This is a genomic window from Salinifilum aidingensis (genome assembly GCF_054782015.1).
Genome location: NZ_BAAGTH010000001.1, coordinates 112,598 through 169,432, shown reverse-complemented (window position 1 = coordinate 169,432; position 56,835 = coordinate 112,598). Strand labels below are relative to the sequence as shown.

Annotated in this window: 54 protein-coding genes (2 of these 54 only partly in view); 35 read left to right on the top strand and 19 right to left on the bottom strand. The window is 74.1% G+C overall.

From position 1 onward, the window contains the following. The 6 genes from ACYVJE_RS00815 to ACYVJE_RS00790 all read left to right on the top strand — a co-directional run. On the top strand, positions 1-333 hold the 3' portion of the coding sequence (locus ACYVJE_RS00815) for a DNA-3-methyladenine glycosylase I (protein WP_461142809.1). 237 nt of this gene lie to the left of the window's left edge; the window shows 333 of its 570 coding nt (coding positions 238-570); its start codon lies beyond the left edge, outside the window; it ends in the stop codon at positions 331-333. Positions 334-823: 490 nt separating this feature from the next. Further along, on the top strand, positions 824-991 hold the full coding sequence (locus tag ACYVJE_RS00810; protein WP_459158441.1) for a DUF3117 domain-containing protein: 168 nt from the start codon (positions 824-826) through the stop codon (positions 989-991). Positions 992-1,476: 485 nt separating this feature from the next. Further along, positions 1,477-2,994, top strand: a complete 1,518-nt coding sequence (locus ACYVJE_RS00805) for a leucyl aminopeptidase family protein (protein ID WP_461142808.1) — start codon at positions 1,477-1,479, stop codon at positions 2,992-2,994. 141 nt (positions 2,995-3,135) lie between these two features. Next, positions 3,136-3,378, top strand: coding sequence for an SHOCT domain-containing protein (locus ACYVJE_RS00800; protein ID WP_459158443.1), 243 nt, complete (start codon positions 3,136-3,138; stop codon positions 3,376-3,378). Between the two features lie 185 nt (positions 3,379-3,563). Continuing rightward, positions 3,564-4,703 carry a sensor histidine kinase gene (locus ACYVJE_RS00795; protein WP_461142807.1) on the top strand — a complete coding sequence of 380 codons (1,140 nt, stop codon included), beginning with the start codon at positions 3,564-3,566 and terminating at the stop codon, positions 4,701-4,703. Then, on the top strand, positions 4,703-5,362 hold the full coding sequence (locus ACYVJE_RS00790) for a response regulator transcription factor (protein WP_459158445.1): 660 nt from the start codon (positions 4,703-4,705) through the stop codon (positions 5,360-5,362). Before ACYVJE_RS00795 ends, ACYVJE_RS00790 begins: the two co-directional genes overlap by 1 nt. 189 nt (positions 5,363-5,551) lie before the next feature. On the opposite strand, the gene ACYVJE_RS00785 is transcribed toward ACYVJE_RS00790, so the two are convergent. The 4 genes from ACYVJE_RS00785 to ACYVJE_RS00770 all read right to left on the bottom strand — a co-directional run bounded on the left by ACYVJE_RS00785 (position 5,552) and on the right by ACYVJE_RS00770 (position 9,163). Further along, complete coding sequence (locus ACYVJE_RS00785; RefSeq protein ID WP_461142806.1) at positions 5,552-6,844, bottom strand: hypothetical protein; 1,293 nt, start codon at positions 6,842-6,844, stop codon at positions 5,552-5,554. Between the two features lie 30 nt (positions 6,845-6,874). Continuing rightward, entirely contained in the window at positions 6,875-7,456 is a 582-nt protein-coding gene (locus tag ACYVJE_RS00780) for a DUF3558 domain-containing protein (RefSeq protein WP_461142805.1), read from the bottom strand. Positions 7,457-7,467: 11 nt separating this feature from the next. Further along, on the bottom strand, positions 7,468-7,944 hold the full coding sequence (locus tag ACYVJE_RS00775; protein ID WP_461142804.1) for a hypothetical protein: 477 nt from the start codon (positions 7,942-7,944) through the stop codon (positions 7,468-7,470). 286 nt (positions 7,945-8,230) lie between these two features. Further along, a complete protein-coding gene (locus ACYVJE_RS00770; RefSeq protein ID WP_461142803.1) occupies positions 8,231-9,163 on the bottom strand; it encodes a LysR family transcriptional regulator in 933 nt (310 codons plus the stop codon). Positions 9,164-9,226: 63 nt separating this feature from the next. On the opposite strand from ACYVJE_RS00770, the gene ACYVJE_RS00765 reads away from it, so the two are divergent. After that, complete coding sequence (locus tag ACYVJE_RS00765) at positions 9,227-10,483, top strand: MFS transporter (RefSeq protein ID WP_461142802.1); 1,257 nt, start codon at positions 9,227-9,229, stop codon at positions 10,481-10,483. Between the two features lie 128 nt (positions 10,484-10,611). Here the strand turns inward: ACYVJE_RS00765 and tatB are convergent, their stop codons facing one another. From tatB to sigE, 4 genes are all read right to left on the bottom strand, one after another. Continuing rightward, a complete protein-coding gene (gene tatB / locus ACYVJE_RS00760) occupies positions 10,612-11,031 on the bottom strand; it encodes a Sec-independent protein translocase protein TatB (RefSeq protein ID WP_459158451.1) in 420 nt (139 codons plus the stop codon). 288 nt (positions 11,032-11,319) lie between these two features. Beyond that, entirely contained in the window at positions 11,320-12,942 is a 1,623-nt protein-coding gene (locus tag ACYVJE_RS00755) for a S1C family serine protease (RefSeq protein WP_461142801.1), read from the bottom strand. Positions 12,943-13,058: 116 nt separating this feature from the next. Continuing rightward, complete coding sequence (locus tag ACYVJE_RS00750) at positions 13,059-13,799, bottom strand: anti-sigma factor family protein (RefSeq protein WP_461142800.1); 741 nt, start codon at positions 13,797-13,799, stop codon at positions 13,059-13,061. Continuing rightward, positions 13,796-14,419 carry an RNA polymerase sigma factor SigE gene (sigE, locus tag ACYVJE_RS00745; RefSeq protein ID WP_459158454.1) on the bottom strand — a complete coding sequence of 208 codons (624 nt, stop codon included), beginning with the start codon at positions 14,417-14,419 and terminating at the stop codon, positions 13,796-13,798. Before sigE ends, ACYVJE_RS00750 begins: the two co-directional genes overlap by 4 nt. 298 nt (positions 14,420-14,717) lie before the next feature. On the opposite strand from sigE, the gene ACYVJE_RS00740 reads away from it, so the two are divergent. Next, entirely contained in the window at positions 14,718-15,305 is a 588-nt protein-coding gene (locus ACYVJE_RS00740; protein WP_459158455.1) for an O-methyltransferase, read from the top strand. A 327-nt stretch (positions 15,306-15,632) separates the two neighbouring features. On the opposite strand, the gene ACYVJE_RS00735 is transcribed toward ACYVJE_RS00740, so the two are convergent. Further along, a complete protein-coding gene (locus ACYVJE_RS00735; protein ID WP_459158456.1) occupies positions 15,633-16,814 on the bottom strand; it encodes an Mrp/NBP35 family ATP-binding protein in 1,182 nt (393 codons plus the stop codon). A gap of 182 nt (positions 16,815-16,996) precedes the next feature. Here ACYVJE_RS00735 and ACYVJE_RS00730 point away from each other — a divergent pair, with 182 nt between their 5' ends. The 9 genes from ACYVJE_RS00730 to ACYVJE_RS00690 all read left to right on the top strand — a co-directional run bounded on the left by ACYVJE_RS00730 (position 16,997) and on the right by ACYVJE_RS00690 (position 26,342). Next, the gene (locus tag ACYVJE_RS00730; RefSeq protein WP_459158457.1) at positions 16,997-17,485 is read left to right on the top strand and encodes a MarR family winged helix-turn-helix transcriptional regulator; all 489 of its coding nucleotides are present in this window, start codon (positions 16,997-16,999) and stop codon (positions 17,483-17,485) included. A gap of 4 nt (positions 17,486-17,489) precedes the next feature. Continuing rightward, positions 17,490-18,002, top strand: coding sequence for an NUDIX hydrolase (locus ACYVJE_RS00725; RefSeq protein WP_461142799.1), 513 nt, complete (start codon positions 17,490-17,492; stop codon positions 18,000-18,002). A 102-nt stretch (positions 18,003-18,104) separates the two neighbouring features. After that, positions 18,105-19,064: an HpcH/HpaI aldolase/citrate lyase family protein gene (locus tag ACYVJE_RS00720; RefSeq protein WP_461142798.1), complete on the top strand. Its 960-nt coding sequence runs from the start codon at positions 18,105-18,107 to the stop codon at positions 19,062-19,064. 96 nt (positions 19,065-19,160) lie between these two features. After that, positions 19,161-22,676, top strand: coding sequence for a patatin-like protein (locus ACYVJE_RS00715; protein WP_461142797.1), 3,516 nt, complete (start codon positions 19,161-19,163; stop codon positions 22,674-22,676). 131 nt (positions 22,677-22,807) lie between these two features. Next, positions 22,808-23,335 (top strand): YflT domain-containing protein, encoded by a 528-nt coding sequence (locus ACYVJE_RS00710; protein WP_459158461.1) that lies wholly within the window; start codon positions 22,808-22,810, stop codon positions 23,333-23,335. Between the two features lie 544 nt (positions 23,336-23,879). Next, positions 23,880-24,245 carry a hypothetical protein gene (locus ACYVJE_RS00705; protein WP_461142796.1) on the top strand — a complete coding sequence of 122 codons (366 nt, stop codon included), beginning with the start codon at positions 23,880-23,882 and terminating at the stop codon, positions 24,243-24,245. Between the two features lie 26 nt (positions 24,246-24,271). Next, positions 24,272-24,838, top strand: coding sequence for a PH domain-containing protein (locus tag ACYVJE_RS00700; RefSeq protein ID WP_459158463.1), 567 nt, complete (start codon positions 24,272-24,274; stop codon positions 24,836-24,838). Positions 24,839-24,922: 84 nt separating this feature from the next. Beyond that, the gene (locus ACYVJE_RS00695) at positions 24,923-25,786 is read left to right on the top strand and encodes a PHP domain-containing protein (protein WP_461142795.1); all 864 of its coding nucleotides are present in this window, start codon (positions 24,923-24,925) and stop codon (positions 25,784-25,786) included. Positions 25,787-25,946: 160 nt separating this feature from the next. Continuing rightward, positions 25,947-26,342 carry a hypothetical protein gene (locus tag ACYVJE_RS00690; protein WP_461142794.1) on the top strand — a complete coding sequence of 132 codons (396 nt, stop codon included), beginning with the start codon at positions 25,947-25,949 and terminating at the stop codon, positions 26,340-26,342. 99 nt (positions 26,343-26,441) lie between these two features. Here the strand turns inward: ACYVJE_RS00690 and ACYVJE_RS00685 are convergent, their stop codons facing one another. Beyond that, positions 26,442-27,671 (bottom strand): Rv3212 family protein, encoded by a 1,230-nt coding sequence (locus tag ACYVJE_RS00685; RefSeq protein WP_461142793.1) that lies wholly within the window; start codon positions 27,669-27,671, stop codon positions 26,442-26,444. Positions 27,672-27,823: 152 nt separating this feature from the next. Beyond that, the gene (locus ACYVJE_RS00680; protein ID WP_461143140.1) at positions 27,824-29,371 is read right to left on the bottom strand and encodes a DEAD/DEAH box helicase; all 1,548 of its coding nucleotides are present in this window, start codon (positions 29,369-29,371) and stop codon (positions 27,824-27,826) included. Positions 29,372-30,216: 845 nt separating this feature from the next. Here ACYVJE_RS00680 and ACYVJE_RS00675 point away from each other — a divergent pair. Together ACYVJE_RS00675 and ACYVJE_RS00670 are read left to right on the top strand one after the other, a co-directional pair. Continuing rightward, positions 30,217-30,870: a ferritin-like fold-containing protein gene (locus ACYVJE_RS00675; protein ID WP_459159915.1), complete on the top strand. Its 654-nt coding sequence runs from the start codon at positions 30,217-30,219 to the stop codon at positions 30,868-30,870. Between the two features lie 94 nt (positions 30,871-30,964). Beyond that, entirely contained in the window at positions 30,965-31,192 is a 228-nt protein-coding gene (locus ACYVJE_RS00670) for a DUF3107 domain-containing protein (RefSeq protein WP_459159916.1), read from the top strand. A gap of 178 nt (positions 31,193-31,370) precedes the next feature. Here the strand turns inward: ACYVJE_RS00670 and ACYVJE_RS00665 are convergent, their stop codons facing one another. Both ACYVJE_RS00665 and ACYVJE_RS00660 read right to left on the bottom strand, forming a co-directional pair. Continuing rightward, a complete protein-coding gene (locus tag ACYVJE_RS00665; RefSeq protein WP_461142792.1) occupies positions 31,371-31,736 on the bottom strand; it encodes a DUF4873 domain-containing protein in 366 nt (121 codons plus the stop codon). 48 nt (positions 31,737-31,784) lie between these two features. Then, complete coding sequence (locus tag ACYVJE_RS00660) at positions 31,785-32,585, bottom strand: TetR/AcrR family transcriptional regulator (protein WP_461142791.1); 801 nt, start codon at positions 32,583-32,585, stop codon at positions 31,785-31,787. 160 nt (positions 32,586-32,745) lie between these two features. Between ACYVJE_RS00660 and ACYVJE_RS00655 the strand changes: the two genes are divergently transcribed. Then, on the top strand, positions 32,746-33,648 hold the full coding sequence (locus ACYVJE_RS00655) for an AurF N-oxygenase family protein (protein WP_461142790.1): 903 nt from the start codon (positions 32,746-32,748) through the stop codon (positions 33,646-33,648). A 60-nt stretch (positions 33,649-33,708) separates the two neighbouring features. Beyond that, positions 33,709-34,668, top strand: coding sequence for an alpha/beta fold hydrolase (locus tag ACYVJE_RS00650; RefSeq protein ID WP_461142789.1), 960 nt, complete (start codon positions 33,709-33,711; stop codon positions 34,666-34,668). Positions 34,669-34,968: 300 nt separating this feature from the next. Here the strand turns inward: ACYVJE_RS00650 and ACYVJE_RS00645 are convergent, their stop codons facing one another. Then, the gene (locus ACYVJE_RS00645; RefSeq protein WP_459158471.1) at positions 34,969-35,598 is read right to left on the bottom strand and encodes a TetR/AcrR family transcriptional regulator; all 630 of its coding nucleotides are present in this window, start codon (positions 35,596-35,598) and stop codon (positions 34,969-34,971) included. A gap of 357 nt (positions 35,599-35,955) precedes the next feature. Here ACYVJE_RS00645 and ACYVJE_RS00640 point away from each other — a divergent pair, with 357 nt between their 5' ends. The 4 genes from ACYVJE_RS00640 to ACYVJE_RS00625 all read left to right on the top strand — a co-directional run bounded on the left by ACYVJE_RS00640 (position 35,956) and on the right by ACYVJE_RS00625 (position 40,301). Then, positions 35,956-37,032: a DUF3152 domain-containing protein gene (locus tag ACYVJE_RS00640; RefSeq protein ID WP_461142788.1), complete on the top strand. Its 1,077-nt coding sequence runs from the start codon at positions 35,956-35,958 to the stop codon at positions 37,030-37,032. A 222-nt stretch (positions 37,033-37,254) separates the two neighbouring features. After that, positions 37,255-38,427, top strand: coding sequence for an adenylyltransferase/sulfurtransferase MoeZ (moeZ, locus tag ACYVJE_RS00635; protein ID WP_461142787.1), 1,173 nt, complete (start codon positions 37,255-37,257; stop codon positions 38,425-38,427). A gap of 160 nt (positions 38,428-38,587) precedes the next feature. Continuing rightward, a complete protein-coding gene (locus ACYVJE_RS00630) occupies positions 38,588-39,385 on the top strand; it encodes a TIGR02569 family protein (protein WP_459158474.1) in 798 nt (265 codons plus the stop codon). A 73-nt stretch (positions 39,386-39,458) separates the two neighbouring features. Further along, complete coding sequence (locus ACYVJE_RS00625; protein WP_461142786.1) at positions 39,459-40,301, top strand: uroporphyrinogen-III synthase; 843 nt, start codon at positions 39,459-39,461, stop codon at positions 40,299-40,301. Positions 40,302-40,544: 243 nt separating this feature from the next. Here the strand turns inward: ACYVJE_RS00625 and ACYVJE_RS00620 are convergent, their stop codons facing one another. Beyond that, positions 40,545-41,309, bottom strand: coding sequence for a methyltransferase (locus ACYVJE_RS00620; protein WP_461142785.1), 765 nt, complete (start codon positions 41,307-41,309; stop codon positions 40,545-40,547). Positions 41,310-41,428: 119 nt separating this feature from the next. Continuing rightward, complete coding sequence (locus ACYVJE_RS00615) at positions 41,429-41,719, bottom strand: MGMT family protein (RefSeq protein ID WP_461142784.1); 291 nt, start codon at positions 41,717-41,719, stop codon at positions 41,429-41,431. Between the two features lie 339 nt (positions 41,720-42,058). Here ACYVJE_RS00615 and ACYVJE_RS00610 point away from each other — a divergent pair, with 339 nt between their 5' ends. The 4 genes from ACYVJE_RS00610 to ACYVJE_RS00595 all read left to right on the top strand — a co-directional run bounded on the left by ACYVJE_RS00610 (position 42,059) and on the right by ACYVJE_RS00595 (position 49,842). Then, positions 42,059-45,265, top strand: coding sequence for an ATP-dependent helicase (locus tag ACYVJE_RS00610; protein WP_461142783.1), 3,207 nt, complete (start codon positions 42,059-42,061; stop codon positions 45,263-45,265). Next, the gene (locus ACYVJE_RS00605) at positions 45,262-48,927 is read left to right on the top strand and encodes an ATP-dependent helicase (protein ID WP_461142782.1); all 3,666 of its coding nucleotides are present in this window, start codon (positions 45,262-45,264) and stop codon (positions 48,925-48,927) included. Before ACYVJE_RS00610 ends, ACYVJE_RS00605 begins: the two co-directional genes overlap by 4 nt. Positions 48,928-48,973: 46 nt before the next feature. Then, positions 48,974-49,609 (top strand): hypothetical protein, encoded by a 636-nt coding sequence (locus tag ACYVJE_RS00600; RefSeq protein WP_459158480.1) that lies wholly within the window; start codon positions 48,974-48,976, stop codon positions 49,607-49,609. 86 nt (positions 49,610-49,695) lie between these two features. Continuing rightward, the gene (locus tag ACYVJE_RS00595; protein ID WP_461142781.1) at positions 49,696-49,842 is read left to right on the top strand and encodes a hypothetical protein; all 147 of its coding nucleotides are present in this window, start codon (positions 49,696-49,698) and stop codon (positions 49,840-49,842) included. A 154-nt stretch (positions 49,843-49,996) separates the two neighbouring features. Here the strand turns inward: ACYVJE_RS00595 and ACYVJE_RS00590 are convergent, their stop codons facing one another. Continuing rightward, positions 49,997-50,518 carry a hypothetical protein gene (locus tag ACYVJE_RS00590; protein WP_459158482.1) on the bottom strand — a complete coding sequence of 174 codons (522 nt, stop codon included), beginning with the start codon at positions 50,516-50,518 and terminating at the stop codon, positions 49,997-49,999. A gap of 150 nt (positions 50,519-50,668) precedes the next feature. Here ACYVJE_RS00590 and ACYVJE_RS00585 point away from each other — a divergent pair, with 150 nt between their 5' ends. The 3 genes from ACYVJE_RS00585 (at position 50,669) to ACYVJE_RS00575 (ending at position 53,569) form a co-directional block, all read left to right on the top strand. Continuing rightward, a complete protein-coding gene (locus ACYVJE_RS00585; RefSeq protein WP_461142780.1) occupies positions 50,669-51,811 on the top strand; it encodes a potassium channel family protein in 1,143 nt (380 codons plus the stop codon). 192 nt (positions 51,812-52,003) lie between these two features. After that, positions 52,004-52,471, top strand: coding sequence for a hypothetical protein (locus ACYVJE_RS00580; protein ID WP_461142779.1), 468 nt, complete (start codon positions 52,004-52,006; stop codon positions 52,469-52,471). Positions 52,472-52,615: 144 nt separating this feature from the next. After that, positions 52,616-53,569, top strand: a complete 954-nt coding sequence (locus tag ACYVJE_RS00575; protein WP_461142778.1) for an esterase/lipase family protein — start codon at positions 52,616-52,618, stop codon at positions 53,567-53,569. A gap of 72 nt (positions 53,570-53,641) precedes the next feature. On the opposite strand, the gene ACYVJE_RS00570 is transcribed toward ACYVJE_RS00575, so the two are convergent. Together ACYVJE_RS00570 and ACYVJE_RS00565 are read right to left on the bottom strand one after the other, a co-directional pair. Beyond that, positions 53,642-54,838, bottom strand: coding sequence for a neutral zinc metallopeptidase (locus tag ACYVJE_RS00570; RefSeq protein ID WP_461142777.1), 1,197 nt, complete (start codon positions 54,836-54,838; stop codon positions 53,642-53,644). A 360-nt stretch (positions 54,839-55,198) separates the two neighbouring features. Continuing rightward, positions 55,199-55,465, bottom strand: coding sequence for a hypothetical protein (locus ACYVJE_RS00565; protein WP_461142776.1), 267 nt, complete (start codon positions 55,463-55,465; stop codon positions 55,199-55,201). Positions 55,466-55,626: 161 nt separating this feature from the next. Between ACYVJE_RS00565 and ACYVJE_RS00560 the strand changes: the two genes are divergently transcribed. The 3 genes from ACYVJE_RS00560 to ACYVJE_RS00550 all read left to right on the top strand — a co-directional run. Then, entirely contained in the window at positions 55,627-56,466 is an 840-nt protein-coding gene (locus tag ACYVJE_RS00560) for a helix-turn-helix domain-containing protein (protein ID WP_461142775.1), read from the top strand. Further along, positions 56,463-56,654 carry a DUF397 domain-containing protein gene (locus tag ACYVJE_RS00555; protein WP_459158488.1) on the top strand — a complete coding sequence of 64 codons (192 nt, stop codon included), beginning with the start codon at positions 56,463-56,465 and terminating at the stop codon, positions 56,652-56,654. The genes ACYVJE_RS00560 and ACYVJE_RS00555 overlap by 4 nt, the downstream gene beginning before the upstream one ends. 140 nt (positions 56,655-56,794) lie before the next feature. Continuing rightward, a protein-coding gene (locus tag ACYVJE_RS00550) for a hypothetical protein (RefSeq protein WP_461142774.1) crosses the window boundary here: on the top strand, positions 56,795-56,835 show its 5' portion. Its footprint extends 370 nt past the window's final position; 41 of the gene's 411 nt are visible here — the first part of the coding sequence; its start codon is at positions 56,795-56,797; the stop codon falls past the right edge of the window.

The window sequence follows — 56,835 nt, the reverse complement described above, 5'->3', positions numbered from 1 at the left end:
GCCTTCGACGAGGACGAGCGCGCCGCGCTGCTCGCCGACCCGGGCATCGTGCGCAATCGTGCGAAGGTGGACGCGGCGATCTCCAACGCGCGCGTGCTGGTGGGCTCCGGTGAGTCCCTCGACGAGCTGCTGTGGTCCTTCGCGCCGGCCGGGCGCGGCTCCCGGGCGCGCACGGCTGCTGAGGTGCCCGCGCGCACGCCCGAGTCCGCGGCGATGGCCCGGGCGCTGAAGGGGCGCGGCTTCTCCTTCGTCGGTCCGACCACGTGCTACGCGCTGATGCAGGCCACGGGCATGGTCGACGATCACCTGGCGGACTGCTGGCGCGCGGGGTGATCCGCACCTCCCGGCCCGCGGCATCGCGCTGCGTGATCGCCCGGACGCGCGAGTGTGACCAGAAGCACACGGCGCGGCGCGTGAACCCTCGGACACGCTGCGCGAGGTGAACGGCGAGTGGCGCCGCTGGAACGATCGTCGGGCGTGTCAGTCGTTTTCACCATCGCCGGAGTGTGCACAGTGGATTGTCGGGGCGGGTGGTTTCCCGTTCGACAGCGGCGAGTTGGCACCGACCGCGTTGCGCTCCTCCGCGGGGCGACACGCCGGGACGCGTGCCCCGGATCGCGTCCGGGGGGGCGTGCTCGTGATCCGGATGAACACCGCACAAGCCCCGGAAGTGCCCGTGGTCCGGCGGATTCGACCAGCGCAGGGCGGACCCGAGTTGATCGGTTCGCTTTCATCCTCCGCTCTGCATGGGGGACAATGGGGCAGACCCGAGCTAGCCGTGCGCGAAGCCGCGGGGTGTTGGAGTTCACGGAGGGAGCACGCTATGGCGGCCATGAAGCCCCGGACCGGAGACGGTCCCCTCGAGGTGACCAAGGAGGGACGCGGCATCGTGATGCGCGTTCCGCTCGAGGGTGGTGGGCGTCTCGTCGTCGAGATGTCGGTTGAGGAGGCGAAGAACCTGGGCGACGCTCTGGAGTCGACCACGGGCTAGGTTCGCACGGATGGATCGCGCGGACCAGACCCCGCCTGGGGGAGCCGCCTCGGCCGGGCGCCCTCCGGACCGGACGCTGGAAGGCAGCGGACACCCCGCAGGTGCCGGTGCGCAGGCAGCAGGGCACGTGGCGAGCGGGGCTGTTCTGCCGACCAGCGCGCCCGCCGGTGTGGACAGTCCGACGCGATTCGATCGCATTCACTTCTCGGGCCGCCGATCGACGGTGACGAACGACCGGGCGGCCGCCGACGCCGCGGCCGGTGTCGGCGACCACCCGGTTCGCTCGGACGGCGGGGGCGCCGGACCGGCACGGCTCCGGCGCGCGCCGGAACACGTGCCGGTGGCGGTGCCGCCGCGGCGCCGGTGGCCCGAACACGTTGCCGCGCACGAAAGGTCTGCTGTTGTCCGCCGCTGTGTTTCGTACGTCGCGGTCGCACCGCGCAGTCGAGCCGAACCTGCCCGCCGTTCCGACCCCACTGGTCGAAGTGGACGTGACCGGGACGTGGCGGGACGGCGTGCCGGGTGCCGTTCCGCTGTTCACCGGTGAATCCGCCTCGGAACCGGTGCCCGCCGCGGCAGCCGACGTGGACGGCGCCGTGCTCACCGCGATCGGTGCGCGGGCCGACGCCGGTTCGCTGCACCCGCTGCCGTTCACCGACGGGCGCTCCGGGTGGGCCGTCGGCGCCGCCGACGGCGAACCCGACCAGTGGCGCCGCGCCGGCGGCGCCCTCGGCCGCGCGGTGCGCGAGCGGCTCGCCGCGTCCACCCCGGACGAGGGCGATCCCGAAGATCTCGGCGACGCCGCCGAAGCCGAGTACCTCCAGGTGCGACTGCCCGCCGGCATCACCGCCGAGGCCGTCGCCGCGCTCGTGCTCGGCCTGGCACTCGGCGGTTACCGCTTCCGCGTCACCGAACGCCCCGACCCGATCAGGCTGCGCCGCGTCTGGCTCGTCGCGGCGCCGGGCGAGGACACCGCCGCGCTGCGCGAGACCGCGCAGCGGGCGCGGCAGTGGGCGCGCGCGACGTCCGTGGCCCGCGACCTGGCCAACGCCCCGTCCAACGTCAAGGACCCGGCGTGGCTGGTGAGCACGGCCGCCGAGATCGCCGGTGAGCACGACGCCGTCACCGCCACCGTCCGCGACGAGAAGTGGCTCACCGAGCACGGTTTCGGCGGCGTCCTCGCCGTCGGCGGCGGTTCGGCGCGGCCGCCGCGGCTGCTGGAGCTGACCTACCGCCCGGACGGCGCCTCCGACGCCCCGCACCTGCTGCTCGTCGGCAAGGGCATCACCTTCGACACCGGCGGGGTGTCGCTGAAGCCCGCCGACGGGATGCACTGGATGCGCACCGACATGGCCGGTGGTGGCGCCGTCGTCGGAGCGCTGTCGGCCATCGCCGAGCTCGCCCTGCCGGTGCGGGTGACCGCGCTCGTGCCCGCCGCGGAGAACCACGTCTCGGGCAGCGCCTACCGGCCCGGTGACGTGGTGCGCCACTACAACGGCACCACCAGCGAGATCGACAACACCGACGCGGAGGGGCGGCTCGTCCTCGCCGACGCCATGGCCTACGGCGTGCAGCAGCACCGGCCCGACCTGGTCGTCGACGTGGCCACGCTGACCGGTGCGGTGAAGGTCGCGCTGGGACTGCGCACCGGGGGCGTGTTCGCCACCGACGACGAGCTCGCCGAGCGCCTGCGCGACGCGGGCCGGCGCACCGGGGAGGCCTGGTGGCCGATGCCGCTGCTCGACGACCACGCCGACGCGGTCCGGGGCGAGCGCGCCGACCTCAAGCAGGCCCCCGCCGGACCGGGCGCGGTGACCGCGGCGCTGTTCCTGCGCGAGTTCAACGGCGACCTGCCGTGGGCGCACCTGGACATCGCCGGGCCGGCGCGGGCCGAATCGGAGCGCGACGAGGTCACCGCGGGCGCCTCCGGATTCGCGGCGCGCAGCCTCGTCGAGCTCGCCGCCGCCTACGCGGCCGACCAGGAGGAGTCCGCGGCCACGTAGCCAGTCCGCGGTGGCGGATCCGCGCCTACGCGGATCCGCGTAGGCGCGGATCCGCTCGCGCGCTGACGACGCGACCCCCGCGCTCCGGCGAAGCTGGTGACCAGCACGACCGGACGGAATCGGAAACGGGGGTGAACCACCATGCACGACGTGCTGCTGGCGTGGGGACCGCACGCCGGACACGGGCCACCGGGATTCGTCTTCCCCCTGGTGTGGCTGGTGATCCTGGCGGCGGTGGTGACCGCGGTCGTCCTGCTGCGGCGCCGCGCCGAGCGCCGCTCGGGACCCCGCGCGGGACAGGCCGTGCTCGCGGAGCTGTACGCGCGCGGGGAGATCGACGCCGACGAGTACCGCCGCCGGCGCGGGGTGCTCGGTGAGAAGTAGGAGCACCGGCGGCCGCCCGGGTCGTGCGCCCGGGCGGCCGCGCCCGCGCGGGACGGCGGGCAGCGGGCACCCCCGACGGGCGGGTGGCGCCCGCGCGGCCGGACCGCGGTCGGGAGATCCTGCCGAGGAGCCCCGCCTCCGCCCGCCGGAGGCGCTCCGTTCCCTACCCGCGAGAGGTGGCGGTCGTGCGCATCGCGCTGCTCCCGAAACGCCCCCCGGCCGGTGACCTGGTGCTGGGCGCCGCCGCGGCCGTCATCGCCGCGGTCGGCACCATCGGCGCGAACATCGGCCAGGACGTGGCCACCGGTCCCGACGCGGGCATGCTCGTCAGCGGGGCCCTCGCCGGCGGTCTGCTCGCCTGGCGCCGCAGCGCCCCGCTGCTCGCGCTCACCGGCGTGGTGCTCGTGGCGGCGGGCTACCTGGCCGCCGGGTACGCGTTCGGCCCGGTGCTGCTGTGCGTGCTCCTCGCCCTGTTCGAAACCGCCCGGAACACCGACCGCCGGGTGTCCCTGCCCGCCTGCGCCGCCGCCGCCGCGGCCGTCGTCGCGGTGATCGCGCTGCGCGAAGCGCACGGGGACAGCTCGTGGCTGTTCACCGCGTTCGCCGGGGCCGGCTGGCTGATCATCCCGTGGACCCTCGGGGCGCTGGCGCGGGTGCGCGCCAAGGCCGCCGAGCGCGACCGCCGCGAACTGGCCGAGCGGGCCAGGACGGCCGAGCGGATGCGCGTGGCCGGGGAGGTGCACGACATCGCCGGGCACGGCTTCTCCGCCGTGGCCATGCAGGCCGGGGTGGCGCTGCTCGTGCTCGAGGAGGACCCCGCCCAGGTGCGGCGCAGCCTCGAAGCGATCCAGTCCACCAGCACCACCGCGCTCGGCGAGCTGCGCACCATGCTGGACACGTTCCACCCGGACCCGTCCGACCGGCCGCGCGCGCCGGAAGCCTCCGCGCAGGACCCCGCCGGGCTCGCCGAGCTCGTCGACGCGGTCCGCGCCGGCGGGCTGCGGGTGGACGTGGACAGCGCGGGGCTGGACCGGCCGCTGCCCGCCGATCTCGGCCGCCTCGTCCACCGGGTCGTGCGGGAGGCGCTGACGAACGTGCTGCGGCACGCCGACAGCCCGCGCGCCGAGGTGCTGGTGCGGCGGGAGGGCGCGGAGGTCGTCGTCGACGTGCGCGACCACGGTTCGGCGACCGGCACCGCGCGGGAGGGACGCGGCCTCTCCGGCATGCGCGAGCGCGTGGAGGCCGCCGGCGGAACACTGGTCACCGGCAGCGGCGCGGGAGGAGGATTCCGGGTGACCGCGCGGATACCCGCCGGGGAGGCGTGATGATCCGAGTCGTGGTGGCGGACGACCAGGAGCTCGTGCGCATGGGCTTGCGCGTGCTCGTCGACCGGGAGTCCGACATGGCCGTGGTCGCCGAAGCCGCCGACGGCGAGCAGACGCTCGCGCGGGTGCGGGAGACCGGCGCGGACGTGCTGCTGCTCGACATCCGCATGCCCGGCGTGGACGGGCTCGCCGCGCTGCGCGCCATCACCTGCGACCCGGAGCTGGCGCACACGCGGGTGATCGTCGTGACCACCTTCGAGATCGACCGCTACGTCTACGAGGCGCTGCGCGCGGGGGCCAGCGGGTTCGTCCTCAAGGACACGGCGCCGAGCGACCTGGTGTCGGGCATCCGCGTCGTCGCCGCGGGGGAGGCGCTGCTGTCGCCCTCGGTGACCCGCCGCGTGATCGACATGTTCGGCAGGAGCGCCGCGGCCCCGCAGGACGCGGTGCCGGGCGTGGACGAGCTCACCGAGCGGGAGCGGGAGATGGCCGCCTGGGTGGCCACCGGGCGGTCCAACACCGAGATCGCCGAGGAGCTCGTGATCAGCCCCGCCACGGTGCGCACGCACGTCAGCAGGGCGATGGTGAAGCTCGGCGCGCGGGACCGGGCGCAGCTCGTGGTCAAGGTGGTCCAGGCGGGGCTGACCGTGCAGCGCTGACGGCCGCACCGGGAGGACGCCGGTACCGCCGGGGGCGGTGGCGCAGCGGAACCTCGAGCGCGGCTCCCGCTGCCGGTGCCCGACATCGAGCAGCCGGCGGTGCGCGATCGCGTTTCCGGTCCTCGGCAGATGCGGTCGCGGGCCGGTGGCGCCGGACGGAGCCACCGGCCCGCGCGGGTTCGGCCGGGGCTACCGCTCCTCGGCGTCCCAGTCGCCGAGGACGGCCGGTGCGGTCCGCGGCATGTCGTTGAACCACACGTCGTCGTTCTCCTCCAGCCAGGTGGAGCGCTCGTTCTCCTCGTCCTCCCCGGGACGGCCGCCGCGGGCCGGCGCGCCGGCCATGCCCCCGCGCCCCGGGGCCGAGGAGCCCGGGGTGGTGCCGCTCGCGGTGCCGTTCGCACCGGGGGCGCCGACGCCGGAGCGCCCGCCGGGGCCGAGGCCGTTGCCGGCGCCACCGCGCGCTCCCGGAGCGCCGGTGCCGGTGCGGGCGCCGGTGCCGCCGCGGGAGCCCGTGCCGCCGCGGGACCCGGGTGCCCCCGTGCGACCACCGGTGGACGCGCCGCCGCGCGGAGCGCCCGGGGCCACGCCGGGAGCGGCGACTCCGCCGCCCGCACCGGGACCACCGGGCGTCGCGCCCGGGGTTCCCGGGGTCCCCGGCACGCCCGGGCTCGCGCCACCCGGGGTCGTCCCCGGCGGCGTCGCCCAGGACGAGCCGGTGCCGGCGGGGGTGCCCGTCGCGCCCGGGGTGGACGGCAGCTGGCTGCCACCGCCGGTGGCGTTCACGGTGCTCATGCCGCCGCCGACGGGCTGGGAGGTTCCGGTGCTGCCGGGCGCGCCGGTCGACGTGCTGACGCCGGTGCCGCCACCGCGCGGGCCCGCGTTCTGCTCGTAGGCCATCTCCGGCGGGGTGGGGAAGGCCGGCATCCGGCTGGACGACGTCTGGACGGCCTGGTCGTAGTTGTCGTAGATGCGCTTGGCTTCCTGGGCCTTCTCGGTGGCCTGCTGCTCCTGCTTCTGCAGGTCCGTTTCCGTGCCGAACAGGAAGGCGCCGCCCTTCTCCAGCATGCTGTCGGTGGCGTCGACCTTCACCGGCTCGGGCATGCCCTTGACCTTGCCGAAGGCGTCGCCCTGCTCGGTGGCGGCGTCACCGACGGAGCGGGAGACGTCCTGCGCGTCCCGGATGAACTGGGTCATCGGGCGCAGCGAGTCGCCGTGCTGCTCGGCCGCCTGGCCCTGCCACATGACACCGGCCCTGCGGTTCGCCTCGTCGAGCAGCGCGGAGACTTCCTCGAAGTCCTCGACGATGGAGTTGCGCCAGGCGGTGATCGCCTTCTCGATGGCGGGGTTGCCGGGACCGCTGTGGATCTGGTTGTACTTCTGCTCGTGGTGGAACCCCACCGAGTTCGTGATGTCGTCGCTGCTGCCGCTGTCGACGGGTGCGCTGAGGATGGCGACACCACCGGCGGCGATGGCTGGAAGCATGGACGTGTCCCCCTCACACGTGCGGGTCGGTCAGGCGTTGGGAATGTTCTTCAGCACTTGGGTGGCGATCGTGTCGGCGAAGCCGCAGGGGTCCTGCATCTCGGGGGCCTTGCCGCCGGTGCGGGTGAAGCCGACGCGGAACGACGCGCTGTCGGAGACACCGACGTTGACCGTGCAGAGGCGGCTCTGCCGGTCCGTGTGGTTGGCGGGATACCCCTGCACCTCGGCCGGGTGGTACTCGTCGAACGACTTGGCGTTCTTGTACATCCCCTGTGCGCCGATCCTGTTCTGCTGGGTCAGCGAGACGATGGCGTTGTCGTTCTCCCAGGTGCAGGACGAGTCGCCCCAGAGGGATTCGTCGGGTTTCGGTTCGGTGCCCAGTCCGAGCTGCTGGAGCTGCTCCGGCTTCAGCAGCTCGCAGGCGCTGCCGACGGCCTGCAGGTTCTTGGGCTGGTCGATCCGCGGTGCGGCGTCCTGCTGCTGGCCCGGTGTCGACTGGGCCTGGCTGCTGGGCTGCTCGGACTGCGAGCCGCTGTCGGCGGGCAGGGCGCAGCCGGCGAGGCCGAGCGCGGCGAGCAGCGCGGTGGTGCCGAGGGTGGTGCGGCGGAGCACGGTCGTGGTCCTCACAGTTGCCGGGGCGTGGCTTCCTCGTCGGTGGCGCGGTAGTCGCGCTGGGCGGCCTCGAGCTGCTCGATCTGGTTCTGCAGCCGATCGATGGTCTTGTCCACGACCCAGGCGAGCTGGCCGGGCTCCTCGCCGGCCATGTTCCCCAGGGACTGCTTGATCTTCTGGCTGACCTCGTCCGCTGCGGGCTCGGGAGGATTCCGCAGATCTCCGGCCTTTTCCTTGATCGCGTTGAGCTTGTTCACGGCCTCTTTGTACTTGGCGACGAGGTCGGGGATCTGCTCGACGTCGACGCTGAACGTGGCCTGCTGCACGCCGCCGCTGCCGTCGTTGACGTGGGTGTTCACGAGTGCCGTGCTGCCCTGCAGCAGGCCGAGTCCCATGAGCGGCGGAGCTCCCGCGCCCGCGGTGGTGTCCGTGCTCGGCAGCGGCAGCGGTGGCGGCGCCGCGCTCGGGTCGGCGTTGCTGTCAGCCATCGTCCGGAGTCCCCCTGCTGGAGTTCGAGCGATCAGTGCTTGATCCGGAGAGCACTGTACAACTTCGCTCCGAGCCGCGGGAGCAGAATCCGTGAATCGGACACCGGCATCCGCCGCCCGGTTCGGTGTTCTCCGTCACCTCCGGGGCGCGTTCGCCGGTGGTCGGTGCCGGGTGGCCACCCGACGTCCGCTGTCCGGGGCGGGTGGTCGGGGGCAGCTGGGATTCGCCGGGGGTTCTCCCCAGCTACCCCATCCACCCGCCCGCAACAGCCGATCCGCGGACCCCTCAGCCCCCCGGGGTCCGCGCCTGCTCGGCGGCGAAGTCGCGGAAGCGCGCCCCGGCGGGCGGCAGGCTCGTCCCCCTCGGCCAGGCGAGTCCGATCGTGCGGTGCGCGGGCGGGTGCAGCGGGACCTCCACCGTGCCGGGCAGGGGCGCGGTCTCGGCCTCCGGCAGCAGCGCGATGCCGAGCCCGGCGGCGACGAGCCCGCGCACGGTGTCCACGTCGTCGACCTCGAACGCGATGCGCGGTGCGACCCCGGCGCGTTCGGCCAGGGTGGTGATGATGCGGCGCATCCCGTAGCCGTGGCGGATCATGATGAACTCCTCCTCGGCCGCGTCGGCCAGCCGCAGCCGCTTCCTCCGGTGCAGCCGGTGCTCCGCGTGCAGCACGAGGACCAGCGGTTCGGTGCGCAGCGGCGCGGTGTTCCAGTGGTCCGAGTCCGGCAGCGGCGCGACGAGGCACAGGTCGAGGTCGCCGGTGGCGGTGCGCTCCACCAGCTCGTCCCGCGGCCCCTGGGAGAGGTCGAACCGCACCTGCGGGTGGCGGTCGCGGAAGTCCCGCAGCAGTGGCGGCACGAGGCTGCTGCCCATGGTGTGCTGGAACCCGAGCGCCACCCGGCCGCGCTCCGGGTCGAGGTCCTCGACCACGCGGCGGCAGCCGTTCTCCAGCGTGCGCAGCGCCTCCTCGGCGGACGCGGCGAGCTGCTCGCCGGCCCGTGTGAGCTCCACCCCGCGCCCGCGGTGGACCAGCAGGGGGTGCCCGACGTGCTCGGCCAGCCGCGCGAGCGTCCGGCTCACCGTCGGCTGCGGCATGCCCAGCCGTTCGCCCGCCCTCGTGAGATGCCCCTCAGCGGCGACCGCGCGCAGCACCGCCAGCGCGGGAGCGAGGCGCCCCGCGAGCTGCGAAGATTCCTCGGACAGCGTGGACTCATGCGTCATGGTACCGATCATCCGTCATCGCCGTATTGGACGCATCAATGACCGCCGCTCGATCCTGGCGGCGTGAGCGCAGTCGATCCCGAGCGAGTCCGCCGCATCCGCGTGAGCCTGCTGCTGGGGGCGTTGGCCCTGTTCGCGCTGCTGTACACGCCGCAGCCGGTGCTGCCGCAGCTGTCGGCGGAGTTCGGCCTGTCCCCGGGGACCGCGGCCCTGCTCGTCTCCGCCGCGACCCTCGGCCTCGCCGTCGCCGCGGTCCCGCTGGGCACGCTGTCGCAGGCGATGAGCAGGCGCACGCTGATGATCGCCTCGCTGGTCACCGCCGAAGTGCTCGGGCTGCTCCTGCCGTGGGTCGGGAACTTCCCGCTCATGGTCGGGCTGCGGCTCGTCCAGGGCGCGGCCATCGCCGGTCTGGCCGCGATCGCCGCGGCCTACCTGGCCGAGGAGACCGGCGGGCGGCAGCTCGGCGTGACCATGGGGCTGTACGTCGCGGGCACCACCATCGGCGGCATGTCCGGGCGGCTGCTCGGCGGCATCGCCGGTGACTTCCTCGGCTGGCACGGCGGCATGTTCACCGTCGCGGTGGTGGCCGCCGCGTGCACCGCCGCCTTCGTCGTGCTCCTGCCCGCCGAGCAGCACCACCGGCGGGAACCGCTGCGCTGGCGGCCGCTGCTGGAGGGGCTGAGCGCCGCGCTGCGCGACCCCGTGCTGTACGCGCCGTACTTCGTGGCCGCGCTGGGCATGGGCGCCTTCGTCGCCGTCTACAACGTGCTGAGCTTCCGGCTCAGCGCGCCACCGCTGAACGTGCCGCCGGCGCTGGCGGCGCTGGCGTTCCTCGCCTACGCGGCGGGCACGGTGACCTCGGCGCTGGCCGGGCGCGCCGCCGACCGGTGGGGACGTGCTGTGGCCCTGCTCAGCGGACTGGGGGCCGCCGTGCTCGGCCTCGGGCTCATGCTCTCCGACCGGCTGCCGGTGCTGCTGCTCGGTCTGGTCGTGTTCACCGGCGGGTTCTTCGCCGCGCACGCGGTCGCCAACGGGTGGGTCAGCGCGCGGGCGAGCAGCCGGGTGCGCGGGCAGGCCTCCGCGATCTACCAGTTCGCCTACTACGGCGGCAGCAGCGTCGGCGGTGTGCTCGGCGGCGTCGCCTACGGCGTGTGGGGCTGGGCGGGCATGAGCGCGCTGCTGGCCAGCTGGTTCGTGCTCGCCGCCCTCGGCGTGGTGCTGGCTTCGAGGCGCCGACCGGACAGCGGTGAACCGGACGGCGGCAGGTCGGGCGGCGCCGCGGCCGAGCGCGTCGAGTCCCCCGCGTCCTCCGCCTCCTGAGCCCGCCCGAGAAATGTCCACCGATTCCGCCTGGTCGGGTGAGGGGGAGGGGCTGTCAGCTCTCCGGTCAGGTGAGCCCGCTCAGGTGTCCGGTGAGTCCGGTCCGGCGGGGCGCCCGGGGGAGCCGGTCAGGTGGCGTCGCTGTCGTAGGGCGGGCGTTCGCCGGAGTCGAGCGGGCGCTGCCGCGGAGCGGCGTCCGGACCGGTGCTGGAAGGACCGGTGCTGGGACGGTGGCCGTTCCCGTGGCCGTTGCCGCTGGTCGAGTCGCGGAGCAGGTCGCCGTCCGAGTCGAACAACTGCCGGCGCACGGCGGTGCGCGGGTTGAGGTCGCGGACGCTGCGGAGGTCCTCCAGCGGTTTGCGCAGCTCGTCGAACTCGGGGCCGAGCTCCGAGCGGATCTGATCGCGGGCGCCGGTCGCGTAGTCCTTGACCTGGCGCACCGTGCGGCCCAACCACGCCGCGCCCTCGGGGAGGCGTTCGGGGCCGAGCACGAACAAGCCGACGAGGACCAGGACCAGGATCTCGCCCCACCCGATGGAACCGAACACCTGCCCTACCTTTCGGATCTGGTCTCCCGCCGCACCCGGCCGGGCACGTCAGGGCGCGGGTCGTTCTCGCCGACGCACACGCGGCCCGCGCGGACCTCCGGTGCTCCGGGGTTGCCGCCACCCGGTCGTCCGAGTGCGCCACCGCGGCCAGGGTACCGGTCCGCGGAGCGGACGGAACCCCGCGCCACCGGGCCTCGCGCGCGTTCCCGCGGGTGTTGCCGCGGCATCACCCCGTCCTCACCTCGGGTTCCGGCGGGGCGTGCCGGCCTCCCGCCCTCGACCTCTTGCTCAGAGGGTCACGTCGAAGACGAGCTCCCGGCCCTGGCGGACGACGGTCACCGGGACCTGTTCGCCGACCCGGTGGCCGTCCACCGCGACGACCAGCTCGTCGGCGCTGCCCACCGGGCGGTCGCCGACGCGGGTGATCACGTCGCCCTCGGCGATCCCCGCTGCGGCGGCCGGACCGCCGTTGCGCACGTTCTGCACCTGCGCGCCGTCCTGCAGCCCGTCCGTGACGGACTTCGCGTTCACCCCGAGGTCGGCGTGCTGGGCGTGCCCGGTGCGGATGATCTCCTGGGCGATGCGGCGGGCGTCCTCGATCGGGATGGCGAAGCCCAGGCCGATCGATCCGCCTTCGCCACCGCTGCTGTCCGCCGTGCGGATGGCGCTGTTGATGCCCACCACGGCGCCGCTGCCGTCCACCAGGGCGCCTCCCGAGTTGCCCGGGTTGATCGCCGCGTCCGTCTGGATCGCGTCGATGACCGCGTTGGTGTCGGTGCCCTCCCCGGCCAGGCGCACCGGCCGGTGCACGGAGCTGACGATGCCGTTGGTCACCGTGCCGGACAGGCCCAGCGGCGAGCCGACCGCCAGCACCTCGTCGCCGACGGACAACCGGTCGGAGTTGCCGAGCTGCGCCACGGTCGGGTTGGCCACGTCGACCTTGAGCACCGCCAGATCGGTCTTCGGGTCGCGCCCCACCAGCTGCGCCGGAACGCGCGTGCCGTCGTGGAAAACGGTGGTCAGCTCGGCGTTCGGCGAGTCGGCGGCCATGGAGACCACGTGGTTGTTGGTGAGCACGTAGCCCTCGCCGTCGATGACCACGCCCGAACCGGTGCCGCCCTGCGCGCCCAGCTGCACCTCGACGGAGACCACGGCGGGGACGATGCGCTGCGCGACCGAGGAGCTGGACCCGGCGGGCCGGTCCTCGCCCGGGGCCACCTCGGCCAGCGTCGCCTCCGGGCTCGTCAGCGAGCCGCCGTCCCGCCCGGCGAAGGTGCCCAGCAGCGCCCCGCACAGGCCGATCACCAGCGCCAGCGCCCCCAGGGCGAGCAGCGAGCGGGGGCGGACGCGGCCGCCGAACAGCACGTCGCGCGCGCTCAGCAGCGGCCCCCGCTGCGCCGGCTCGCCGTCGCCGGTGTCCTCCTGGGCGGCGGGCGGTCCGAGCGCGACCGGGCAGGCCGGGTCCCGCCACGGCTCCTGCTCCGGCGAGTCCCAGCTCACCGGTTCCTCCGCGGGCTCGGTTCCCGGCTGCTCACCAGGGGGGCGCTGCAGCGTCGCACCGCTGCGCGGCGGGCGGCCGAACGCCTCGGCGAGGGCTTCGGACGTCGGCGGCTGCTGCTGCAGGCCGTGCGGCGGGGCCGGGGCGTCCTCGCGGCGGTCGAAGCTTCCGCGGACATCGGAGGGCCGGCCGAAGACCGCTTCCTGCTCGTCGGAGACCGCCGGGCGTTCGAGCGGGCGCGGCTGGAGGCGCGGGCGGTCCGGTGCGGCCGCGGCGGCGGGGTCCTCGGCAGCCGGTCGTTCGTCGGACGCGGGGGAGGCGCGGTCCGCGCGCGGCGAGCCCGGCCGGTCGGCGTCGTCCTCGTCGCGCCCACGACCCGGCCCGTGCGCGGATGCTGGCGGCTGCTCGCTCATCGCTCCCCGGGGAATGCGTTCGAAACACGTGGCCGCCCACGAGTTCACCACATCGGAGGGGTGCGCGCGCTACCGGTGCGACCGCGCGGTCGCCGGAGCGGGCGGGAGGGCGGTGGTCAGGAGCCGGCGGTGGCGGAGACGCGGCCGGCGTCGTCGGAGGGCGCTGCGCCGCCGGGAGCGGGTTCGTGCTGCGGTGCCGGTGGTGGTGCCGAGGACGTGGACGCGGAGGTGCTCGCGGGGGCGAGGTCCGTGCGGGCCGTCGCGGGCAGGCGGCTGTCGCCGTCCGGCAGCGAGGCCCGCTGCGGCACGGTCTCCTGCTCGTCGCTGGGCGGGTTGACCAGGGCCAGTGCTCCGAGCATCAGCCCGGAGAACACCACGCCGGCGCCGTGCCGGCTGCGGCGCTTGCCGTCGTGCCGCGGTGGCTGCGCGGAGCGGTCGTCACCCTGCTCGGGCGCGTTCGACGCGTCCGAGCCGAGCGGTGCGCCGCAGGCAAAAGGGCGGCCGCCCAGGGCAGCGCTGCTGCCCAGCGCTGCGCCGGAACCGAGGCGCTGCGAGGTGAGCAGCTGCCCGTCCTCGGACAGCGCCAGCTCTTCCGGCTGCGCGGGCAGCTCGGTGTGGTGCGGGATGGACAGCAGGTTGCGCACCAGGTCCGAAGAGATGGCCGGCGAGTCGGCCTCCTGGACGGCGCTGCGGGCCTGCCGCTGCGTGCTCGCTTCGGCGGCACACGCGGAGCAGTGCGCCAGGTGGGACGCCGCGCGGTCGCGGGCGTTCGCGCTGAGCTCACCGTCGACGAACGCGACGATCGCGTCCAGTGCGAGGTGCTGCTCGGAAAACCCCCATCCGCGCACACCGGTCATGCGGAACAACCCTCCTGAGTCTGCGCACGGCGTTTTTCCAGAGTCGTCTTCATCAGCTGCCGGCCGCGGTGGATCCGGCTGCGGACGGTGCCCAGCTTGACGCCCAAGGTGGCGCCGATCTCCTCGTACGACAGTCCTTCGACGTCGCAGAGCACGACCGCGGCGCGGAACTCGGGGGCGAGCTCGTCGAGCGCTGCCTGCAGATCGGGGTCGAGCCGGGTGGAGTGGTAGACCTGCTCCGGGCTCGGATCACCACCGGGCAACCGCTCGCTGTCCTCGGGCAGGCCCTCCATGCGCAACCGCGAGCGGCGGCGGGCCATGTCCAGGAAGAGGTTCGTGGTGATGCGGTGCAGCCAGCCCTCGAAGGTGCCGGGCTTGTAGGAGGCCAAGGAGCGGAACACCCGGATGAACGTGTCCTGGGTGAGGTCCTCGGCGTCGTGCTTGTTCCCGCTCAGCCGGTAGGCCAGCCGGTACACCCGGTCCGCGTGCTGGCGCACGACTTCGTCCCAGGTGGGCGGAGTCCAGGTCGACTCACCGGTGGCCGCAGGCTGCGAGACCGGGGTCTGCACGGTCGGCAGTTCCTCGGTCTTCGGGCCGGGAGTGATCGGCTGAGTTGCCATGGGCCGGAATGCCACCTCCTGCGGCAGGTACGTAAGGGAAACGTCCGGGTGGACTCGGGTGTTCCCGGCAGCGACCGGTGCGCAAACGGCTCCGGCACTGCCGCGACGTGCGGGTAAGCTTCGTCTACGCAGGTGAAACCCGGGTGATAGGCAACTGAGAGGAATCTGAGAATGCCGCAGCGGTGGTGGAACTCACAACACCTCGGCGGCGATCGGGTCACGCCGGGAAAACAACCAAGCCCTAACGATGTGCGCAACCCCGTCCCGCGCGCGGGAGCGGTGCAATAGCCTACCTCGCGTGAGACCCGAGACCTCGGTCGGCGCCGGCCCCGCGCGGCGGGACGACCGGTCGCCGGCGAACGTCCCCGGTGAGGATACCGCGCCGTCGCCGCGGCAGGTGCTGCGCTTCCTCGCGGCGGTGCTGCGCGCGAAGGCGGCCGTGGAGATCGGCACGGCGGCCGAGGGAACCTGCGCCACCGTGCGCGGGATGGCCGAGGACGGCGTGCTGACCTCCATCGACGTCGACCCGCAGGCGCAGCGGAAGGCGCGGCTGGCCCTGGACCAGGCCGGCATCCCGCACAGCCGCGTGCGCCTGATCAGCGGTGCCGCCCGCGAGGTGCTGCCGCGGCTGACCGAAGGTGGCTACGACCTCGTGACCGTGCGGACCGCGACGACCGAGCCCGCCGCGTACCTGGACCTGGGCCTGCGGCTGCTGCGGCCCGGCGGTGTCGTCGCCTTCGACGGCGTCCGCGCGGACGGGGCGGACGGGGCGCGGCTCACCGCCGGTGCGCGCGAACTGCTCGGCGCGGTTCGCGCGCAGGAGGAACTCGTGCCGCTGGCGCTGCCCGTGGGCACGGGGATGCTCGCCGTCGCGCGGAGCGCCTGAGCGCGGCCGGTCCTGCCCCGGTCGACCTGAGGTTCTGTGATGTCCTCGGCCGAGGCCGCGGGGCGAGCGTTCAAGTGCTGCTGCACTCGTGCCCCAGTTCGACGCGGAGCGTCGAAGTCGGAGCCGAGGCAACAGGACCACCGCGGGTTCTCAGCGTTTTCCTGGCGAGGACCGTCCCCGAAGGTGCTGCCCCCGTCCGCTGTTCGGGGAGGGTGGTCGGGGGCAGCTGGGAGTAGCGGGCTGCATGAGGATGGGCACCCGCAGTCCGGGGAAGCGCTGAGGTTCCGCTGCGGGAGCCCGCACGCGAGCCCACATGTGAAGCATTTCCTAGGCAGGGGAGACGGACAGCAGCTTGCCGGAGAGCCCCCGCGCGCGGGTCGACAACTGCTTGGCCACGTCGGCCAGCACCACGGACGCGCTCGCGTCCGGGTCCTCCAGCACGAGCGGGGAGCCGCGGTCACCCGACTCGCGCAGCCGCGTGTCCAGGGGGACCTGGCCGAGCAGCGGGATGTCGGTGCCGACCGAGCGGCTCAGCGAGTCCGCCACGAGCTGCCCGCCGCCGGAGCCGAACGGCTCCATGCGGGTGCCGTCGGGCATCTCCATCCACGACATGTTCTCCACCACGCCGGCCAGCCGCTGGCGGGTCTGCATCGCGATGGCGCCGGCGCGCTCGGCCACCTCCGCGGCGGCCTGCTGCGGCGTGGTCACGACGAGGATCTCGGCGTTGGGGATCAGCTGCGCCGTGGACAGCGCGACGTCGCCGGTGCCCGGGGGCAGGTCGAGCAGCAGCACGTCCAGGTCGCCCCAGAACACGTCGGAGAGGAACTGCTGCAGCGCGCGGTGCAGCATGGGGCCGCGCCAGACGACCGGGGTGTTGCCCGGGGTGAACATGCCGATGGAGATGAGCTTCACGCCGTGCGCCTGCGGCGGCATGATCATCTTCTCGACCTGGGTGGGTTTGCCCTCCGTGCCGAGCATGCGCGGCACCGAGTGGCCGTAGATGTCCGCGTCGACGACGCCGACGGACAGGCCGCGCTCGGCCATCGAGGCCGCCAGGTTCACGGTGACGCTGGACTTGCCCACGCCCCCCTTGCCGGAGGCCACGCAGTACACCCGGGTCATCGACCCCGGTTCTGCGAACGGGATGCGGGGTTCCTCGGAGTCGCCGCGGAGCTGCTGGCGCAGCTGGGTGCGCTGCTCGTCGCTCATCACGTCGAGCTCGACGTGCACGGAGCGGACGCCTCCCACCGCGGAGACCGCGGTGTCCACCCGCTGCGTGATGGTCTCCCGCATGGGGCAGCCCGCGACCGTCAGGTACACCTCGACGGTCACGTCCCCGTCGTCGCCGATCGAGACGGACTTGACCATGCCCAGCTCGGTGATCGGCTTGTGGATCTCCGGGTCGTGGACCTCGCCGAGAGCACTGCGGATGTCCTTCTCGGCGGGGGTGGACTGCGTAGTCACGACTGCCTGACACCGACCTTTCCTGCGTGTGCGCTCACCCACCATGCTACGGACGGGTAACACCGCTGTGCGCGGCGGCGTGAGATCGCCCTCCGTCGGAGGGATCGTCTCGATTGTCCGGCCGAGGCCCTGCCGAACTCAACGGCAGGGGGTCGCGAGTCCGCGTGTCGGGAGGGTCGACCGGGGCTGTGCGAAGTCACGCGATCGCGTTTCGTAATATCGCGGGCGTGGCTCACGCGGAGCTCGACCGATTACCGACCCACGACGAGGTCCTGGCGTACCGCAGCTTCCTGCGCGCGTACGCCCGGGTGACGCGCTGCCTGGAAAGCGACCTCATCGACGAGCAGAAGCTGTCGCTGGCCGCGTTCGAGGTCCTCGAGGCGCTCGTCGACGCGCCCGGGCAGCGGCTGCGCATGACCGAGCTCGCCGACGCGGTGCTGCTGTCCCGCTCCGGCGTGACGCGCCTGGTCGACCGGTTGGAGCGCCTCGGACTGGTGGACCGCGTGCGCGTGCGCTCCGACGGGCGCGGCATCCAGGCGGTGATCACGGAGCGGGGGGAGCAGCGCCTGCGGGGCGCGGTGAGCACGCACCGCTCCGGCGTCGCCGACTACTTCGTGCACGCGGCCGCCGGCGACCTCGACGCGCTGCACCGGATCTGCCTGCGGCTGTCCGAGGGAGGGGTGCCCGCACCGCCCGGGAACCGTGCGCAAGCCTGAACGGGTGCACGAACGCGAACACGACCCCGCACCCCGCCCGGACCCCGCGGGCAACGAGGACGTCACGGGCGACGAGGACGCCGCGCCCCGCGCGGATGCCCCGGGCGACGAGGACGCCGCGGGCCGCCGGCGGGCCGTCATCCGCGCGGTCGGCCTCGTCCACTTCGCCGCCGGGCGACTGCTGCTCGTCCGCGCGGCGCGCCAGCGCTCCTTCTACCTGCCCGGTGGCAAGATCGACCCCGGTGAGACCGAGCTGGAGGCCCTGCGGCGCGAGGTGCGCGAGGAACTCGGCGGCGAGGTGCGCGCGCCCCGGCTGCTCGGCCGCTACCGCGCCGACGCCGTGGGTCAGGGCGCGGGCGTGCAGGTCGAGCTCAGCTGCTACGCCGGGCAGCTCCGCGGCGAGCCGCGGCCGGCCGCGGAGATCGCCGAGCTCGCCTGGATGACCCGCGCGGAGTACCGGGCCACCGCCGAACCGGCCCCGGCCGTGCTGGCCATGTGGGCCGAGCGGGCTCCCTGAGGCGCGCGGAGCGCAGCGGAGTGGTGTTCGGCACGGGCTCCCGGCCGCCGCCCGCGTGATAGACAGGCGGCTCGGACCGCACCCGCACCGGTTGGAGGCACCATGGTCGACCGCCATCGGGCCCGGCGCAGCTGCCTGGCCGTCCCCGGCTCGAGCGCCAAGATGATCGACAAGGCGCGCGGGCTGGAGGTGGACCAGTTCTTCCTCGACCTGGAGGACGCGGTGGCTCCGCTGGCCAAGGCCGAGGCCCGGGACCGGGTGGTCGAGGCGCTCGAGGCCGGCGGTTGGGGAGGCAGGACCCGCTCGGTGCGCGTCAACGCCCTCGACACCGCGTGGACCTACCAGGACGTCGTGAGCGTGGTGGAGCGCGCGGGCGCGCACGTCGACACGATCATCCTGCCCAAGGCCGACGCCGCCGAGCACGTGCGCTGGCTGGACCTGACGCTGACGCAGATCGAGCGGGCCTGCGGGCTGCCCGCGGGCGCGATCGGCGTCGAGCCGCAGATCGAGAGCGCCGCGGGCCTCGCGGCCGTCGACGCGATCGCCGCCGCCTCGCCACGCGTGGAAGCGCTCGTCTACGGGCCGGCCGACTTCATGGCCTCGATCAACATGCGCTCGCTGGCCGTCGGCCACCAGCCGCCCGGCTACGACGTCGGCGACGCCTACCACTACGTGCTCATGCGGTTGCTCACCACCGCCCGCGCCCACGGCGTGCAGGCGGTCGACGGGCCGTACCTGCAGATCAAGGACGCCGACGGGCTGCGGCGGGTCGGCGGCCGCACCGCCGCGCTCGGCTTCGACGGCAAGTGGGTGCTGCACCCGGAGCAGGTGGACGTCGTCAACGAGCTGTTCTCCCCGCGGCAGGAGGACTACGACCACGCGGAGAACATCCTCGACGCCTACGCGTGGTACACCTCCGCCTCCGGCGGAGCCCGGGGGGCGGCGATGCTCGGCGACGAGATGATCGACGAGGCCTCCCGCAAGATGGCGCTGGTCGTCGCGGGCAAGGGGCGCGCGGCCGGTCTGCAGCGCAGCGACCGGTGGGTGCCGCCGGAGGAGTAGCACCGCCCGTTCCCCGCGATCTCCGCCCCGCCGCGTCCGCGCACGCGGTAGGTTCTCCGCGGACGGGTGCAGCGAACGAGAGGTGGAAGCGTCCAGGTGGGCAGCACGGCGGGCTCGGAGGACCGGGGAGAACTCCGGTTGGCACTGGCCATGCGGGGCGGTGCGAGCTTGGGGGTGTGGATCGGCGGAGCGGTCGCGGAGATCGACCGGCTGCGCCGCGCGCTGGCCGAGGAGGAGGACGCGGCCGCGCACCCGTGGGCCGAGCTCGTCCGCCTGGCCGGCTACGACTCGGTCGGCGTCGACGTCCTGGCGGGCGCCTCGGCCGGCGGGCTCAACGGCAGCCTGCTCGCCGCGGGCCTCGTCTACGGCGTGCCGTTCGACCGGATGCGGGACCTGTGGGTGCGCCTGGCCGACATCGAGGCCATGGCGCACGAGACGCCGCGCTTCGGGCAGCCCGCGCCCCGGTCGCTGCTGGACGCCGACGGGTACCTGCGCCCCCACCTGGCGCGGGCGATCCTCGACCACGCCACCGAACCCGGCGGGCTGCCCGCGCGGCTGGACCTGCTGCTGACCGCCACGCTGCTCGACCCGCGCCCCGACCACCAGCACGACGACCGCGGTGCCTCGCTGCACCTGCGGCGGCGCGAAGCGGGCCTGCGGTTCCAGCAGCACGGGGTGCCCGGCGATCCGCTCTCGGACTTCGGCACCGGGGCGGACGTCACGACGACGGCGGGGCGGCTGGCGCACGCCGCGCGCACCTCCGCCAGCTACCCGTTCGCCTTCGAACCCTCCCGCGTGCACAGCTCGCCGCACCGGCCGCCGGCCGGGGAGCCGAACCTGTTCGGCGTGTTCACCGAGGCCACCGACCGGACCGACGCGCCGTTCCGCGTGATCGACGGCGGGGTGGTGGACAACATCCCCGTGGCCGCGGCCATCCGCGCGATCGCCCGCGCCCCCGCGAACCGCCCCACGAGCCGCTGGCTGCTCTACCTCAACCCGGAGGCGGCCGAACCCGCGGGACGCCCCGACGGCCTGCCGCTGCCGGTGACCTCCACCGCGCTCAAGGCCCGGCTCAGCCAGGAGTCGCTGCGCTCGGACCTCGAGGTGCTGTGGGAGCACAACGACGCGGTGCGGCGCCGGGAGGCCCGCCGCGCGGAACTGCTCGCACCGGTGCGCCGGGCCGAACCGGAGCGCCGCCCGGACGAGCTCGAGCGGCACGCGGAGGTCCTGCGCACCCGCAGCACCTCCCTGCGGGCGGAACTCGACGCGCAGGCCACGTACCGGCTGCTCACCGCACCGCACGAGGTGGAGCCGGAGCGGCCGCTGACGCCGACGACGCGGGAGCCGCTGGAGGAGTGGTCGGCGGAGGCGGTGGCCGACCTGCGCCCGCGGCTGTCGGCCGTGCTGCCCGAGCTCGTCGGTCCGGAGGCGCTGCACGACGTCACCGGCCTGCGCGCGGCCGTGCGCGAGTGCCTCGGCTGGGCCCGGGACCTGGAGGCGGTGCAGGGCGCCGACGTGGGCGGGTGCAAGGACGTGCTCTACCGCCTGTGGACGTTCACCGAGGTCCTCGCCGGGTGCGCCGACCGGTACTGGCTGCACGGCGCGCGCTGGGAGCCGATCGTCGAACGCGGCGAGATCGACGCGTGGGTGCGGCGCGTGTGGCAGCGCCGCGAGCGGCTGCAGCGCCGGCTGCCCTCCCCGGTGCGCCCGCTGCTGGCAGCGACGCTGCGGGCGATCACCGAGGCCGACGCGTTCGCCGCGCACCTGGCGGACTTCGCCCGCGAGCTCGAATCCGTCGTGGACTCCTCCGGCGGGGACGCGGTCGCGGAGGAGTCCGAGCCGGTCGACGCGGTGGCCGAGGCCCGCGCCGTGCTGGACGAGGTCGTGCAGCGGCTCGCCGGCTCCGCCGCTGCGCGCTCGGAGCCGGACACGGCCGCGCAGCTGGGCTACGACCTGCTGGAGCGGGCGGCCGATCCGGCGGCTGTGCTGCAGCAGCTCGTCGTGCTCACCGCCGGGCTGGACCTCGGGCGGGACCCGGGCACGACGATCAACCTGCTGCGCGTGGCCAGCGACGAACCCACTCCGCTGCCGTTCACCGCGCTGCGGCGCGGTGCGGAGCGGACGGCCGCGGCGGACAAGGTCCGCGGCGGCGATCTCGGCAACTTCGCCGCGTTCCTGTCCGCGAGCTGGCGGGCCAACGACTGGATGTGGGGCCGGATGGACGCCGCCGCGAGCCTCGTGCGGCTGCTGGTCGACCCGGACCGCTGGGTGCGGCGCGCCGACGGCGCCGAGGAGCTCACCGGCGCGCTGCGCCGGATCGTGAGCACCCCGTCCGCGGCGGAGCTCGGTGCGCAGCGGGGCGAGCAGGAGCGGTGGCGGGAGTTCCTCGGCGAGCTGTGGGAGCGCTGCTCCGAGGACGTGGGCAAGGAGCTGGCGGATCTGTTCGCCCGGCCGGAGGAGGCGCACGAGCTGCTCGCGACGCGGCGGGTGCTCGTCGAGCGGGTGCACTGGATGATCGCGGCCGAGGAACTGCCGCACGTGGAGAGGGCCGGGGTGACCGGCACCGACGGCTCGGTTCCGGTCGGTGCGAGCCCGGGCGGGGAGACCGGCGCCGGCGGCTCCGGGCCGGCCGGTGGTTCCGAGTCGGCCGGCGGGTCCGAGCAGCCCGGCGGGAACAGCTCCGAGCAGGCCGAGCAGGTCGAGCCTGCTGCCCGGACGGCGCCGGACGACTCCGCGGTGGCCGTCCGGACGGCGCCGGACGACTCCGCGGGGGCGGGGCCGGACGGGATCGCGCGGCGGGTCGCCGAGTACGAGGTGGGCCGCGAGCGCCTCGGGGACCTGCCCGCGCGCCACCGGGCTCGCGTGGCGCTGCGGCTCGGGCTGGTGGCCTACGGGGCCGTCCGGCCCCGGGGCGGCGGGGTGGCCGCCTGGTTCGGCCGGGCCGCGCTGACCCTGGGCAAGCCGGTCGCCCTGCTGGCCGTGCTCGCCTGCGCCGTGCCGCTGCGGGCGGCGGCGCTGGGCTTCGCCGCGGCGACCGCGGTGCTGTGCACGGGGCCGCTGGCGCCGACGGCAGCGGTGGCCCCGGGCGAGGGCATCCGCAGCGGTTCGTCGCTGGACGCCGTGCTCGGCTCCGGCGGGGGACTGCCGCGGTTGCTGTTCGACGTCTCGGGGGCGTCCTTCGGGCCGGGCGTGCTGCTGGCCGGGGTGCTGGCGGTGGTGGCGGCCGGCTGCGCGGGGGCGCTCGGCACGCGGGCCCTCGGCGGCGGTGCGCGGCGGTGGGCCGCCGCGATCGCGCTCGGTGCCGTGCTGGTGGTGGCGGCCGGTGCTGTGTTCACCACCGGGGTGCGCCTGACCCCGCTCGGACTCGCCGCGGTGCTGGGGGTGCTGACGTGGTTCGCCGCGTTCGCCTACCACCGCGAGGCGCGGGCTGAGGCGAGCGTGCTCAGCGCGGCGTGCTTCGTCCTCGTACCGCTGGCCTGGGAGCTGGCCGGCCTCGGCGTGGTGTCCGGCGGGTGGGTGTTCACCGGGGCGGTGTTCGCGGCCGCGGTGCAGGCGCTGTTCGTCGGCCTGGTGGACGTGCTGCCGCCGCGTCGGCGCGCCGATCAGGTGTGATGAGACGATCTGGGGCGGGTCGAACGCGGTACCCTGGTGGCGAAGAGGACGTTCGCGCAGGAAGTGCTCCTCGGGACGGGGAGCCCGGTCGGCCCCAGCTCGTGGCAGCACGCTTCTCGGAGGTGTCAACGGTGTCCAACCCGTTCACCGGTGGCGGCCGGCCGACGCCGGGCACGCCGAACCTGCCCACGCCGCCGACCGGATGGCCCATCGGTTCCTACAGCACGTACGAGGAGGCCCAGCGCGCCGTCGACTACTTGGCCGACAACGAGTTCCCGGTGCAGGAGGTCACCATCGTCGGTGTGGACCTCATGCTCGTGGAGCGCGTCACGGGGCGCCTGACGTGGGGCCGCGTGCTCGGCGGCGGGGCCGCGTCGGGCGCGTGGTTCGGTCTGTTCGTGGGCATCCTCATGGGTCTGTTCACGCCGCCGGAGAGCAGCTGGTTCGGGCCGGTGCTCGTCGGGCTGGGCGTCGGTGTGCTCTTCGGCCTCGTCTTCGCCGCGGTGACCTACGCCTCGGCCCGCGGGCGGCGCGACTTCTCCTCGGCCAGCCAGCTCGTCGCGGGCCGCTACGACGTGCTGTCCCAGCCGAAGCACGCCGAGCAGGGGCGGAACATGCTGGCGCGGCTGGCGATGCGCCCGCCGCCGTCCACGTCCTGACGCCCCGCTGCTCCGCTCGGGTGAGGGGAGCGCGACAGCGGTGCGCGCTTCCCGGCCGCGGTGGACTCCCCGGTCCGCGGTGGACTCCCCGGTCCGCGGTGGACTCCCCGGCCGCGGTGGACTCCCCGGTCCGCGGTGGGCGGGGGAGGCGTCCGCACGCTCCGTCGACCCCACCGGAGTGCATCCCGGGATGCGGGAGCTCGATTCGTCCGGACGGATTGCGTTTTCCGCCGCCGGGATTTCGCGGCGCCCGGCCCGCCCCTCCGGAATTCCCGTCGCGCGGGGCTGCCGCGCGGCGCGGGTTCGGTTTTTCCGCGATTCCGCCGCGCCGCCGGCGCGGATTCCGCGATTCCCGGGTGCGCTGGAGGACGGGGGGCATTCCGGCACCCGGTGTCCGCCGCCGGCCGCCCCAGCGGCGATCCCGGGCGGGCGGCCACCGCTGCTCCACCCGGCGCAGTTCCGTCCTGTGTGGACGGAATCGCGACTGCTGCGAGCGCGCCGGGCAGCGCGCGAAATTCCGCCGTCTGACCTGTAGTCCTCACCCGTGCGGAGCACGTTCGAGGTGCCCGCCCGGCAGTCGGCGTTGCCATCGGGTAAGATCACCGACACGGAGGGTAGTTGGAAGTCGGCTGCCGCTGGGAGACTGACCCAAGTGCGGGACAGTGCTCCCGTTCGGCGGCTCGGTGCGGTACAACGGATCGGCAAGCGCCTGCGCTACATCACGGGCATTTGGACGGGGTGCGTCACAGTGAACATCAAGAAAATTCTGACCTGGACCGTTGTCGCGTTCCTGTTGTTCTTCCTGTTCAGCTCACCGACACAGGCCAGCGACCTGGTCACCGGCATACTCGGCAGCCTCCGGTCGGCCGCTCAATCCGTCATCACCTTCATGGAGAATCTGTTCGTGTAGCCCGCGGGCTGGGAAGGTGGGACACCGTGTTCTCCCCTAGAGACCCCGACGAGTACCTGCTCGACACGGAACGCCGGGTCATCCGCGTCCGGCGGCACTGGGCCTGTCTCATGTGGGACTTGTTCGAGGCCGTGGGGCTGCTCATCGGCCTCGTCATGGTGTCCCACCTGATCCCCCCGGGGGCGTCGCTGGCGCAGAACGTCCTCTGGTACCTCGGGCTGGTCGTGCTGCTGCGGTTCGCCTACCAGGTGCTCGACTGGTACGTCGAGCGCATCGTCGTCACCGACAAGCGGTTCCTGCTCACCAGCGGGATCTTCACGACCAACGTGGCGATGATGCCGGTCACCAAGGTCACCGACCTGACCTTCCACCGCAGCGTGCCCGGCCGGCTGCTCGGCTACGGCACGCTGATCGTCGAGTCGGCGGGCCAGATCCAGGCGCTCAACCGCGTCGGCTACGTGCCCAACCCGGACGAGGTGGAGGACGCCATCTCCGGTCTCGTCTTCGGTGACAAGAAGGCCCAGCAGGACCGTTTCTCGATGCTCAAGGCGCGGCGCGCCGCGCACGGCAAGCGCCGCGCCACGAAGCTGTGACGGCACCGGAGCCCGACCCGCCCCGCACCGGCGGCGCGGCCGAGCGGTGTCCGGCTCCGATCGGGCGTGGGGGACACTGGCGGGGTGCGAATCGACCTGCACACGCATTCCGCGGAATCGGACGGAACCGACACGCCGGCCCGGCTCGTCGACGTGGCGATCGGAGCGGGCCTGGACGTCATCGCCCTGACCGACCACGACACCACGGCCGGCTGGCAGGCCGCTGCGGAGGCGGTGCGCGCCCGTCCCGGCCAGCTGCGCCTCGTCCCGGGCGCCGAGTTGTCCTGCGCCTGCCCGAACGGGCGCGGCGGGATGGCGACCGTGCACCTGCTGGCCTACCTCTTCGACGCCACGTCCCCGACGCTCGCGGCTGAGCAGTCCCGGCTGCGCGCCGAGCGGCGCGAGCGGCTCCGGAAGATGGCCGGTGCCATGGCCGAGGCGGGTTTCCCCGTCGACCCGGACGACGTGATGGACCGGTTGCCCGCGGACTCACCGGGCGGACGGCCGCACCTGGCGCGCGCCCTCGTGCGCGGTGGAGCGGTCGCCTCGGTGGACGAGGCCTTCGACCGGTACCTGCACTCCGCGGGGCCGTACTACCTCCCGCGCGCCGACACGCCGGTGCGCAGGGCGATCGAGATGATCACCGAGGCGGGCGGCGTGACCGTGCTGGCGCACCCCTTCGCCCCCCGCGGTTCGCGGGTCACCGCCGACGTCATCCGCGAACTCGCCGGCTGCGGCCTGACCGGCGTCGAGGTGGACCACCCGGACCACGGCCAGCACCAGCGGGAGCAGCTGCGCGCGCTCGCCGGTGAGCTGGGGCTCGTGCCCACCGGCAGCAGCGACTACCACGGGACGAACAAGACGCTGCACATCGGCCAGGAGCAGACGCCGCCGGCGTCGCTGGAGCGGCTCGTCGAGCTGGCCACCGGCAGCTCGATCGTCGGATGAGGCCGCGGCGCTCGAGGCTGCGGCGCGCGGTGCCCGCGTCCTGCGTAGTCTGGGGTGCGTGCAGCGGCAGCCGCGCGGTGATGCCTCGGTGAGGGCGGCGCGCCGGCACTGGGGGCGCTCGTCGCCGCGCCCAACGACCTGACCGACTGAGGAACCGTCCATGCGTACATCCCCGAAGCCTCCTGCGCCGCGTGGAACGGCGCGCCTGGCGCAGCCGGTGGCCTCCTCGCCCCGCGCGCCCGTCGATCCGGTGGAACCGGGGCGGCGGGCACCGCGGCGGCCCGGGCGCGCCGGGCGGGCGGTGCGCGGGCTCAGCGGGACCCTCGCCGCGGGGCTGTGCGTGCTCGCGCTGACCGTGCTCGGCGTGCAGATCTGGATGTCGGGGCACGAGCAGCAGGGCCCGGGTTTCGGTGCCGTCGCGGGACAGCTGGTCGCGGCGCTGCTGGCGCTCGTGCTGCAGCGGATCGCCGAACACCGCGGGGGTCCGCGCGGTGGCCTGGCCTGCCTCGGCGTGCACGTCGTCGTCCTCGGCGCGCTCGCGCTGTGGTGGTGGTGACGACCCGGGAGGGGTGATCCCGCCCGCCGCTGCGCTGTTCCCGCCTCCGGGGTGTTCCGCCGCTGCGCTCCCGTGACGGGAGGTCCCCGGCCGGCTCCGTCAGCCGCGCGCCCGCGGGGCGCCGAGGGCCACCACGGTGTCCCCGCGCTGCTCCAGCACCACGGGGCCGGCGGTGCTCACCCGGACCGGTCCGGTGTGGTCGCCGCGGTCGACGGGGACGGTGCGCACCCGCTCACCCGTGCCGGGCGAGAGGACGGCCAGGCCCCCGTCGACCGGCACCAGCAGTCGCCCGCCGAAGTGCGCTCCCGGGCCGAGCGCATCGGGCAGCGTCCACACCGGGGTCAGCCGGTGCGGGTCGAGCGCGACCGTGTCCTCCCCGGTGTTCCAGTACAGGTACTGCCCGTGCGCGGTCTCCGGCGTGCGCACCGGGCCGTCCGCCGGGCGGTCGGCGCCGACGCGCACCGGGTACTCGCCGACGAGGCTGCCCGAGGAGTTGCTGAACACCTGCAAGCGCCCGCGGTCGGCCAGCAGCACGGCCACGCGCTGCTCGGACACGGCGACGACCTCGGCGGAGGAGCTGCCGGCCAGCGTGGTCACGACCTCCTCGGGCTCCTCGCTGTCCTCGGGGTGGGTCTTGAGGACGGTGACGCGGTCGGTCGCCTCGCGGGGGCACTCCTCGATCAGCGCCACCCGCTCGTCCCCGGCGGCCGTCGAGGAGTAGGTGCAGTCCGGCCGGGGGATGTTGTTGTCCGGGTTCTTCACCGCCACGGGCACGCCGAACTGCTGGGTGCGCACGAGATCCGAGCGCCACGACTCCACGATGTTCCGACCGGTCGCGGTGACGTAGGTGCCGTCGGAGAGCAGCTGCGTGCCGAACTCGGCGTCGGTGTTGCGCTGCGGGCCGCGCACGCCGTCGGGACCGCGCAGCGAGGTGACCTCGCTGCAGTTGTGCTCCTTGCGGTAGACCGCCAGCGCGCGGTCCCACTCGGCGCCGACCGTGCACAGCGGCAGGTCCCGCGCGTAGCGCCAGGCGGCTCGCCCGGTGACCGGGTCGCGGCCGGTGACCTCGGAGCCCCGGCCGGTGACGACGGCGGGACCGGCGACGGCCGGGCGTTCGGTCGCCGGCGACGGGGCCCGCCACAGCTCCGCGAACTGCTGCGGCACCGTCCCGGCGGCGGTGCGCTCCGGGATCGGCGCGGCGGCGGGTTCGGAGCGGGTGGCACGCGCATCGCTGTGCCACCACAGCACCGCGGCCCCGACGAGCACGGCGAGCACGAGCGACACCGCCGCCGCGATGTCGCCCTTCGTGCGTCGTTCCGGACGGACCACGGTTCCTCCAGCCAGCCGGGTGCGTCGCGCATTGCCCGGGCCAGCTTAGGGAGTCCGCGGCTCGGCCGGCGTCGCGGGTCCGTGCGGGTGTGCGCGGCGCAGTCGCCCGCAGCGGGGCCGTCCGCAGCGGGGCCGCCCGCAGCCGGGAGCGCTCAGGCGGCGCCTTCCCGGGGCGAGCGGTTGCCGGACCCGCGGCGGCGCCTGCGGCGCGTGCGGGTGCGCGTGCCGCTCTGCTCGGACTCGTCCGCGGAGGCCGTCTCCGCGGTGGACTCGCCGCCGGTCGACGCCGACGCGGGCGCGCCCCCGCGGGTGCGCCGCCTGCGGCGGCCGCTCGGGCGGCTCTCGTCGGAACCGCGGCCCTCACCGCCGTCCGGGCGGGACCCGGCCTCGGTCTCGGTCGAGCGCTGCTCGACCCCGCCGCGGGTGCGCCGGCGGGAGCGCTGGCGCGACTTGTCCCGCTTCGCCGCGCCGGAGCCGGGCTCGGAGCGCTTCGGCCGCTGGGACGCCGGCAGGCGACCGAGCGTGCCCGCGGGGATGTCCAGGTCCTCGAAGAGGTGCGCCGACGTCGAGTAGGTCTCCACCGGGGTCGGCTGATCGAGGCCGAGCGAGTCGTTGATGAGCTTCCAGCGCGATTCCTCGTCCCAGTCGACCAGCGTGATCGCCACGCCTTCGCGGCCCGCGCGGCCGGTGCGGCCGATGCGGTGCACGTAGGTCTTCTCGTCCTCCGGGCACTGCAGGTTGATCACGTGGGTGACGCCGGAGACGTCGATGCCCCGCGCGGCCACGTCGGTGGCCACGAGCACGTCGGACTTGCCGCTGCGGAAGGCCCGCAGCGCCTTCTCCCGGGCCTCCTGCCCGAGGTCGCCGTGCACCGCGGAGGCGGCGAACCCGCGCTCGGCGAGCTCGTCGGCGAGCTTCTGCGCGGAGCGCTTGGTGCGCGCGAAGATCATCGCCAGCCCCCGGGAGCGGGCCTGCAGCGCTCGCGCGATGAGCTCGTCCTTGTCCATCGCGTGCGCCCGGTACACCAGCTGCTTGGTGCGCTCGTGGATCGCGCCCTCGTCGGCCTGCTCGGCGCGGATGTGCGTGGGGTGCGGCATGAACGTGCGCGCCAGCGTGAGCACCGGCCCCGGCATGGTCGCGGAGAACAGCATCGTCTGCCGCTGCTCGGGCACCATGCGCAGGATGCGCTCCACGTCGGGCAGGAAGCCGAGGTCGAGCATCTCGTCGGCCTCGTCGAGCACCAGCCCGCGCACCTTGCCGAGCACCAGGTGGCGCTTCTCGGCCAGGTCGAGCAGGCGGCCCGGGGTGCCGACGACCACGTCGACGCCCTCGCGCAGCGCGCTGATCTGCTCCTCGTAGGGGCGGCCGCCGTAGATGGAGAGCGTGCGCACGCCCAGGTGCTTGCCCGCGTGCTCCAGGTCGCGGGTGACCTGCATGCACAGTTCGCGCGTGGGCACCACCACCAGCGCCTGCGGCGTCCCGTCGCCCGGCAGCTCGAGCCGGTGCAGCAGCGGAACGCCGAAGCCGAGGGTCTTGCCCGTGCCGGTGCGGGCCTGGCCGATGATGTCCTCGCCGCGCAGCGCCAGGGGCAGGGTGAGCTCCTGGATGGCGAAGGTGTGCTCGATGTCGGACTCGCCGAGCGCGCGCACGATCTCCGGGTGCACGTCCAGCTCGGCGAAGGTCGGTGTGTCCGGCGTCACGTCCTGCTGCGTCTCCGCGGCGGGCGCGGAATCGGCGGACGTGGCCGGTGCGTGCGTCTCGCTGTCCTGATCCGCGAGGCTTTCGCCGGCCTCGTAGTCGGTGAACGTCAGAATGATCGCCTCTCTTGGTCGCCGCACGTTTCCGTCGGCGTGTTGTCGCCGGTCAGCTGGCGCCGTTCGCCGCGACCGGTGTTCCCTCCCCGCGGCTGCTCCGCTGAGCGGCCACCCCCATCCGGTACCGCTCGGGTCTCCGGCTGTCGAGGCGACTCGGCGGTCGCGCCGCGACTGTGTTGTTCGCCACGTGCGCCGGGCGGCGCCGCGGCGGTCCACGTGCGGGGCTTCCTCCCGCTCGGGGCTCCACCGGTCGCCCGGTGGCCGGTGCCGCGGGATCCGGTGTTCCGGTGACCCCGGTGTTGCGGGGCATCCGGTGTTCCGGTGGCCCCGGTGCGCGGTGTCCCCGTGCGCGGCGCAGGTCCTCGTCACCTCGGGGTCCGCGCACGACTTCCGCGGTGAGCTCGATCTCACCGGCCGGAGCGCTGCCGCTCGAGTCCGCTGCTCGAGGGGCGCCACCAGCAGGCGCCGACCTCCGTTCCGGAGGGCGCCCGCCCGTCGTCGGCCGCACACCCGCCACCGTGGGTTCCCGTTGGGGGTCCGCACGACGACACCGCCGCCCACGGTACCCGTCCGCGGCCGGTCGGTCTGTCATGCGGGCCACACTCGCGCACCATGGAGTTAGAGTCTCGGGCACGACCGGGGCGGAACGCCAGTGCTCCGCCGCCACGAGCACACCTCCAGGAGGGTGGGAGTTGTCCGACGAGGACGTTGCCTCCGACGCGAACGCGTCGCTGACCCTGGGTGAGCGCTACGCCGACGGCGTCATCGACCTGCTCGGCGCGCTCGCCTACGGGGAGCTGTCCGCTTTCGACAGGCTCGCCGAGGACGCGCGCAGCGCACCGACGCTCAGCGGCCACGCGGCGCTGGCGCGGATGGCCTCCGCGGAGATCGGCCACTACCGGATGCTGGAGGACCACCTCGCCGAGCGCGGTTACTCCGCCGAGGAGGTGATGAGCCCGTTCGTGTCCGCCTTCGAGCAGTTCAACTCCTCCACCGCGCCGCACTCGTGGCTGGAATCACTGGTCAAGGCCTACGTGGGGGACGGGCTGGCCGCGGACTTCTACCGGCTGGTGGCCGGGTGGCTCGACGAGCCCACGCGCGGCCTGGTGCTGACGGTGCTCGACGACACGGGCTACTCGGCGTTCGCCGAGCGCGAGGTCTCCGCCGCCTGCGAGCAGGACGACGCGCTGCGCGACAAGCTGACCCTGTGGGGCCGGCGCCTGCTCGGCGAGGCGATCACGCAGGCGCAGTGGGTCGTGGCCGAGCGCGACTCGCTCGCGGAGCTGATCATCACCGGCTCCGGTGACGTGTCCGGGGTGGCTGCGATGTTCCGCAAGCTGCAGAACAACCACACCAAGAGGATGGGGCGCCTCGGCCTGGGATGACCGCCCCGGGACGACCGGGCCGGGTTCGGGCGGCGGGCGCGCGGTCTGGGATAACCTGGCCGCGGCAGTGGAGACGACGAGTACGGAGGTCGGCGTGGAGGTCAAGATCGGCGTCGTGGACAGCCCGCGGGAGCTGACACTCGCCAGCGGACAGTCCCCCGAAGAGATCGAGTCGCTGGTCGCCGACGCGCTGAAGAACACCGACGGCGTGCTGAAGCTCAGCGACACGAAGGGCCGCCAGTACATCGTGCCGGCCGCCAAGATCGCGTATGTCGAGCTGGGACCGGCCGACGCGCCCCGGGTGGGCTTCGGCGTGAGCTGACGACGCGACGTGCCGACCCGCGCGGGTCGGCGCAGCGCGCAGGGGGCTGGTTTCCCGCGGGGGAGCCAGCCCCCTGCGCGTTTTCCGGGCCGTGTTTCCGGGACCCGCGCCTCCCGGGGTTCTGCGCCTTCCGGGCTTTCCGGTTTCCCCGGGCGCGCGGGGCGGGTCGGGAGCGGGCTCAGCCGCGCTCGCCCGCCGCGTCGAGATCGAGCTCGTGCTCGTCGGGCACGTGGAACGGCGGGGCGCCCGTGCCGGTGATGCGGTAGCGCCCCCACGGGTCCGGTTCGGACAGGTCGGCGGCGGCTTCGCCCTGCTCGGTGCGCAGCACGACGCGGGCCTTCTTCCCACCGGTGAGCTCGTCGAGCTCGGCGCTGGGCCGCGTGCGCCCGTACCAGCGGAACCGGCCGTCGATCGGCTGGAAGTTCCCCCGCAGCACCACGTCCACGGTGATCTCGCGGTCCGCGGTGAACACCAGGGCGGGGCCGTTGTAGTCGTCCTCGTCGTGCTCGTGGTCCTGCGCGTGCTCGTGCTGCATCGTGTCCATCCGGTGTGGTCGGGAACGGGGACGTTCCCCGGGGCGCGGGATTCCGCGCTAGGGGGTCTCGGGCTCCGCCGCGGAACCCGGTGCGCCGTCGGGACCGGGTGCGGGGTCGTCGGGTCCCGGTGAGGGGTCGGAGCTGAGCGCCTCGATGTCCAGCGGCTCGTCCGGGTCGAGGGCGATGCCGGCGTTGCGGAGCACGCCGTCGATGCCGTACCAGATGATCTGCGCCAGGTAGTCCACGAGGTCGGCGCGGTTCATCGACTGGCGTTCCAGCCACCAGTCGCCGCTGGCCTGCACCATTCCGACGATCCCGTGGCTCCACGCCTCCACGCCGCCGGAGTCGAGCCCGAGCACGCGCATGTAGTTGCCGAGCAGGCGCGCCAGCGAGTTCGCGATGACCGTCTTCTCGGTGCTGACCGGGTCGGTCCGCACCGGGCGGTCGGCGAAGTTCCGGCGCACGACGAAGCGGTACAGCTCGGGGTGCTCGTCGATCACGCCGAGGTAGGCGTCGACCAGCCTGCGGATCCGCTGGTTCGGGCTGCCGTGCTCCGCGAACAGCGGGCGCATCCGCTGCATGAGCAGCTCCGTGCCCCACTGGCCCACGGCCACGTAGAGGTCGCTCTTGTCGCTGAAGTGCCGGTACAGCACGGGTTTGCTGACGCCGGCCTCCGCGGCGATCTCCTCCATCCCCACTTCGTGCCCGTGCTCGCCGATGGCGCGCACGGCGGCTTCGACGAACTCGGCGCGCCGCGCCTTGCGGTGCTCGCGCCAGCGCTCGCGGCGGGCGTCCGGCCGCTTCCCGGTCTTCGGCGTGGGCATCTCCGTCGGCTCCGTGTTCCCTGTGCTGCTCACCGACTCCGTTGTACGTGAACCGGATCGGGCGGCGGGCGGGGAGTCCGCGGCCCCGGCCGCAGTCTTGACAGGGAGGGAGATCTGGCTCACGCTACCGAAGGTAGCTGTTACTTGAGGTAACACGCAATCCTGTGGAGCACGGCGAAAGGTGTCCTCGCAAATGTCCCGGATGCTGCAGGTCAACGACCGCGAGAAGACGGCGGACCGGTTGCTGAAGTCCTCCGCGAAGAACAGCTACGACCCCGAGGTCGACATCGACTGGGACGCCCCGCTCGAGGACGGCAAGGCGTTCCTCCCGCTGCACCGCTCCTCGCTGTACGGCACCGAGCTCTGGGACGGGCTCACCGACGAGCAGCGCATCGAGCTGACCAAGCACGAGTTCGCCAGCGTCGCCTCCAACGGCCTCTGGTTCGAGGTCCTGCTCATGCAGATGCTGCTCAAGGAGTACTACGACGCCGACCCGCGCACCGGGCACGCGCAGTACGCGCTGACCGAGATCGCCGACGAGTGCCGGCACTCCACCATGTTCGGCAAGGCCGTCGAGCGGATCGGGGCCCCCGCGTACGGGCCCGTGCCGCTGCTCAAGAACGGCGGCCGCTTCCTGCCCGCCACGCTGCGGGGGCCCTCGGCGTACGCCTCGATCCTCATCGCCGAGGAGATCCTGGACCGCATCCAGCGCGACCAGATGTGGGACGAGAACGTCCAACCCCTGGTGCGCATGGTCAACCGCATCCACGTGCTCGAGGAGGCCCGGCACGTCACGTTCGCGCGCGAGGAGGTCGTGCGGCGCATGGCGGACTGCGGCAAGGCCGAGCGCGCCTACCACCAGTTCGCCACCGCCGCCGTCGGCTACGCGATCTGCTACAGCCTCATCAACCCGCACGTGTACAAGGCCGTCGGCATCCGCCCGCGCGACGGTTTCGAAGCCGCCTGGCAGAACCCGAACTGGCAGAGCACGCTGCACTGGGCCGGCGAGAAGATCATGTCCTTCCTCGACGAGGCGGGGCTCGTCGGCAAGCCCGGGATGTGGTTCTGGAAGAAGGCGTGCCTCATCCGGGACTGAGAGCCCGTTCGCGCGCCCGCCGCGCCCCGAACTGGAACGATCGACAGGTGAGGAAGGCCAGTGACGACAGCAGACCCCCGACCCTCCGAGTTCCGCACCCGTGACGGTGTGCGGCTGAACGTGGCGGACGAGGGGCCGGCCGACGCCCCCGTCACGGTGGTGCTCGTGCACGGGTGGACGTTGAGCATGCGCACCTGGGACCGCGTGGCCGCGGGGCTCCCGGCCGCGGCGGGCAGCTCGCTGCGGATCCTGCGGTTCGACCTGCGGGGGCACGGGGGCAGCGACGGCGCTCCCGCCGGTTCCGGCACGATCGAGCGCTGCGCCGACGACCTCGCCGAGCTCATCGCCGAGCGCGTCCCGGACGGCCCGGTCGTGCTGGCCGGGCACTCCATGGGCGGGATGAGCCTGATGGCGCTGGCCGAGCGCCACCCGGAGCTCGTGCGGCAGCGCGTGCGCGGGGTGGCGTTCGTCGCCTCCGCCGCGGGCGGGCTGGCCAAGGTGGCGCTCGGGCTGCCCCATCCGCTGTCCGAGGTGGCCTACCTCGGTGAGCAGGCGCTCGCCCGGGGGATGGGGCGCCTGCCGGGGCGCCGCGCCGTCCGCCGCTCGGCACCGCTGCGGCCCGGGCTGCGGTGGCTGCTGTTCGGGCGCCGACCGCGCCGCGCCGACATCGCCGCCGCGGCCGAGGCCGTCGCGGCGTGCGAACCGCGCGCGTTCGCAGAGTTCCGCTGGTCGCTGGCCGAGCACGAGCGCGCGGGGAGCCTGGAGCCGCTGCGCTCGCTGCCGTGCGTGGTGCTCGGCGGCTTCGCCGACCGGCTCACGCCGTACCGGCAGGCGCAGCGCATCGCCGAGGAGCTGCCGGACGCGCGGCTGATCGGCTACGGCGGTGCCGGGCACATGCTGCCGCTGGAGCGCACCGAGGAGGTCACCGCGCGGCTGGCGGAGCTGATCAGGCCGGTGCTCGCGGACACCGGTGATCGCGGTTCCCGGCAGTCCGCCGCGGAGCAGTCCACCGCGGGCTAGTCACCGCCCCGTCACCGCGGGGTAGGGAGTGACGCACGTGCGAGCATCCCCATCCGAACGAGCGGAATCCGGGCGCGGTCACTCCGATGGTGTGGTGATCGTTTGTGCTCCACCCGTGTGGGGACAACTTCCAATTTTCATGAAAATTGCGCTCTCTGGAACGAGTCCAATCTTCGCCGCTCCGCCTCGACCGGTCGGCCCGTTCCCGGATCGGGCGCGGCGGGCGGCGCCGTCCCCGGTCGGTGGCCTCCCCGGTCGGTGGTCTTCGACGGTCGGCGGTCTTCGGCGGGAACCCGCCGCTCAGGCGGACTGCCCGGGTTGCAGGGGGAAGCCGGACAGGCCCTTCCAGGCGAGGGTGGACATCAGGCCCACGGCCTCCTCGCGGCCGATGGCGTGCTGCTCGTCGAGCCAGTAGCGCGCGGTCACCTGGCTCAGCCCGACGAGTCCGACGGCCAGCAGGCGAGCGCGCTCGGCGTCGAGGCCGGCATCGGCGGTGACGGCCTCGGTGACCGCGTCGATGCAGCCGGACAGGGCGGTCTCCACGGCCTGCTCCACGGCCGGTTCGCCGCGCATGTCGGACTCGAAGACGAGGCGGAAGGCCCCGCCCTCGCCGGCGACGAACTCGTAGAGCGCGCCGACGGCGGCGCGCACCCGCTGCTTGTTGTCCGGGGTGGACTCGATGGCGCCGCGCACCCTGTCGACCAGCTCGTTGCCGTGGGTCTCCAGCAGCGCGAGGTAGAGCTCGAGCTTGCCGGGGAAGTGCTGGTAGAGGACCGGCTTGCTGACCCCCGCGCGCTCGGCGATGTCGTCCATGGCGGCTGCGTGGTAGCCGTTGTGCACGAACACGTACTTCGCGGCTTCCAGCAGCTGCGCCCGCCGCTCGTCGCGGGGCAGCCGAACGCCACGGTTCGGCTGCGCGGTCTCGGTCATCCTCGCCTCCACTCCGTTCGGGAACCGCGTCGCAGTCGCCGGCAGCTCCCGGAGGAGCGGCGCCGGTGGTTGCGCGGCGTCGCGCGGTTCACCCGTTTGGTCGGGACGCCCGCTCCATCGTCGAGCACGGGTGCGGGGTCACCACACCCCCCGGCACGGCATTCCGACCGTGCAGGGTACGGGACTTTACTCGCCGGTAGTACAACGCTAGCGGCAACGGGAGGTTGTGCGCGCGACGACGCCCCCGCGCCGGCGCGCCGGGGAGGGGATCACCGGTTAACCCGGTCGGGCAAGATCGGCCGTGTCGGGCGCTCCCGAGGCGAAGAGCTGTGCGAACGCTGTGGCAGTCTTGTCGCCGTGCCTGGTCGAGCAGACTCCCCCGCGCGCGGGAGGAGCCCCACCCGTGCAGGGAGCCCCGCCGGCGCGGGGAACACCGCGACGCGGGACGAGGGCTCCGCCCGCGTCGACGACGCGGATCCGCTGGCCGCGTCGTGGCGACCGGAGGACGAGATCCCCGAGGCCGCGGGCGGCGGGCCGGTGCGGCGCTCGCGGCCCCGGCAGCTGCTCGCCCGCTACGGGTGGCGGATCTACGCGGTGCCGCTGCTGGCGCTGCTGACCGGGTTCGCCCTCGTGCAGAGCTTCGCGCCGTCGGTGCTGCCGTCCTCGGCGAGCTCCGACACCCGGGCGACCGAGCAGGCCCCCGCGCCGGCCGCTCCGAAGGAGCCGGTGGTCACCGCGCCGCCCCCGCAGCCGAACCCGCCCGAGGACGAGGGCTCCTCGGCGGAGCTGCCGGCCGGGCCGCCGTTCCCCACCACCGGTGCGCGCACGTTCGAGGTGCTGCCGGGCGAATCGCCGAAGACCGGCAGCGGCGAGCTCCACCGCTACACCGTGGAAACCGAGGTCGGGGTGGACCTGGTGGAGGGCGACGAGTCCTACGCACGCCTCGTGCAGGCCACGCTGGCCGACCCGCGCAGCTGGACCAACCCGCGGGGCGGGGGGCTCTCCGTGCAGCGCGTCGGCCCGGACGGCCCGAGCCCCGACTTCCGCGTGATCCTCATCAGCCAGCAGACGGCGCGGGAGATGTGCGGCTACTCCGAAGGGCTGCCCTACGACACCTCCTGCCGCATCGGGGACAAGGTGCTGCTCAACGCGGCGCGCTGGGTGCGCGGCGCGAAGGACTTCCACGGTGACATCGGCAACTACCGGCGCTACCTCATCAACCACGAGGTGGGGCACGTCTTCGGCAACGACCACGTCGGCTGCTCGGAGGACGGGGCGCTGGCGCCGATCATGATGCAGCAGACCTTCAGCACCGACAACAACGAGCTGCACCAGCTGAACAACCTCGCCGACCAGGGAGGGAGCAACATCCCGGCGGACGGCAAGACGTGCGAGTACAACGCCTGGCCGTTCCCGCGGGCCGATGCGAAGTGACGTGCCCCGCCCCCGGCCGCGCCCCACCGCTCCCGCATCGTGGGAGGAGTTGGGCTGCGGGAAGTCAGCGGGCCACGCTGGTGTTGAACGTGTGGTGAGGGCCGGGTAGCGGCCTTCGTGCGAAAGCCCCGGGCCGGTCCCGCCGCCACCGCGAGCGGAGTCCTCTCCGCGCGGTCCGGCACGACAGGGTGGCCGGCACCGACCATCGAGGAGGAGCTGGGAATGTCCGGCGCAACGTCACTGCCGCCGCTGGTGGAACCCGCGGCGGAGCTGACCAAGGAAGAGGTGGCGCGGTACAGCCGCCACCTGATCATCCCGGATGTCGGCGTCGAGGGTCAGAAGCGGCTGAAGAACGCCAAGGTGCTGGTGATCGGTGCCGGCGGCTTGGGCAGCCCCGCGCTGCTGTACCTCGCCGCCGCCGGGGTGGGCACGCTCGGGGTCGTCGAGTTCGACGAGGTCGACGAGTCCAACCTGCACCGCCAGGTCATCCACGGCCAGTCCGACCTGGGCAAGTCCAAGGCGGAGTCCGCGAAGGAGTCGATCCACGAGGTCAACCCGTTCGTGCAGGTCAACCTGCACGAGACGCACCTGACCTCGGACAACTCCCTGGGCATCTTCGCCGACTACGACCTGGTCGTCGACGGCACCGACAACTTCGCCACCCGGTACCTCGTCAACGACACGGCGGTGCTGCAGGGCAAGCCGTACGTGTGGGGGTCGATCTTCCGGTTCGAGGGCCAGGTCAGCGTCTTCTGGGACGAGCACGGCCCGAACTACCGCGACCTCTACCCGGAGCCGCCGCCGCCGGGGATGGTGCCGTCCTGCGCCGAGGGCGGCGTGCTCGGCGTGCTGTGCGCCTCGATCGGGTCGATCATGGTCAACGAGGCGATCAAGCTGATCACCGGCATCGGTGAGACGCTGCTCGGCCGCCTGATGATCTACGACGCGCTCGAGATGAGCTACCGCACCGTCAAGATCCGCAAGGACCCGAACGCGGAGCCGATCACCGGGCTGATCGACTACGAGACGTTCTGCGGTGTGGTCTCCGACGACGCGCAGCAGGCCACGGCCGGGAGCACCATCACGCCGCAGGAGCTCAAGGAGAAGTTCGACAACGGCGAGAAGTTCGAGCTCGTCGACGTCCGCGAGCCGCACGAGTACGAGATCGTCAAGATCGACGGCTCCCGCCTCATCCCGAAGGACCGCATCCTGTCCGGCGATGCGCTCGCCGAACTGCCGCAGGACCGGCAGATCGTGCTGCACTGCAAGTCCGGCGGGCGCTCCGCCGAGGCGCTGGCGGCGCTGCACAAGGCCGGTTTCGGGGACGCGGTGCACGTCGGCGGGGGTGTGCTCGGCTGGGCCAACCAGGTCGACCCGAGCCTGCCCACGTACTGATCACCGCACTGCCGAGCAGCTGCCACCGGGGCCGGTGCCGCGCGCACCGGCCCCGGTCGCTGTTCGGGGCCGGCGAGCGGGGAGCCCCGGTGAAGTGCTGCGCGCGGCACGCGGTGCGCCTGCTGGGGATTCGGCCGCGCGCCAGGTAGCGTCTGGGGCCGTGAACGCTACGCCGGAGCCGCCACCGCCGCACGTGCGCGCGGCGTTCGGTGCGCGTGCGGAGGAGCCGGAACTGCTCGCCAGCGCCGCTGCCTGGCGCTGCGGGGACATCCTGCTCAAACCCGCCGCGCACAACGCCGAAGCAGCGTGGGTCGCGCAGGCGCTGGACACCCTCTCCCCCGAGGACGTGCGGGTGTCGCGGCCGCTGCGCTCCACCGACGGCCGCTGGGTGGTCTCGGGCTGGTCGGCCAGCCGGGACATCGCCGGGCAACCGGAACCGCGGCACGACGACGTCGTCGCCATGTCGCTGCGGCTGCACTCCGCGAGCCGCCAGCTGGAGGTTCCGCGGTTCCTGCACGCCCGGCAGGACATCTACGCGCTGGCCGACCGCATGTCCTGGGGCGAGGAGGAGTACCGGTTGCCCGAGGACAAGGGCGGCCGGCTGTACGACGTGCTCGTCGGCGCGCGGCGCGAGGTGCGGCTGCCCGCGCAGGTGGTGCACGGCGACCTGTTCGGCAACGTGCTGTTCCACCACGACGCCGCGCCGGGGATCATCGACTTCCACCCGTACTGGCGCCCCGTCGAGTGGGCCGCCGCGGTCACCGTGATCGACGCGCTCGCCTGGGGCGGGGCCGATCCTGCGATCGTGGAGCGTTGGTCGCACCTGTCCGAGTGGCCGCAGGTGCTGCTGCGGGCGCTGCTGTTCCGCCTCGCGGTGCACGCGCTGCACCCCCGCTCCACGCTGCGCTCGCTGAGCGGGCTGGAGCGCTCCTCGCAGATGGTGCTCGACGTGCTGTGACAGCTTCGCCGCATCCGCTGGTTTCCGCCACATTCGCTGGCGCGCCGCGGGCTCGGTGGACGACGATCGCCCCGTGACCGAATCCACCACGACGCAACCGCAGGAGACGACGCTGCGGGGACGCACCATCGGCATCACCGCCGAGCGCAAGGCCGCCGAGATCGGGGCCGCGTTCGAGCGGCGCGGCGCGCGGGTGCGCTACGGCGCCGCGATGCGCACGGTCCCGCTGCCGGAGGACGGCGAGCTGGCCGAGGCGACCGAGGCGGTGCTCGCCCGGCCGGTGGACCACGTCGTGGCGATCACCGGCACGGGGTTCCGCGGCTGGTTCGAGGCCGCCGAGCACCGCGGGCTGCGCGAGCGGCTCGCCGCGCACCTGGCCGGTGCGGAGGTGCTGGCGCGCGGGGCGAAGGCCTGCGGCGCGGTGCGCGCGGCGGGCTTGCGGGAGAGCTGGACGTCCCCGCGCGAGGAGTCCGGCGAGGTGCTGGAGCACCTGCTGCGCTCCGGGGTCGCGGGCAGGCGGGTGGTGGTGCAGGTGCACGGCGATCCGATGTGGACGTTCCGCGAGCGGTTGGCCGAGGCCGGGGCCGAGGTCGTCGCCGTGCCCGTGTACCGCTGGACCGACCCGGTCGACCTGGACGCGCTGGACCGGCTCATCGACGAGGTGATCGCCGGCGGGATCGACGCGCTGCCGTTCACCAGCGCCCCGGCCGCGGCCAACCTGCTGCGCAGGGCCGAGCGGATCGACCGGCGCGCGGAGCTCGACGCGGCTCTGCGCGAGCGGGTGCTGCTGGCCTGCGTCGGCCCGGTCACCGCCGCGCCGATCGCCGAGGCGGGGCTGCCGCACGTCACGCCCGAGCGCTCGCGCACCGCGGCGCTGGTGAAGCTCGTGACCGAGCGGCTCGCGGCGGATCACTAGCTGTACTGACCTGCGAGCTCGGGTGCGCAACTGACGGCCGGGTGTCCTCCTGGGGAGGTTGCGTCCGCGGTGGTGGTTGCGCTGGTGCAGGCGCTGCGGCAGTGCTCGGTGGCGTTCCCGATCGTTTCGGCAGGTGCGGGCGGAACGCCGGGCGGGTCCGCTCCGCGTGCTCCGACTGGTCGACCGAGCTGCACGGGCGGTCGTCACCTCCGCGCCCTTTCGAGGGCTGGGAACTGCACCGGGCTACGCGTGTGCGAGGAGGTGGAACGCCCGGCTGAGGCGCCGGTAGGGGTCGCGGCGGCTCGCTTCGAGTTCCACCTCGGCGATCCGCGGCAGCTCGTCGTCGTCCGCGTCGAGGGACATCCAGTCGGTGAACAGGAGGACGCCGTACCACTCCAGCGGTTCGGCTCCGCGCTCGGTGAGCATCCGGGAGAGTTCCTCGACGGTGTCGCCGCGCGTGTCCAGCCCGAGCACACCGCGTTCGCCGTGCGCGTCGAAGGCTGCCCGCGCGTCCTGCCACCGGCGTTCCAGAGCGGGCCGGACGGCCAGCGTTGCGGCGTTGAGCGCGAGCACCGATACCACGCCGTTCGGGGCAGCGCAGGCGCACAGCGCCTCGATCACCGGGGCCGGATCGGCCAGGTACAGCAGCACGCCGTGGCACAGCACTGCTTCGAACCGCTGACCGCCGGTCACCGAGGGCGCGTCCGCACCCTCCCCGAGCACCAGCCGGACGCGGTCCCGGACGTCCTCCGGTTCGGCGGCCAGGCGCTGCTCGGCCTTGGCGAGCATTTCCTCGGAGGAGTCGAGCAGAACCACCTCGTACCCCAGACGAGCCAGCGGGAACGACTGGTGTCCTGCACCTCCGCCCACGTCGAGCACGGCCGCGGGCGGCAGCGGCAGGTGGTCCACCAGGTGCTGGTGCAGCACGTACGTGCGCACCCGACCTTTCACCGTCCCGTACACGCCGAGGAAGGGGTCCGCGAGGCCCGCCCACACGTCGTCCGACACGGCGGCATTCTAAGCTGGAAAGCGGTCGGCTGCGCCCGCACCGTCCGAGCTCTTCCGGATCTCACCACCCGCGGCTCTCCCCGACCGGGGTTCTCGATCGGGTTTCTCGGCCGCTGCGGTCAGTCCGCGCCCCAGCGGTAGCGGCGCATGTCGATGCGCCGCCGCCCGGTGGTCACCCCTTCTTCGCGCAGCAGGGCCAGCTGGCGGCTGCGCAGGTGCTCGGCGGGGGTGCCGTCGGCGCGCAGCACGCGGTGCCACGGCAGGTCGCCGCCGTCCTCGGCGAGGATGCGGCCGACGAGGCGCGGGGTGGGCAGTCCGGCGAGCTCGGCGACGTCACCGTAGGAGAGCACGGCCCCGGGAGGGATCGAGGCGACCACCGACCGCACCTGTTCCAGCCTCCGCTCGTCCACGTCTGCGACCCTACCGGCCCGAAGCCGGTTTCCACGCCCTCACCGTGTCCGGGCTTCCGGTGCGATACATCCACGTTGGAGTGGGGATCAGTTGCGGGGGTGTGGATCATTTGAGGGCCAAACGTGTGTGGACGGCTTCCAATTTTCATGAAAATTGCGCTCTCTGGAACGGTTCCAGTCTGCGCCGAGCGGGCTGCGGCAAGTGGAGCGTGCGCACCTCGCCCGCGAGGGGTGCGGGAAGACCGCGGAGAAACGTCCCGCCTGGGGGCGGTGTGAGCCGGGACTGATCGGCGTGGCACGTCCGCGGGGGCGGGGGCGGGCCGTGATTCCATCGGAGGCATGCGCCGGACCGCACCTCTGCTCGTACGCACGCCGCACGCGCGCGCCGCGGGGCCGGGTGGTGCCGCCGCGCGGGAACCGGCCGCGCGCCGCGTCCTCGACCACGCGGAGGGGCCGCTGCGCGTGCTCGGCGGGCCCGGCACCGGCAAGAGCACGCTGGCCGCGCGGGCCGCGGCCGACCGCGTGACCCGCGCCGGGGTCTCGCCGGAGAACGTGCTCGTGCTCACGGCCAGCCGCTCCTCCGCCGAGTGGATGCGCGGTGAGATCACCCGCGTGCTCACCGAGGCGGGCACCCGGCCGCGCACCACGCCGGAGCCGCTGGCCCGCAGCGTGCACTCCTACGCCTTCGCCGTGCTGCGCAACCGGGCGGTGCGCGCGGAGCAGGCGCCGCCGAAGCTGCTGACCGGCGCGGAGGAGGACCACCGCATCCGCGAACTGCTGCGCGAGCACATCGACCAGGGCGCCGCGGTCTGGCCGGAGTCGCTGCGCCCGGCGCTGGGCGTTCCCGGGTTCGCCGTGGAGCTGCGGGACTTCCTGCTGCGCGCCACCGAGCGCGGCATCGGCGAGCACCGCCTCGTCGAGCTCGGCGAGCAGCGCGGCTGTCCCGAGTGGACAGCAGTGGGGAGGTTCGGCGCCGAGTACCGCGAGATCGCCCGGCTGCGGGAGCGCACCGGCAACCAGCCACCGGAGTACGACGCGGCCGAGCTCATCGGCGCCGCGCTGGCCGCGTTCGACCAGGACCCCGAGCTGCTCGCCGAGGAGCGGCGCCGCGTGCGGTACGTCGTCGTCGACGACGCCCAGCACCTCGACGAGCAGCAGTACGAGCTCGTCCGCAGGCTGCGCGAGACCGCCGCCGAGACGCTGCTGTTCGGCGACCCCGACCAGGCGGTGTACTCCTTCCGCGGCGCCGAGCCGGAGCTGATCAAGTCCGACGAGGTCCCCACCGAGGTGCTCGCGACCGACCACCGCATGGCCCCGGCCGTGCGCACCGCGGTGGGTCGTCTCGCCGCCCGCATGTCCGGCAGCGGCCCGCAGCGGCAGCTGACCGCCCCGCAGGAGACCCCTGCGTCGGAGACGGCCGCGCAGGGGACCGCCGACTCCGGCACGGTGCGGGTGCGGTTGCTGGCCACCGAGGCCCAGCAGGCCGCGTGGGTGGCCGACCAGCTGCGCCGCGCGCACCTGCAGCGGGGCGTGCCGTGGTCCGAGATGGCGGTGGTGGTGCGCTCGCTCGGGCACACCCTGCCGGTGCTGCGCCGCGCCCTGGTGGCCGCCGGCGTGCCGGTGAACGTGCCCAGCGACGACGTGCCGCTGTCGCAGCGCGGCGCGGTGCGCCCGTTCCTGCGGCTGTTGCGCTGCGCCGCGCGGCCGGACGCGCTGGACGCCGACACCGCCGAGGAGCTGCTGTCCTCGGTGCTCGGCGGGGCCGATCCGCTGGCGCTGCGCCGGCTGCGCCGCGGCCTGCGGCGGCTGGAGCTGGCCGCGGGGGGCAGCCGCCCCAGCGGGGAGCTGCTCGTCGAGGTGCTGCAGGACACCGACCGCCTCGTCGGGCTTCCCGACGCGGCCGCGGCGCCGGCCCGCCGCCTCGCGCGGTTGCTGCACGAGGCCCGCGAGTCGGTCACCGCGGGCGCGCGGGTGGAGGAGGTGCTCTGGCGCGCGTGGCGCGCGAGCGGCCTGCAGGACGCGTGGCTGGAGGACACCGAGCGCGGCGGGGTGGCCGGTGCGCAGGCCAACCGGGACCTGGACGCGGTGGTGGAGCTGTTCGACGAGGCCCGCGGCTTCGACGAGCGCTGGTCCGGCCAGGACGCGGCGGCCTTCGCCGACGAGCTGGACGCGCAGCACATCGCCCGCGACTCGCGCGCGCCAGCCGCGCCGCGCGACGACGCGGTGCAGGTGCTCACCGCCCACCGCGCCGCCGGTCGCGAGTGGACGGTCGTGGCCGTCCCCGGGGTGCAGGAGGGCGTGTGGCCGAACCTGCGGCAGCGCGGCTCGCTGCTGGGCATCGAGCGGCTGCTGGACACCTTCCGCGGCGACGAGGGCGCGGTGTCGATGACGGCGCCGCTGCTGGCGGAGGAGCGGCGGCTGCTGTTCGTCGCGGCCAGCCGCGCCCGTTCCCGGTTGCTGGTCAGCGCGGTCCGCGGGGAGGAGGAGCAGCCGTCGCGGTTCCTCGACGAGCTCGACGGCACCGATGCCGAGGACGAGGTCGAGCCCCGGCCGGTGACCCCGCCGCAGCGCGGGTTGTCCGCGGGCGAGCTGGTCGGCGAGCTGCGCCGCGCCGTCTGCGACCCCGAGTCCGATCCGGACCGGCGGGAACGCGCCGCCACCCAGCTGGCCCGCCTGGCCCGCGCCGGCGTTCCCGGGGCGGATCCGGGCAGCTGGTACGGCCTGGCCGAGGTGTCCAGCCACGACGCCCCGGTCGGCGAGGACGAGCCGGTGCGCGTGTCACCGTCCACGGTGGAGCTGCTGCGGCAGTGCCCGCTGCGCTGGCTGCTGGAGCGGCACGGCGGCCAGGACGGCGCGGAACTGGCCGCGGTCACCGGCACGCTCGTGCACGAGGTGGCCCGGCTGGCCGCCGAGGGCAGGGACCCCGAGGAGCTGCGGCGCGCCCTCGACGAGGCGTGGAAGTCGGTGGACGCGGGCGCGCCGTGGTTCTCCCGCAAGGAGCGCGAACGCGTCGCCGGGATGGTCGAGGCGTTCCTGCGGTGGATGGCCGAAACCCGCGGCGAACTCACCCAGCGGGGCGTGGAGCACGACCTGGACCTGCAGCTGCCGCCCCGCTCGGACGGGGGGCCGTGGCTGCAGCTGCGCGGCCGGGTGGACCGGCTGGAGACCGACGCCTCCGGCCAGGAGGTCATCGTCGACATCAAGACCGGCAAGTCCCCGATCAGCAAGAACGACGCCGAACAGCACCCGCAGCTGGCCGTGTACCAGTTGGCGGCCGCGCTCGGCGCGTTCCGCGCGGAGGAGGGCGGCGCCGCGCCCGGCGGGGCGCGGCTGCTCTACGTCGCCAAACCCGACCGGGCGGGGGTCGCCACCGAGCGCGTGCAGTCCGGGCTGGACGACGAGCAGGTGCACCGGTGGCTCGACGAGGTGCACGCGGCCGCCGAGTCCAGCACCGGCCCCGGCTACGTCGCCTACGAGAGCTCCGACTGCTCGCGGTGCCCGGTGCGCGCGAGTTGTCCGCTGCAGGGAAGGCAGGTCGCGGAGTGAGCCAGCAGGTCAGCCCCCAGCGCATCGCCCAGGCCCTCGGGCTGCCCTCACCGACCGAGGAGCAGGCCGCGGTGGTCGCCGCCGAACCGCAGCCGGCGCTGGTCGTCGCCGGCGCGGGCGCCGGCAAGACCGAGACCATGGCCGCCCGCGTGGTGTGGCTCGTCGCCAACCAGCACGTCGAACCGGAACGCGTGCTCGGCCTGACGTTCACCCGCAAGGCCGCGCGGCAGCTCGCCGACCGGGTGCGGGCCCGGCTGCGGCGGCTCGCCGGGTCGGGCCTGCTCGACGAGGTCGACCCGAGCCGGCAGCTGTCCACCGCGGTGCTGGCCGCCGAGCCGACGGTGCTGACCTACCACGCCTACGCCGGGCGCCTCGTCGCCGAGCACGGCCTGCGCATCCCGGTCGAACCGGGTGCGCGGTTGCTCACCGGCACCGCCGCGTGGCAGCTGGCGCACCGCGTGGTCGCCACCTGGACCGAGGACCTCGACACGGACCGCATCCCGGCGACGGTGACCCAGTACGTGCTGTCGCTGGCGGGCGAGCTGGCCGAGCACCTCGTCGAACCGCAGCAGGTGCGCGCGCACGCCGAGGAGCTGTGCCGGGTCGTGGAGAGCGCGCCCCGGGCCAAGGGCCAGCGCGCCGACCTGCCGCAGGAGCTGCGCAGGGTCACGTCCGCGCAGCGGCTGCGCGCCGCGCTGCTGCCGCTGGTGGAGGAGTACGCCCGCACCAAGCGCCGCGAGGGCGCGATGGACTTCGCCGACCAGATGTCCTTCGCCGCGCGCCTGGCCCTGCAGCACCCGGAGGTCGTGGCCGGCGAGCGCGCGCGGTTCGGTGCGGTGCTGCTGGACGAGTACCAGGACACCGGGCACGCCCAGCGGGAACTGCTGCGCGCGCTCTACGGGCGGGGCGATCCGCTGCCGGTGACGTCGGTGGGCGATCCGGTGCAGGCGATCTACGGCTGGCGCGGGGCGAGCGCGGCCAACCTTCCCCGGTTCAGCACGGACTTCCCGCACCTGCGGCAGGGGCAGCGCCCGCCCGCACCCCGGTACGGGCTGGTGACGAGCTTCCGCAACCCGCCGGAGGTGCTGCGGCTGGCCAACGCCGTCTCCCAGCCGCTGCGCGAGTCCGGTGTGGACGTCCCCGACCTGCGGGCGCGCCCGGACGCGGACGCGGGCGACGTGCAGCTGGCGCTGGCCGAGGACGTGCGGCAGGAGCGCGAGTGGGTGGCCGAGCAGGTCGCCGCCCGGTGGAAGACGGTCACCGACGAGCAGGGCGCCCCGCCGACCACGGCGGTGCTGGTGCGCCGCCGCGCGGACATGGCCGACATGGCTGCGGCGCTGCGCGCGCGGGGGCTGCCGGTGGAGGTCGTCGGGCTCGGCGGTCTGCTCGACGAGCCCGAGGTGCGCGACCTCGTCTCCGTGCTGCGGATGCTCGTGGACCCGCTGGCGGGCACCGCGGCGATGCGAGTGCTCACCGGTTCGCGCTGGCGCCTCGGCGCGGCCGATCTCGTCGCGCTGCACGACCGCGCGCGGGAGCTGGGCACGCGGGTGGACCCGCCGGCGGACGCGGACGCCTCCGCGGCGGTGACGGCCGCGCTGCCCGGGGAGAACGCCGAGCAGAGCGGTCTGGTCGACGCGCTGGACGACCCGGGCGAGCCGGAGCGCTACTCCGCGGCGGGCTACCGGCGCGTCCGCGAGCTCGGCCGGGAGCTGGAGCGGCTGCGCGGACGGCTCGACCGGCCGCTGCCGGAGCTGGTCGCCGACGTGGAGCGGGAGCTGCGCCTGGACATCGAGAGCACCGCGCGCCCCGGGACGGCCGGCCGGGTGCAGCTGGACGCGTTCGCCGACGTGGTCACCGAGTTCGCCACCGCCAGCCCCGCTGCGGGGTTGTCGGACCTGCTGCACTACCTGGACGCGGCCGAACGCGCCGAGGACGGGTTGGAGCCGGGCGAGGTCGAGGTGGCCGCCGACCGGGTGCAGGTGCTGACGATGCACGCCGCCAAGGGCCTCGAGTGGGAGGTGGTGGCGCTGCCGCACCTGGTGCGCGACGTGTTCCCCGCGCGGCGGAAGGGCTCGTGCTGGCTGCGCTCGGTCACGGAACTGCCGGCCCAGCTGCGCGGCGATGCGGTGGACCTGCCGCGGCTGGACACGGCGCAGCTGTCCGGTTTGGACCGCAAGGAGCTGCAGGCGCGGCTGTCCGAGCACGACGAGGAGTTCGAGGACCGGCGGCTCGCCGAGGAACGGCGGCTGCTGTACGTGGCGCTGACCCGTTCGGAGCGGGTGCTGCTGCTGTCCGGCCACTGGTGGGCCGAGACCGGGGAGAGGCCCAAGGGGCCGTCGGAGTTCCTCACCGAGCTGGCCGAGTTGTGCGGCCCCTCCGGCGAGGTGCAGCAGTGGGTTCCGGCTCCGGGGGAGGAGGCGGAGAACCCGCTGACCGCGGAGGTGCGCAGCGCGCGGTGGCCCGCCGACCCGCTGGAGCACCGGCGCGCCGCCGTCGCCGAGGGCGCCGAGCGGGTGCGCCGGGCGATGGCGCGGCTCGACGCCGGGGAGGAGGCCGTGCCGGGCGAACGGCCCCTGCCGGAGGAGCCGCCCCCGCCGGAGGAACCCCCGCTGGAGGAGCCGCAGGCGGAGGAGGAGCCGCCGCTGGACGAGCCGCCGCCGGAGGAGGAACCGCCGCTGGACGAGCCGCCCCCGCCGGAGGAGCCCCCGCTGGTGGAGCCGCAGGCGGAACCGGCCGCGCCCGGCGGTGCCCCGCACGACGCGGAGCTCGACGCGCCGCCGGGACCACCCGAACCGCCCGCGGAGGGCGGTGCGCCGGCCGAACCGCCGGAACCGGTCGGTCCGGGCGGGGACGCGGACGATCCCGAGGGCTGGGCGCACGACGTGGACGTGCTGCTGGCGGAGCGCTCCCGCGGTCGGCGCCGGGAGCGGGTGCGGCTGCCGGAGCGGTTGTCGGTCAGCCAGCTCGTGGAGCTGGCGCGGGACCCGGACCGGCTGGCCGAGCGGCTGCGCCGGCCGCTGCCGTTCCCGCCGAACCGGGTGGCGCGCCGGGGCACCGAGTTCCACGAGTGGCTGGAGAACCGGTTCGGCTCGAACGCGCTGCTGGACCTGGGCGAGCTGCCGGGCGCGGCCGACGACGCCGCCGAGGAGGGCGGCGAGGACGTGGAGTTCACCGAGCTGCGGCGAGCTTTCGAGCGCAGCGGGTGGGCCGACCGCACGCCGCACCGCGTGGAGGTGCCGTTCGAGACGCGGCTGGCCGGTGTGCTCGTGCGCGGGCGCATGGACGCGGTCTTCGCCGATGCCGACGGCGGCTGGACCGTGGTCGACTGGAAGACGGGCCGGCTGCCGGAGGGCGAGGAAGCCCGGCAGTCGGCGGTGCAGCTGTCCGCGTACCGCGTGGCGTGGTCGGAGCTGTCCGGCACGCCGCTGGAGCGGGTGCGGGCCGCGTTCCACTACGTGCGCGCGGAGCGCACGGTGCGTCCGGAGGAGCTGCTCGACGCCGAGGGGCTGGCCGAGCTCGTGCGGGACGTGCCGGACGAGAGCGCTGCGGACGGGAGCCCTGCGGACGGGAGTACTGCGGGCGAGGGGGCTGCGGGCTGGGGCACCGCGGAACCGGAACCGCCGGACGAATCTCCTCTCACTCGTTGGAGTGGACGAGCTTGAACCGGCGGTGGGGCGGTGACGAGTATGCATCGCGATGAGCACCGCGATGGGGACCCAGACAGGCACGGCATCCGACTACCCGTGGAAGCTCCAGTCGCCGCCGGGCACGCCGGTGGACCTGGACGCGAACGTGCTCGCCATGCGGGTACCGCTGGTTCGGGTGCGGTGCGAGGAGAGCGGCACGTGGACCTGCGCCGGACCCGACGCGGACGAGGCGTCGTGGCAGCGGACCACGCTCTCGGCGGTGGTGACCGCGTGGCCGCACATCGCCGCGCTGTCCAACATGGAACCCGGCGGCAGCGTGGTGTGGTCGTGGCCCGAGATGGGCTGGGCCGATGAGGACGGCTGCACCTGCGGCGAGTGCCCGCGGCCGGTGGCCACGGACGTCGACCGCACGGCCTGGCCGGAGAACCTGCAGCCGGACACGGTCGTCAGCGTGGAGAACGTGGCGCTGACGGGGCAGACGCCGCTGGTGGACATCCTGCACACGCAGGGCGGGATCGCGCTGATCGGCGAGGGCGACCACCGGCGCACCGTGGACCTCATGTCCCCGGTGGCGATGGCGAACGTGGTCCGGCGCTGGCCGCACACCGTGCAGGCGCTGCGGATGCTGCAGGAGCTGCGCGGCATGCGGTGGAACTTCGACGAGCTCAACTGGCGCGAGTACCGCCTGGCCTACTGACCGGGCCCGCGCGCTGCCGCGTTCCGGACCCGGCGGAGCGCCGCGTGCCCTGTCCTCCGGCTGATGACGAACTTCCCGTCCGAGTGGTGCTGGCGGCGGTGGTGCCGGACGCCGTCGCTGGCCGGCCGTCGCTGTTGCCGGACGCGGTGCGGTGGGTCGTGATCGCCCTCGGGGCGCTGGGGTGCGCGGTGAACGTGGTCGAGCTCGTCCGCCGCGGGCGCCGCGGCACGTGACGCGGCGGAGCGCAGCACGGCGAGCGCCCCCGGCCGCGGTGGGCGCTCGTTCGCTGTGGGTGGCTGCCCGGGGTCCGCTGGTCCTGGCAGGCGGCCGGGCTCCCGAGGGCTCGCCGCCGGGCTCGCTGCGCGGCCGATCCGCGGACTGCCTCGCTCAGACGTTCTCGGCGAGCTGCGGCTGCTGCTCGAGCAGCTTCGAGTACAGCACTTCCAGCATCCACCGGCCGAACAGCGAGGTGCCGAACTCGGCGGTGCGGTCCTGCGGTTCGAGGGCGAGCTCGGCCGGGCCGCTGCCGGTCGCGTGCAGCACGCCCACGCCGTAGTAGTCCAGTTCCATCATCTGCCAGGCCACGTACGGGTGCGCCCAGGGCAGCACCACGGCGCACGGGGCGAGGGTGAGCAGCGTTCCGCACGCGCTCAACGCGTTCTCGACCCGCGCGGCCGGCACGAGGATCCCGACCAGTTCGACGGCGGCGACGGGGATGCGGCCGGACTCGGAGCCCGAGCGGAACGAGGACGGGTCGAGCTCGGGACCCCACCCGTGCGCGCGGCGCCACCGGTGCACCTCCGGGCAGATCCCGGCGACAGCGGCGAAACGCGCTCCGAACACTTCCAGGTTCGCGACGAGGTGGCCGTCCCAACCGAGGGCACGGGCAGCGTGTTCCAGCTCCTGCACCGGGGCATCGTATGCCGTCACCGCGGCGTAGTGGTAGGAGGGCGTCCACTCCGCCCCTCGCCGTCCTCGGGCTGGAACAGGTTTGGCGCGGTATGATCGCCGCGGTTCGCGCGGCATGCCGGTCCCCGGACGTGGTCGGGAGGGGTGGTCATGGCCAGACGGCGCTCGCGGCGCGTGCCGGGCGTCCTCCTGCGCGGCGCCGGTCAGGCCGCCGACCAGCTCACCGCCCGCCCCGACTACGCGCTCGTCGGCACGGTCCGCATCCCGGCGCACCACCGCGCCGGCCCGCTGCGGGCGATCCTGCGCCGCGTGCTCGGCGCCCTGGTGGCGCTGGCCTTCTGCGTGGTCGTCGTCTACCTGGAGCGCGACGGGTACTCCGACGGCGGCACCGGCGGGCCGCTGAGCCTGCTGGACGCCTTCTACTACTGCACCGCATCGCTGTCCACGACCGGCTACGGCGACATCGTCCCGGTCTCACCGCAGGCGCGCCTGGTCAACGCGCTGTTCATCACACCGATGCGGGTGCTGTTCATCGTGGTGCTCGTCGGCACCACGCTGGAAGTGCTCACCGAGCGCTCGCGGCAAGCTTTCCGGATCCAGCGCTGGAGGTCGAAGGTGCGGGACCACATCGTGGTCGTCGGGTACGGGACCAAGGGCCGTTCCGCGGTGAACGCGCTGCTCGGCGAGGACATCTCCACCGCGGACATCGTGGTGGTGGACACCGACAACGCCGCGCTGGAATCCGCGGTCGCGCTCGGGCTGGTCACTGTGACCGGTTCGGGCACGCGCGGCGACGTGCTGCGCCTCGCCGGGGTGCAGCACGCGCGCGCCGTCGTCGTCGCCACCGAACGCGACGACACGGCGGTGCTGGTGACGCTGACCGCGCGGGAGCTGGCCCCGAAGGCGCAACTGGTCGCCGCGGTGCGGGAGACGGAGAACGTGCACCTGGTGCGCCAGTCCGGGGCGGACTCGGTGGTCGTCACCAGCGAGACCGCGGGGCGGCTGCTCGGGGTGGCCACGACGACGCCGGCGGTGGTGGACATGTTCGCCGACCTGCTCACCCCGGAGCGCGGGTTCACCCTGGCGGAGCGGCCGGTGCGGCGCGAGGAGGTCGGTGCCTCGCCCACGCGGGTGAGCGAGATCGTGCTCGGCGTGGTGCGGCGCGGGCAGCTGCACCGCGTGGATGCCTCCGAGGTGGCCGAGCTGCAGCGCGGCGACCGCCTGCTGTACGTCTGGCGCGGCGAGCCGCACGAGACGCCCGCCCAGCAGGCGGAGGAGCGGCGGGAGGAGTGACCGCCGGTCGTGCGGGCCGCTGCCGGGCACCTCCGGCGCGGCTCCGCGCCGAGGCACCGCCCGTTGCCGCGGGGGTGCCGGCCCTGCGTGGAAAGCCGCGGATGGACCCGTTCCTCGCGGCGTGTCCGCCTCCGGCGGGGGTGCGGGACGCGGCTCTCCCGTGCCCGCGCGGGTTCTGGGAGTATCGATCGGGTGAGGCACTCGGGTTCGGCTCCGTTCGCGTCGATCCTGCTCCTGCTGGGCCTGATCGGTTTCGCCGTGCTCGGAGCGGTGGTGGCGCCGACCGTCCTCGCCCCCTCGCGGAACTTCGCGGAGTGGCAGCGCGTCGAGGCCAGGGTCGTGCGCACCGCCCCCTGCGCGCAGCAGGCGAGCCGGGGCGACGTGGTCGCCTACCACCTGGCCGGGCGGACCCGCACGGCGCGCTTCGACGGCTGCGGGCACGCGGAGGGGACCGCGCTGTCCGTGCTCGTCCCGCCGGACGCGGAGCGGGCGGCGCGCGCGGGCGGCGGCCCGTCCGGGCAGGTCACCGCGGTGCCCGCCGGTGCGGAGGCGGGTTCCGCCGAGGAAGACCTGGCCAGGCGCCTGACCTGGGTGCTGCTGAGCCTCGCCGCGGCCGCCGGTTCCGGTTTCGCGGTGCTGCTGGGGCACGCGCGCCGCTGACGCTCCTGGACGTTGCGCCGTGCCGCTGGTGCCGAGCCGTCGCTCCCGGGGACGCCGCCGCAGCAACGCCGGTCCCCCCGCTCTTGTGGCGCCGATCATCGGCCACTACTCTCGCGCGGACCGAACGCCCCGAGGAGGACGCCGATGCGTCGGCTGCTCGCGCTGCTCGCCTCCGCGCTGCTGGTCGGACTCGCCGCACCGGCGGCGGCGTCCACCCCCTCCGGGGGCGGCCCCTCCGCCCCCGACGAGGAGCTGCCCGTCGACCACAACTACGCGAACGCGCTCGCGTACGCGGCCGCGCACCCGAACGGGCCCCCGCCCGGTGCGAACGACTGGGCCTGTCGCCCCGCGCCGGAACACCCGAATCCTGTGGTGCTGGTGCACGGTTCGATCGAGAACATGGCGCAGAACTGGTACGCGCTCGCACCGCTGCTGCGCAACGAGGGCTACTGCGTCTACGCCCTCAACTACGGGCAGGAGGAGGGCGCGCCGCGCGTCGGCTTCCCAGGCGCCCACCCGCCCGGCGGCACCGGTCCCGTCGAGCGGTCGGCGGCGGAGCTGTCCGCGTTCGTCGGCCGCGTCCGCGCCTCCACCGGCGCCGATCAGGTCGACATCGTCGGGCACTCCCAGGGCGGGATGATGCCCCGGTATTACCTGCGTGAGTTGGGCGGTGCGGTGGAAGTGGGCAAGCTTGTCGGCCTGTCGCCCTCGAACCACGGCACCACCGTGTTCGGAATCGGTCGGCTGCCCGGGGTCGACGCGGTGCTCGGCGCCGGGCTGGGCCCCGCGTTCCGGCAGCAGATCGCCGGATCCGACTTCCTCGAGCGGCTGAACGCGGGCGGGGACACGGTGCCCGGTGTGGATTACACGGTGATCCAGACCCGGTACGACGAGGTCGTCACCCCGCACACCTCGGCGTTCCTGGAGGGGCCGAACGCGCGCAACGTCCTGCTGCAGGACGGTTGCCCCGCCGACCGCTCCGACCACCTGGCGTCGCCGTTCTCCCCGCGGAGCGCGGCCTTCGTGCTCAACGCGCTGGACCCGGAGCACCCCGTGCCGGTGCCGTGCGAACCGGTGGCGCCGGTCGTCGGCAGCTGACTGCCGCACCCGCTGGACCACCCTGGAGCGTTGAACCGGCGCGCCGTGCGCGGAACCCGCTCCGGCGGTGGCTCACCGCACGGCGGCCTCCGCGGCGTTCCACGTGTTGCACTCGGTGATGCGGTTGGCGTGGAAGCCGCGCTCGGCCCACTTCTCGTTACTCGCCAGCGAACCGTGCGTGCGTCCCTCGTTGCCCTGCTCGTCGCCGCGGTTGCTGGCGTCGCGCAGCGCCGGGAAGACGTGGTCGTTGCTGAGCCCGCCGTTCTGCAGCGCGGCCAGCGCCATGCCGCCGAAGCAGGTGGCCTGCAGCTCGGAACGGCGGCTGAGCGCTTGGCCCTCGGCCGTGTCGTAGCCGCCGGCGTCGGCCACGGCCTTGTTGTAGGCCTCGCTGATCCCGGCCATCCCCTGCACCGCGTGGCCGTACTCGTGCGCCAGCTGTCCCAAGTAGACACCGGGTTCCTGCTGGCCCTCGATCTCCGGGTAGTACCGGGCGGTCATGTAGATGGTGTGGTTGTGCGAGCAGTACATCGCGGTCTCGTTCCACTCCCGCTGACCGCAGGGGGTCTCGACGCTGCTGGCCGTGGTGACGACGGTGGCCGCGTCGGTGGGGAGTCCCGCCTCCCGCAGCGCCGGTGCCCACATCCGCTGCAGGCAGGGGACCGCGGCCTGGTAGAAGGCGTCCTGGCTCGCGGGGTCGGTGTCGAACGGCGGGAGGTCGCACGGGGTGTTGACCGCGCCGTTGCCCGCGATGTTCAGCGGGTTGTCGCCGAGCGCGGGCACGGGTGCGGCCGGTGCCCGCGCGGTGGTCGGACCGGTGGTCCGGTTTTCCGCGCTCCTCGGGGATTCGGCGTTCGGCGTGTCCGAACGGGACTCGAGCTCGCTCTCCTCGAGCAGCGGGTTGCTGCCGGGGGATGTGCTGGCTTCCGGGAGGGCCGGGGTGTCCGGGCCGCCTGCGGTGGCGGAGCCGCTGCGGATGACGGTGGTGGCGACGGCGCCGAGGGTGCCGGCGAACAGCAGCATGGCCGTGGCGGCGAGCAGGGCGACGACGGGACCGCGCGTGCTGGAGCGCTGGGGTCCGCCGTGGGGCGGAGTCCTGCGCGGCGGGGTGCCCTGCGGAGGAGGGCCCTGCTGAGGGGTTCCGCGCGGCGGGATGCCCTGTTGCGGTGTGGCCTGTTGGGGAGGTGCGCCCTGCTGCGGTGCGCCCTGCGGCGGGGGCGGTGCGGCGTGCCGATCCGGGTGGCGGTCCGGCGGCCAGGGCGGCTGGTTCATGCGTGGGCTCCCCGAACACCGGCGGACGGCGGTGCGCCTCGACCGGCCACGTCGCTGAACTGTCGTATCGCGGTGGGGAGCGTACCGTGATCGGCCCGCGCGGTGGCCCCGTGCGGGCCGATTCGCGCCGTTCTGCCGCGCCGCCGCTGGTCCGCGCGGTGTCGGATGCATCACCGGTTGGTGCAACCCGCCCCGTAATGCGGACTTTCCTCCCGTATCGGGTGGGCATTTCCCGGGAAATGCCCACCCGCGCGGGGCGATCGAGTGAGGAGGAACCACCTCCCGGGTGAGTTCCGCGTCCGGGGCGCGGCGGACACCGGGGCGGGTGCGTCGGCCGCGGACGGGTGGGGAGGGGCGGTGTCAGTAGTCCCAGACGTGGCCGACGAGGCGTTCGGCCTCGGCGGTCGCCGCGCAGGGCGGGCAGCGGTCGGTGACGTGCGCGCTCGGCGGGGTGCGCCCGGCCGGCGTGCTCGTCGGAACCTTGATGGCCTCGCCGCACAGCGTCGCCACCGATTCCCCGGAGAACACCGCGCCCGGCAGGGTGCGCGTCGCGTGCCGGATGCGCGTGCCGCTGCCGACGATCCAGAACACATCGCTGAAGTCATCGCGAAACACGTCGAAGGTCATTCGTTCGGGTCCTTCTGTAGTTCTCTCAATCCTGTTGCGCTGTAAGGAAGTTAGAGCTGTTTCGGTGATTCATCCACGAGCGAAACGTTGCGCATGTGGTGAAACGTCCTGAAACAAGCTGAAACACCGCGGAGTGCGGACGAGGGAGCAGGAGGTCAGTCGTGCGGGAGAGTCGTCCGCTGTTTCACGTGCGGGTGGGTGCGGAGCTCCGGAATCTCCGGAAGGCGCAGGAAATGACCACCCGATCGGTGGGTGAGCAGTTGGGAACGAGCGCCGCGTGGGTGTCCAGAACCGAGAACAGCTCACGTATCCCGGGCGAGGACGAAGTGCGTGCGTTGTGCGCGCTCTACGGTGCCTCGGAGCAGGCGTGCCAGGAACTCGTCGACAAGGCCCGCGGGGAGGACAGCGCGTCCATGGACCTGCCCTCCGGTGACGAGTACACCGATCAGCTCGCCAACATCATGCTGCTGGAGACGCAGGCGCGCACCGTCACCGAGTTCGAACTCGCGCTGGTGCCGGGTCTGCTGCAGACAGCGGGTTATGCGCGTGCCGTTTTCGCGACGGTGGAGCGTTCCGAAGCCGAGCTGGAGCGGCGCGCGACGACGCGGTTGAGCAGGCAATCGTTGCTGACCCGGCCGAACGGGCCACAGTTGTGCTTCCTGCTCGACGAGTTCGTGCTGCACCGGAGGATCGGTGGCCCTTCCGTCATGCAGCGGCAACTGCGCACCGTGCTGGACGGCAGCGAGCTCCCGAACGTGCACGTGCGCGTCCTCCCCGCCTCTGCTGGAGCGCACGCCGGACTGGACGGGCCGTTCGCGCTGTACGAGTTCGCCGCGCTCAACACCTACGTCTACCTGGAGAACCGCCAGGGTGGGATATTCCTGACCGACTCCCGCGTCGCGCGGAACTACGTGCGGGCGCGGGACGAGTTGTGGCGGCAAGCCCTGGACGAGGAGGGCACGCGCGAGTTGATCGCGGAGCTCATGGAGAGGCGGGCATGACCGAGGTGCGGTGGCGCAAGAGCAGCAGGAGCGGTTCGGCGACCAAGTGCGTCGAGGTGGCCTTCGTCGGCGGCGGTGTGCGGGTGCGGGATTCGAAGGACCGGGCCGGTGCGCGGTTGGCGGTGGAGCAGCGGTCGTGGCGCGGCTTCGTGGATGCGCTGCGCACGGGCAGGTTCGACGTGGACTGAGGCCGGATCTGCGGCCGGTGTGCGGCCGTTCGGGTGAGGTGTGATCCGTTGGAAATGCCGGGAACCGTCCCCGCGGCTGCACGCGTCCCGTTAGAGTGTGCCCGACTTGCCAGGAGCGGGTGCACTGTGAAGGGGTTGCCATGAGCGAAGGTGGTGGCTTCGAGGGGTCGAAGCAGGCTCT

Excerpts from the sequence above, each read along its gene's own strand:
- ACYVJE_RS00810 (WP_459158441.1), top strand. The coding sequence starts at position 824 with ATGGCGGCCATGAAGCCCCGGACCGGAGACGGTCCCCTCGAGGTGACC.
- ACYVJE_RS00600 (WP_459158480.1), top strand. The coding sequence starts at position 48,974 with ATGGGGACCCAGACAGGCACGGCATCCGACTACCCGTGGAAGCTCCAG.
- ACYVJE_RS00570 (WP_461142777.1), bottom strand. The coding sequence starts at position 54,838 with ATGAACCAGCCGCCCTGGCCGCCGGACCGCCACCCGGATCGGCACGCC.
- ACYVJE_RS00610 (WP_461142783.1), top strand. The coding sequence starts at position 42,059 with ATGCGCCGGACCGCACCTCTGCTCGTACGCACGCCGCACGCGCGCGCC.
- ACYVJE_RS00755 (WP_461142801.1), bottom strand. The coding sequence starts at position 12,942 with ATGAGCGAGCAGCCGCCAGCATCCGCGCACGGGCCGGGTCGTGGGCGC.
- ACYVJE_RS00645 (WP_459158471.1), bottom strand. The coding sequence starts at position 35,598 with ATGACCGAGACCGCGCAGCCGAACCGTGGCGTTCGGCTGCCCCGCGAC.
- ACYVJE_RS00575 (WP_461142778.1), top strand. The coding sequence starts at position 52,616 with ATGCGTCGGCTGCTCGCGCTGCTCGCCTCCGCGCTGCTGGTCGGACTC.
- ACYVJE_RS00735 (WP_459158456.1), bottom strand. The coding sequence starts at position 16,814 with ATGGTGGGTGAGCGCACACGCAGGAAAGGTCGGTGTCAGGCAGTCGTG.
- ACYVJE_RS00585 (WP_461142780.1), top strand. The coding sequence starts at position 50,669 with ATGGCCAGACGGCGCTCGCGGCGCGTGCCGGGCGTCCTCCTGCGCGGC.
- ACYVJE_RS00785 (WP_461142806.1), bottom strand. The coding sequence starts at position 6,844 with ATGCTTCCAGCCATCGCCGCCGGTGGTGTCGCCATCCTCAGCGCACCC.
- ACYVJE_RS00555 (WP_459158488.1), top strand. The coding sequence starts at position 56,463 with ATGACCGAGGTGCGGTGGCGCAAGAGCAGCAGGAGCGGTTCGGCGACC.
- ACYVJE_RS00665 (WP_461142792.1), bottom strand. The coding sequence starts at position 31,736 with ATGGACACGATGCAGCACGAGCACGCGCAGGACCACGAGCACGACGAG.
- ACYVJE_RS00720 (WP_461142798.1), top strand. The coding sequence starts at position 18,105 with ATGGTCGACCGCCATCGGGCCCGGCGCAGCTGCCTGGCCGTCCCCGGC.
- ACYVJE_RS00565 (WP_461142776.1), bottom strand. The coding sequence starts at position 55,465 with ATGACCTTCGACGTGTTTCGCGATGACTTCAGCGATGTGTTCTGGATC.
- ACYVJE_RS00655 (WP_461142790.1), top strand. The coding sequence starts at position 32,746 with ATGTCCCGGATGCTGCAGGTCAACGACCGCGAGAAGACGGCGGACCGG.
- ACYVJE_RS00690 (WP_461142794.1), top strand. The coding sequence starts at position 25,947 with ATGCGTACATCCCCGAAGCCTCCTGCGCCGCGTGGAACGGCGCGCCTG.
- ACYVJE_RS00790 (WP_459158445.1), top strand. The coding sequence starts at position 4,703 with ATGATCCGAGTCGTGGTGGCGGACGACCAGGAGCTCGTGCGCATGGGC.
- ACYVJE_RS00750 (WP_461142800.1), bottom strand. The coding sequence starts at position 13,799 with ATGACCGGTGTGCGCGGATGGGGGTTTTCCGAGCAGCACCTCGCACTG.
- ACYVJE_RS00800 (WP_459158443.1), top strand. The coding sequence starts at position 3,136 with ATGCACGACGTGCTGCTGGCGTGGGGACCGCACGCCGGACACGGGCCA.
- ACYVJE_RS00770 (WP_461142803.1), bottom strand. The coding sequence starts at position 9,163 with ATGACGCATGAGTCCACGCTGTCCGAGGAATCTTCGCAGCTCGCGGGG.
- sigE (WP_459158454.1), bottom strand. The coding sequence starts at position 14,419 with ATGGCAACTCAGCCGATCACTCCCGGCCCGAAGACCGAGGAACTGCCG.
- ACYVJE_RS00775 (WP_461142804.1), bottom strand. The coding sequence starts at position 7,944 with ATGGCTGACAGCAACGCCGACCCGAGCGCGGCGCCGCCACCGCTGCCG.
- moeZ (WP_461142787.1), top strand. The coding sequence starts at position 37,255 with ATGTCCGGCGCAACGTCACTGCCGCCGCTGGTGGAACCCGCGGCGGAG.